This window comes from Microbacterium mcarthurae (assembly GCF_046064585.1).
Lineage (GTDB): Bacteria > Actinomycetota > Actinomycetes > Actinomycetales > Microbacteriaceae > Microbacterium > Microbacterium mcarthurae.
In genome coordinates this window covers 1-56324 of record NZ_JAROCE010000003.1, presented here as the reverse complement: position 1 = coordinate 56324, position 56324 = coordinate 1, and the positions used below count along the sequence as shown (strand labels likewise).

The following is a 56324-nucleotide window of genomic DNA, read 5'->3' as shown; positions in this document are numbered from 1 at the left end:
CCCGCACCCGCGCGGGCGGTGCCGCCCTGTCCGCGGCCCGCACCGGAGCGCTGGCCCTGGCGCGCGGGCTGCGCGCCGTCGGCGGTCGCGGCACCCTGACCGGCTCCACGCCCCCGACGTCGGCGACCCTCGCCGGGCGCGGACGTGCGGGGGGCGGCATCCGAGGACCCCTGCCCGCGGGCGGCCCGCTTGCGCTGAGCGTTGGCACCCTGCGAACGCCCGCCGCCCTGCGGCTGCGCGACGATCGGCTCGGGCTTGACGTACGGGGCGACCTCGCCGACGAGCGCGACGACTTCGGGCGATGCCGGGGTCACCGGCTGCGGGGTGACGGCGATCTTGGCCTTGCGGAGGATGTCGAGGGTGTCGCGACGCTGCTCGGGAAGCATGATCGTGACGACATCGCCCGCGGTGCCCGCGCGCGCCGTACGGCCCGAGCGGTGCAGGTAGGCCTTGTGCTCGACGGGCGGGTCGACGTGCACGACGAGCTCGACGCCGTCGACGTGCACACCGCGCGCGGCGACGTCGGTGGCGACGAGCACCTTGGCGCGGCCGTCGCCGAAAGCGGCGAGGTTGCGGTCGCGCTGCGGCTGCGAGAGGTTGCCGTGCAGGTCGACCGAGGGGATGCCGGCGGCCGTCAAGGCCTTCGCCAGCTTCTTGGCCTGGTGCTTGGTGCGCATGAAGAGGATGCGGCGCGCGGTGCCCGAAGCGAGCGTCTGCACGAGCTCCTTCTTGGCATCCGCATCGGCCGGGACGAACACGTGGTGCGTCATGGCGGCGACGTGCGAGTGGGCCTCGTCGACGGAGTGCAGCACCTCGTTGCGGAGGAAGCGCTTGACGAGCTTGTCCACGCCGTTGTCGAGCGTCGCCGAGAACAGCAGACGCTGGCCGTCGGCGGGGGTCCGGGCCAGCAGGCGGGTCACGCCGGGAAGGAACCCGAGGTCGGCCATGTGGTCGGCCTCGTCGAGGACCGTGATCTCGATCGCGTCGAGGCTCGCGAAGCCCTGACCGATGAGGTCTTCCAGGCGTCCGGGGCAGGCCACGAGGATGTCGACGCCCGCGGCGAGGGCGTCGACCTGACGCTTCTGGTTCACACCGCCGTAGACGGTGGTCGTCACCAGGTCGTAGGCAGCGGCGAGGGGCTTGATGACCTCGTCGATCTGGTTGGCGAGCTCGCGGGTCGGGGCGAGCACGAGAGCGCGCGGACGGCGGCCGCGGCGACGGTCGCTCTTCGCGGCGAGCCGGGCCACGAGGGGCAACGAGAACGCGAGGGTCTTGCCCGAGCCGGTCTTACCGCGACCGAGCACATCGCGCCCGGCCAGCGTGTCGGGCAGCGTGTCCGCCTGGATCGGGAACGGTTCGTTCTTGCCCTGCTCGGCGAGCACGGCGATCAGGGGCGCGGGCACGCCGAGGTCGGTGAAGGTCTGGGACGTCATGAAGTCTCCTGCCGGCGCGCACGCGCGCACGGCGGTTCGGGATGCCGCGATGCTGCGGCTGCAATGGGCGAAGGCGCCGGGTGGCGCATCCGTTCGCCGTGAAGGTCAAAGGCCCGCGGGAAGGGGGCCGGTGCGTTCGACGACGCGCGGAGCGAGAGCTCCTGCCTCCAGTCTAGCGGTGCGGTCAGGCGGCCGCGCGCCAGCACCCGGCGACGTGGTCGTCGACCATGCCCGATGACTGCATGAGCGCGTACATGGTGGTGGGGCCGACGAAGCGGAACCCGCGGCGGCGGAGTTCTCTGCTCATCGCCTCGGACTCGGGCGTCACGGCGGGCACCTCGGCGAACGACGACGGAGGCGTGTGGGTGGCGGGCGCGAACGACCACAGCAGGGCGTCGAGCTCGCCGTCGGCCATGTCGGCGGCGAGCGCGGCGTTGCCGATCACGGCCTCGATCTTTCCGCGATGGCGGATGATCCCGGCATCCTGAAGCAACCGGTCCACGTCGTCGGGCCCGAACGCGGCGGCGACCGACGGTTCGAACCCGTGGAACACCTCGCGGAAGCGCGGACGCTTGCGCAGGATCGTGATCCACGACAGCCCGGCCTGGAAGCCCTCGAGGCTCATCTTCTCGAACAGAGGACGATCGCCCCGCAGCTCGGTGCCCCACTCTTCGTCGTGGTACCGGCGGTACTCGGCATCGTCGCCCGCCCACGCGCACCGGGCTCTGCCGTCGGCGTCGATGATGAGGTCGCTCATGCTCTCAGGGTAGGCCGGGGTCCCGACACGATCGCCCGCGAGACAGCTGGTCAGCCGACCGGCGGGCCGCTAGCCTCCGGGCTATGCACACCGTTCCCCTCGGTCCTCGTCGGACACGCGTCTCGCTCTTCCTCGGCCTGGTCCTCGCGATCATCATGATCGTCGTCGGTCTGGTGGCCATCGGCGTGGACGGGCCGCTGTGGTTCGCCCTCATCATGCTGTTCGCGGGTGCCATCATCGCCGGAATCGCCATCGTCCGTCTGGTGCTCCTGCGCCGCGCCTGACACGGCGGAGGGCGGCGGCCTCACGACCACCGCCCTCCCCACCGATCTGCGCCTACTTGCCCGGCTTCTTCTCGGGCACCGGGGCGTTGCCCGAGGCCCGCAGCGCCGCATAGTACGACGCGGCTTCGTTCTGGCGGTCGTCCTCCACCCCGGTGGCGATGGACGCGCGAATGTGCTCGGGGCCGTACCCGAACGCGTCGACGAGGTCCTGCGCGTGGGGGCGCAGGCGAACGCACAGGCGGTCGATGTAGCTCGACACCGCGGCCGCGCGCTGCGTCGACAGCCGCCCGTTGATGAGGTACCAGGCGAGGTGCTTCTCGATGAGCTGCAGACCGAACAGATCACGCAGCCACGTCAGCACCTGGCGGGTGTTGTCGTCGCTCACGCGGTTGATCGCGTCGGTGAACGCCTCCCACTGCAGCAGCTCGCCATGGGCCCGGGCCGCCTCGATGAGCTCCGCCTGGTTCTCGTTGAACAGTGCCGCCGCGTCCTCACGGGAGAGCTTGGATGCCGGGCGCAGGCGCCCCGCGATGTCGGCGATCATCTGCTGCACCCGGTCGGCGAGCAGCTCGTGCTGCTGCTGTGCGCGCAGGCCCCGTTCGACCGAGCGCGCCGTGGAGCCCAGGTCGGTCACGGCCTGGCCGAGCTGACGCATGCCCGCACCGTGGAAGAGCTTCCCGGCGGTCTGCCCGACCGCGAACGCGGCGAGGGCCTTGGCATCCTTGCCCTTGAACTGACGGGCGTAATCGGCGAGCAGGCGCTTACCGACGAGCTGCAGCAGGACGTTGTTGTCGCCCTCGAAGGTCACGTAGATGTCGAGGTCGGCGCGCAGCCCCACGAGACGGTTCTCGAAGAGGAATCCCTGACCGCCGCACGCCTCGCGCGACTCCTGCAGGCTGTCCAGAGCGTGCCAGGTCGACAGCGGCTTGAGCGCGGCGGCGAGGGTCTCGAGGTCTTCGCGGTCGGCATCCGTGTCGAGGCGACCGCTGAAGACGCCGTCGAACTTCTGCAGGAACTCGTCGTGAGCGAAGATCTCGGCGTACGTGGTCGCCAGGCGCGGGAGCAGGCGGCGCTGGTGCTTGCCGTAGTCCAGCAGCGTGACCTCGGGGGTTCCGCTGCCGGAGTCGAACTGACGACGCTGGTTGCCGTACGTGATCGCGATGGTGAGGCCGATGGCCGACGCCCACGCGGCGGCTCCGTCGAGCGAGACGCGACCCTGGACGAGCGTGCCGAGCATCGTGAAGAACCGACGACCCGGGCTGGCGATGTCGCTGGAGTACGTGCCGTCGGCGGCGACGTCGCCGTAGCGGTTCAACAGGTTCGCGCGCGGCACCCGGACCTGGTCGAAGTGCAGGCGGCCGTTGTCGATGCCGTTGAGGCCGCCCTTGAGGCCGTCGTCCTCGCCGCCGATCCCGGGCAGGAAGTTGCCCTCATCGTCACGCAGCGGCACGTAGAAGCAGTGCACGCCGTGGTTCACACCGTTCGTGATGAGCTGCGCGAACACCGTCGCCGCCTTGCCGTGCAGCGCGGCGTTGCCGAGGTAGTCCTTCCACGCACCACGGAAGGGCGTGTGGATGACGAACTCCTCGGTGTCGGCGTCATAGGTCGCCGTCGTACCGATCGCGGCGACGTCCGAGCCGTGCCCGGTCTCGGTCATCGCGAACGCCCCGGGGATCTCGAGGCTCATGATGCCCGGCAGCCACTTCTCGTGGTGCTTCTGCGTGCCCAGTTGCAGGACGGCCGACCCGAACAGCCCCCACTGGACGCCCGACTTGATCTGCAGGCTGGGGTCGGCGGCCACGAGCTCTTCGAACCCGGCGATGTTCGCGCCGTTGTTCTCCTCGCCGCCGAAGCGCTTCGGGAACGCACGATGCACCGCCTTTCGGGCGACGAGTTCGTGCAGCTGGCCCAGAGTGCGCTCGCGGTGCGCGTCCATGCCGAGGCTGTCGTCGCGCCAGAAGATCGGGTCCTTCAGCATCTCGCGCGCCTCGCGGCGGGTCTCGGCCCACGTGCCGAGCAGGAGGTCGGTGACCCGCTCGATGTCGATGCGGTTCTCGGCCGCCTCCGCGGCCGAGTGGGCCGCGGTGGGCGCTCCCCCGACGGGCGTACGCGTGCTCGTGGCGGGCGTGGTGGGACGGACGGCGGCGTCGGTCATTTTCGGCACCTTTCGACGTTGCAAAGGGATGCCTCCACGGTAGGAGTCCCACAACGGTCGATCAAACACTGTATTGGGTGTGCACAAGCCCGGCGGCCGACGCTGCCGCCTGTCGTTGTGGGGCGTCAACATCTTGGTGACGTCCGGCCGGGAGCCGGGCCGAGCGGACTGGCGCCGCGAGAATAGGCTCCGCGCCGGAAACAGGGCGATATCGCGCGCATCAGCCTGTTCTCGACGCATCGCCTGTTCTCGATGCATCGCCTGTTCTCGATGCATCGCCTGCTGCGGAGACACGGCCGACACGGGCGCCGCGGTATCGCCGCGGCACAGCGCGCAGGAGCACCGCAGCGGCACCACTGCAGCGTGGCGGCCGAGGTCAGTGCTGGGCCACGACGGTCAGGATGCCGTCGCCGTAGGCCTCGCGCTTCTTGGCGCCGATGCCGGTGATGCCGTCGAGGTCGCTCATCGACGCGGGTCGCTCGGCGGCGATTGCGCGCAGTGTCGCGTCACCGAAGACGATGTAGGCGGGGACGCCCTGCTCGCGGGCCTGCTCCGCACGCCAGGCGCGCAGCGCCTCGAACAGGTCGCGGTCCCCCGCGGCGACATCGTCGGCGCTGGACTTGCGCGGACGGCTCGACCCGCCGCCACTCGAGCGGCCGAGCGCATCGCGGCGCAGGGGCACCGGCGTCTCCCCCCGCAACACCCCGGCCGACGCCTCGCTGAGGGCGAGAGTGCCGTAGTCGCCCTGGGCGACGATGATCCCGCGGGCGAGCAGCTGACGGATGACACTGCGCCAGTCCTGATCGGAGAGGTCGGCGCCGAGTCCGTACGTGGTCAGGCGGTCGTGACCCTGCTGCGCGATGCGGTCGGTCTTGGCACCGCGGAGGATGTCGATCAGGTGTCCGGCACCGAAAGCCTGCCCGCGCTCGCGCTGCAGACGCACGATGGTCGACAGCAGCTTCTGCGCGGCGATGAGCCCGTCCCACGTGTCGGGAGGCGTCAGGCACGTGTCGCAGTTGCCGCACGGCTCGGACTGCTCGCCGAAGTACGACAGGAGGTTCTGGCGGCGGCATCCGACCGTCTCGCACAGGGCCAACATGGCATCCAGGTGCTGTCCGAGGCGCATCTTGTACGACCGGTCGCCCGGCGACTGGTCGATCATCCGGCGCTGCTGGACGACATCGCCGAGACCGTAGGCCATCCACACGACCGAAGGGTCGCCGTCACGGCCGGCGCGGCCCGTCTCCTGGTAGTAGCCCTCGACCGACTTCGGCAGGTCGATGTGGGCGACGAAGCGCACGTCGGGCTTGTCGATGCCCATCCCGAACGCGATCGTCGCGACCATGATGACGCCGTCGTCGCGGAGGAAGCGCGACTGATGAGCGGCTCGTACCGACGCGTCGAGACCCGCGTGGTAGGGCAGCGCGTCGAGACCCTGCGCCGCGAGATAGGCCGCCGTCTGTTCGACGCTCTTGCGACTGAGGGCATAGACGATGCCCGCCGACCCCTCGGGCTGCGAGCGGATGAACGACACCAGCTGACGCCGAGGGTCGACCTTCGCCTCGATGCGGTACTGGATGTTGGGCCGGTCGAAGCTCGCGATGAACGTGCGGGCATCGCGCAGGCGAAGACGCTCGACGATCTCGCGCGCGGTCTCGGGCGTCGCGGTCGCGGTGAGCGCCATACGCGGCACGCCGGGGAAACGATCGGCGAGGTCGCCGAGGGCCAGGTAATCGGGGCGGAAATCGTGGCCCCACTGCGACACGCAGTGCGCTTCGTCGATGGCGATGACGCTGAGCTGCCCGCGCGACAGCAGCCCGAGGGTCTGCGCACCGTTGAGGCGCTCGGGCGCGACGTACAGCAGGTCGAGGTCACCGGCGAGATAGGCCTGCTCGACGGCCTGGCGCTCGGCGGGCGCCTGCGTCGAGTTGAGGTACGCCGCGCGGACGCCGTTGGCCACGAGCGCGTCGACCTGGTCGTGCATGAGCGCGATGAGAGGGCTGACGACCAGACCCGTGCCCGGGCGAACCAGCGCCGGCACCTGGTAGGTGACGCTCTTTCCTCCGCCCGTGGGCATCAGCACGACGGCGTCCCCGCCGTCGACGACCCGTTGCACGATCGCGGCCTGATCGCCGCGGAAGGTGTCGTAACCGTAGACCTCGTGCATCACGTCGCGCGGGTCGCGGCCGGTGAAATCCCGCACCTCGGGCAGCTCGCGCGCGGTTCCGGTCGCGACGGCGGCACGCGCGAACGGCGAGGCCGTGGCATCCACCGGCGGAGGCGGCGCGTCGGGATCGTCGGGCGGCGCGAACAGATCGGGGTCCCAGTCGGCGCCCGCATAGGGATCGTCGTACGTGTCGAACGCGTCGGGCGGCGCGTCGGCGTACGGCTCGGGGGCGGCGCCGGGGAATGTCACCCGACCACGGTAACCCGGGCCGCCGACACCGGCCGCCCGCTCTCACCGCGGCCGTGGAGGACATCGGGATGACGCGGCATGGGGAGACGGGGTGGGATGGCGGAACACCGTGCACCCTGCCAACGTTGAGGATGACACCGACGACCGGAGGCGACATGACCGACGATGTGACCGTGACCCGCAACGACGAGGCCCACCGCTACGAAGTGCACCTGGACGGCGAATTGGGCGGCATCCTGAAGTTCCGCCCCGCGGGAGAGGGCCGTGTCGTCCTCCCCCACACCGAGATCGACGGCGCGTTCAAGGGCAAGGGCCTGGGATCGGCGCTCGCGAGCGAGGCCCTGTCCGACCTCGCCCGCCGCGGCGAGACCGTCATTCCGACGTGCCCCTTCGTCTCGCACTACCTGCGCGAGCACGATGTGCCCGGTCTTGTGATCGACTGGCCGGACGAGGCCGACGCGGCCGACTCCGCCGATCCGAGCGAGCCGGCATGACCCGCCTGGACGTCGCCCCGCCGGCATCCGAGGGTCCCGTCGAATGCGACGGCCCACGTGCCCTCGTCGTCGAGGCCCGAGAGGTTCCGCTGGGCGGCGTCCGCGGTATGGAAGTGCACCGGACGCTCCCCCACCGCGCCCTGCCGATGGTGGGCGCCTGGTGCTTCCTCGACCGTTTCGGGCCGCAAGAGACCCTCATGAGGGTGGAACCGCACCCCCACATCGGGTTGCAGACGGTGACCTGGCCGATCGTCGGCGAAGTGCGCCATCGGGATGCCGTCGGCAGCGACGTCGTGGTCCGCCCGGGGGCGTTGAACCTCATGACCAGCGGCGAGGGCATCGCGCACTCGGAGTACTCCGTCGGCGATGCGCCCATTCCGCTCGACGCGCTGCAGTTGTGGGTCGCGCTCCCCGAGTCGCGGCGCCACGGCGAGCCGGCGTTCGAGCGGCACGAGAATCTGCCCGTCGTCGATCTCGGCGACGGCGCCGACGCGGTCGTCGTGATGGGTCGGCTCGGGGGCGTGGCATCCCCCGCGACCGTGCACACCCCCCTCGTCGGTGCCGAGATCCGGCTGCCCGCGGGCATTCCCGTACGCGTGCCTCTCGAGGCGGGCTGGGAATATGCCCTGTACGGCATGATCGGCTCGGCCGACGTGGAGACGGGCACGGATGCCGTCGACGCCGACGCCGCGCGACGTGCGGCTCCTTCGATGGCGGCGGGTGCCACGGCATCCGTCGACGCGTCGCGGCTGCTCTACCTGGGTACGGGACGCGATCACGTGGAGATGGTCGCTGCGGAGGGCGCCCGGGTGTTCCTGCTCGGCGGGGAGCCGTTCGAGGCCGACATCGTCATGTGGTGGAACTTCGTGGGCCGCTCGCACGATGAGATCGTCGCGGCGCGCGAGGCGTGGGAGGCGCAGGACCCGCGGTTCGGTGCCGTCGTGGATCACGGCCCCGAGCGCATCCCCGCGCCCCCGCTTCCCGCGGTGCGGCTGACTCCCCGCCGCCGGAGGGTGTAGCAGCGAGCGCCGCGCCGTCCGGCGCGCCCGGGGCGCCGCCCGTGCCGGGAGTTCAGTGTCCACAACACGCGGACGCGGGCCCCTGGCATCCGCGTGTCCTGGACACTCAACGGCGCACCCGGCGCACCCGGCGCACCCGGCACACGCCGCCCCACCGCCGGAAGTTCAGTGTCCACAACACGCGGACGCGGGCCCCCGGCATCCGCGTGTCCTGGACACTCAACCGTGCACCCGGCACACGCCGCCGGGCGCCGCCCGTGCCGGAAGTTCAGTGTCCACAACACGCGGACAGTCGCCCACCACATCCGCGTGTCCTGGACACTCAACGGCGCACCGACACACGGCACACCGGCGCACACGGCACCCGGCACAACCGCACACCCGGCGCACACGGCACCCGGCACAACCGCACACCCGGCGCACACGGCGCACGCGCACGCGCACGCGCGCGCGGCGCCCGAGCCGAAGCCCGGACGCCGCGCGTGAGGTCAGCGCAGCACGATGAACGCGCTGTACGCCTTCGACGCCTCGACCGTCTCGCTGCCGGCGTACGTCGCCTCGACGATGCGCAGGCCGCGCGTCTGCGGGTCGAGCGCGATGGTGGCGCGGCCGTCCTCGAGCGTCGCCGTGTACGGCGTGCCCGCGACGGTCACGGTCACCTCGCCGGTGGCGGCCGGGCCGGCCGAGGGCCGCACCTTGACCGTGAGCGTGTACGCGCTCGACGTGCGCCCCACCCACGGGTCGACCGTGACACTCGTGCGAGAGGATGCCACCACGGGCACGCCCGCGCTGTCGGCGGTGCCGCTGAGCCCCGTCGCCTCCGCCGTGGCGGTCACGCGCACCGAGAGCACGGCACCCACGTCGGCGCGCTTCACGCGGTAGGTCGACGAGGTCGCCCCCTCGATCGGCTCACCGCCACGCAGCCACTGGAACGTCGTGGTCACCTCGGCGGGGTCCCACGTGCCGGTGGTTGCCGTGAGGGTCCGTCCGACCTTCGCGGTACCGGTGACCGTCGGCGCGTCCACGATGACCGGCGCGGCCTGACCGGAGTCGACCGTCAGAACCGTCCGGACGTTCGAGTCGCCGTACTGCACGACGCCGAGGTAGCGCGTCTCGGGCTGGAGTCCCTGCCATGCGAGCTCGTACGACGTGGCCACGCCCTGCTCGGCCGGGACCGGGTTCGGCGTCGCCGTGAGCTGGCCCTCGCCGCCGGGCTGCACGTTCGCGTAGGTCATGTCCCACGTGAACGGCGCCGTGAACGAGTAGACGTTCGCCTCGACGAGGTAGGTGCCGGGCGTCGGGTTCGTCAGCGACACCTGCTCGTCCGCCGAGGCCGTCGCCGCCGTGAACCGCTCGTAGTAGCGCAGGTCGTCGGCGCTCACCACGCGCGACACGAACAGGTCGAGGTCGCTGCCGGCGTCATCCGACGAGTCGAGGTCGAAGCGCGAGAGAGTGGTCCCCTCGGGCACGTCCACGATCCACCGCACGTAACCGTCCGCGTCGCCGGAGTCCTGGTCGCCCGAGTGACCCTCGACCGGGTTGTCCGCGTCGACGAGGAGCTGCGCGGCGGCCAGACCCGACACCGTCAGCGGCAGGTCGCCGCTCACGCCGGGGAGGATCTCGACGCCCGTCGATCCCGTCAGGCCCGTGCCCGACACCTCGGCCGGAGCCTCCGCGGTGGCGGGTCGCACCGCGACCGGAGAGCGCACCTCGGTGTCGCCGCTCGTCCACGTGAGGAAGCCGGTGGTCCACTCCTCGGCCGCGGCTGTCGTGCGCGAGAACGTCACCGTGAAGGTCTGCGTCTCGCCGGCGGCACCGAAGGTGAGCGTGGACGGTTCGACCGTGGCATCCAGGCCCGGCACATCGATGGATGCCGAGAACGTCCCGGCCTGCGTGGAGGTCACGGTGCGCGTCACGGTCTGCGGCTTAGCAAGCGATCCGATCGAGATCGACGCGAGGTTGAGGTCGCTGCCGTCGATCGGCTCGACACCGAAGTCCTCGAGGCCCTTGCCCTGCAGGAATGCCGCCCACTCGGCGGGTCCGTTGAGGTAGAGCAGACCCGGGTCGAAGTACTTCGTCGGGTCGACGTGGCCGGCACCCTGCGCGAACGGGTCCTGCGCGGGCGCGCCCTCGGCGTCGACCGTGTCGTACGCCGTCGTCATCATGGCCGACTTCACCTCGGCGGGGGTGGCCAGCGGCCGCTCCCCCAGGTACAGCGCGGCGAGACCGGCGACGTGCGGCGACGACATCGAGGTTCCCGAGAGGAACTCGAACGTCGGCTCCGCGCCCTCGGCGTTCGCCGCGGCGGCGAGGATCGCCACACCCGGGGCGGAGACGTCGGGCTTGAGCACGTCACTGCCGTCGGCGAGCATCGGTCCGCGGCTCGAGAAGCCCGCGACCTGCGGCGTCGGGGTCTCTTCGCCCGTGACGTTCTCACCGATCAGCGTGGCCGTGGCATCCGGGGTTCCCTGGACGTAGGCGAGCAGGTCGTCGCGGTAGCGCGCGTCGATGTGCACGGTCGGCACGGTGTGGAAGTCGTTGTCGACCGAGGCCGGGGTGACGTTGACCAGGATCATGCCGACGCCGCCGGCGTCCTTCACGGCCTGCGACTTCTCCACGCGCGCGTTCTGCCCGCGGTCGCACACGACGATCTTGCCTGCGGCCTGCGTGGCGTCGAGCGACCCCAGAAGGCACAGCGCCGCGTCCGCGGAATCCGTCCCGGATGCCGCGATGTCGCCCGCGTACACGACGGGACCGGTGACCTCTTCCCCCGCGGGGACCGAGACCGACGCGCCCGCAGCCTGGAAGCCGTTCGGCAGCGTCACGGTGCCCTCGTAGGTGGGGATCGTGGAGGCCGCGACGGTGGTGTACCACGGCGACGCGTGGTCGGCGGTCGAGGCGTCGGGACCGGAGTTCCCCGCCGAGACGGCGACGAAGACGCCCGCAGCGGCGGCGTTGAAGAACGCCGCGTCCTCGAGCGCGAGGGTGGTGGTGGCCGCCCCGCCGCCGATGGAGTAGTTGAGCACGTCGACACCGTCGGACACCGCGGCGTTGATAGCCCCGAGCAGGTCGCTCAGCGCGCAGATGTCGTCGGTGGTGACGAGCGGATCCGGCCCCGAGTAGCAGGCCTTGTACGCGGCGACCTTGGCGGCCGGGGCGACGCCGGAGATGGCTCCGAAGTCGATGCCTTCGACGCTGGCCTCGACGCCGTTGTTTCCCGCGGCGGTGCTGGCGGTGTGGGAGCCGTGTGCGTCGCCGTCTCGCGGCGAGCGGTAGTCGGCCTCGAACGTGAAGCCGGTCGCGGCCGCACCCTGGTCGAAGTAGCGGGCTCCGACGAGCTTGGTGGAGTAGTCGTCGACCGACCAGCCGTTCCCCGTCGCGACGCGCGGCGACCGGAAATCGGTGCCGTCGGCCTTGCGGTAGACGACGTCGTTGCCGTCGAGGTAGGGCTCGTCGCCGGCCGTCGTTCCCAGCGGGTCCCCCGCGAAGGAGGGGTTCTCGGGCGCGATCCCGGTGTCGACGACACCGACGACGACGCCCTCACCGGCCGCGTCGATGCCACCGACCCGCTCCCAGACGCCGCCGTCGCCCTCGAGCCCGAGGTACTCGGTCGACGGCACGGCGGACGGGTGGCGGATCTCGTCGGGGACGACCCGCTGGACGCCCTTCGTGGCGGCGAGCTTCGCGGCCTGGTCGGGCGCCATCGCGGCGCTGAAGCCGTTGACGGCGAGCGTGTACGAGTAGTCGGCGTCGACGCCCGCTTCGGCGGCGACATCCTGCTGGCGCTGCTCGAGGAACGCCGAGTACTCGCGGACGGCGTCGGAGTCGGTGTCGAGCCGCGCGTCGTCGGACTTCGTCGCGCGAAGGCCGGCTTCGCCACCGTCGTAGGTGGCGACGGGGGCTTCGTCCAGGACGACGATGTAGCGGCCGGTGGCGGATTCGATGGGTCGGGGAGGGGTCACCCCCTCGCCCACGACGGCGGCCTGCGCGGAAGTGACTCCGGCAGTGGTGAACAGCCCGGCCATGACGATGACCGCGGCCGAACGCAGGGTACGACCCATAGTGCGCTCCAAACGGGGGGATGAATTGAGCGATGTGCGCGACATCGGCGGCGCGCGTCGCACAAACATAACTCACGGCAAATTCATCACCAACGATTTCTTTTGGGACGCGGTCCGAGAACCGGATGCCGCGGTGGCGATACGCTGACCCCGTGTCGTCGGCATCCCGTCTGTCCACCCGAGTGCTGCTGGTCTGCGCCGCCATCGGCGTGGGGACGGGGATCCTCGGCGGCGCGGCCGGTTGGCTCACCCTCGTCGTGCTGGCGACCGCCCCGTGGGCCTATGGCCTGGTGCTGGGCTCGCACGTGCTTCCGGGCATCATCGCGCAGCAGGTGGTGCGTCGACCGTGGGTGGCCCTGCTCACCCATGTCCTGGCGGCACTGGTGGCCAGCGCGATGGCCCCGCAGTGGACCTTCCGCTTCCTCGGCACCGCGGTGCTGTTCGGCGGCATCCAGGAGGGTGTCGCCGCGCTCACCCGGTATCGCGTCTGGGCGACCGCCCGCTTCTTCGTCTCGGCCGTCATCATCGGCGCCGTCGTTGCGGTCGCGGTGTGGTTCGCCGCCGACATCGGCGCGCTGGCGCCGTGGGCGCAGGTCACCTATCTCGTCGTCGGCGTCGTAGGGCCGGTGGCGTGGACCGCCCTCGGCCTGGCGATCGGGTCGGGCCTGCGCGGCGCCGGGGTGGCGCGGGGCCTGTCGCGGCGCTGACTCACGTGCCCGCTCGGCACGTCCTCACCGACGCGACCCCCTCGGACGCCGGGCGAGGCGCGCCCACCCCCGCGCGAGGGCCGCGCCGAGCGCGCCGGCGACGACCCACGTCGCGAAAGACCCGAGCCACCCGGTCATGAAGAAGCCGAACAGGAGTGCCGCGACCAGCAGCAGGACGAGCCCGAGCAGGGTGACCACGGCGAGCAGGACGGCTCGAACCGGATGCCAGAGGAAGGCGCGCGGCCCGCTCCAGGGCACGGCATCCGCGTTCCCCGCCGGTGCGGCGATGACGAACGCGACGAGCAGCGCGGGAATGAGCGTCGCGGTCGACAGCACCGCGAGCGCCCCCACGATCATGAGCGCGAGCGTCGCGGCGGCGAGCGCCCTGAGCGCGCGGGGTCGCGGCTGTCCCGGTTCCCCGACGAGCACGAGCGTCGCGGTGCTGGCGGCGACGAGGGCGAGGAGTGATGCCGCGAGCAGCGCGCCGAAGGCCGGGGATGCCGCCGGCGTGACGCCGGGGATCACGCACAGCGCCTGAACCACGGCATTGACCAGCATGACCGCCGCGAGCAGCAGCACCCGCCTCACGAGGTGACTCCCGCGGCCCGGTCGATGACGGCGCTGACGCTGCCGGAGAACACCGTTTCGGAGCCGACCGTGACCGAAAAGCTGTCGGGGTCGGATGCCGACGAGGTCGCCGTGATCGCCGTGCCATCGGCCGTGGTGCCGGCGCACGTGACGTCGCCGTCCTCCGCCCGCGCGCACGTCGGGACGGCTTCCAGGGCGATGCCCTTCTCCTCGAGGACGTCGATCGTGGCGAAGCGCACCTCGGTGAGGTGGGTGCCTCCGACCGGGGCGATCGCGGCGACCTGCGAGCAGCCGGTCAGCGCGAGGGCGGTCACGAGCACGGCCCCGCCGATGATGCGTCTCACAGGCCCCGCTCCTTCTCGTACGCGAGGATCCGCGCACGCTCGGCGACGTGCTGCGCCTCGAGCTGCGCGTCGGTGATCACCGACAGGTCGAACGGCGCCGGCAGGAGCAGCTCGGTGTTCCGGTCGAGCGCAGACCCGCGACGCATGAGCGGCGTCTCGGCCCAGTCGTTCGCGGCGAGCTCGCGGCTGCGCGCGGCGAGGTCGGCGACCGAGCCGGAGGACCCCGGTACCGCGGGCGACGCGTGGTCGAGCACGGTCGTGAACAACGACAGCGTGCCGTCGCGGTTGTCGACCAGCTCGACGACCTGCTGCTGTTGCGGGAAGTCGATGCACGACGCCGTCGTGATCTCCCAGAACCCTCCGGTGTCGGTGGTGTGGGCGAGGATCTGGTTGAGGTGCGTGTGACCGTTGAGCCAGCCGACGACGACGGGGAATTCCCGCAGCATCGCGACGAACTCCTCGGCGCCGTAGAGCTTCTCGTCGACGCCCGGGCGGGTGGCGCGGTTCTCGAGCGTGAGGCTGTTGTGGTGGCTGAAGATCAGCGCCAGCACCTGGTCGCGCTGCGCGATCTCGAGCTGCGCGCGCAGCCAGCGCATCTGCGATTCGGGCACCGCGCCGTCGGGGCCGGCGACGGCGTTGCACGTGTCGAGTCCGAACGCGCGCACCCGCGGGCTGAGGTCGGCCTGCCACCATGTCTCACCCGAGGTGAGGTTGTGCGCGGTGAATCCGTGTCCGATCGGCCCGGGGGTCGGCTCGGTGCGGAAGTGCTCGGCCATGAAGTCGCGCTGCGCGAACAGGAAGCGCTGGGGGTTGGCGGTGACGTCTTTGAATCCCGGGCCTCCGGATGCCAGCCCAAGTGCCGCCAGCGTCTGGGCAAGGACGCTCGTTCCCGCGGCCCACCCCTCGAGCGCCGTGGATGCCGTGGCATCCAGGGTGTACGACTTGCGCGCGCCCACGGCGAGCGAGCGCAGTTGCGGGCTGATGTCGAACGTGCCGAGGAGCAGCGTGTCGTGGTTGCCATACACGGCGTACCAGGGCGCCGGGAGGCCGACCGACGCCACCTTCGCGCCGATCGCCTGGGAAAGAAGATCCGGCAGCTGCGGGAAGCCGTAGTCGCCGAACGCGCCGCCGCGGGGGTCACCGGGGCGATACGCCCACGTGGCCTCGCTCCAGGCCTGCACGCCCTGCCACGTCGGGCCGCTCGTGGCGGGGTCGACGGACAGGCCGTCCATGAGGTCGATGTACCAGCGCAGCTCGAGGTGCGAGTGCATGTCGGCGCTGTCGCCGGTGACGATCGCGGCGCTCATCGGCGCCCCCGTGAGCGGGCTGTAGCGGGCGTCCGAGAACGCCTGCACCATCGCCGCCGTCGCGTGCGGACTCAGCGGGTCCTGCGGGTGAAAGGCCGAGCCCCACGCCGAATGGTCTTGCACGATCATGGGTTCGATCCGCCCGGGCGACTGCGCCTCGATGACGTGCAGGTCGGACAGGTGCCCGAGATACAGCAGCGACCGGCGCGCGGTGGCACGGGCCGGCGACGGGGTGCGCCGCAGCACGTCGATCCGCGGGACGTACGGCTCGCCCGGGCCGGTGGTGAGCGTGCGGTATCGGCCGGAGAGGATCGCCCCCTGCCGGATCGTCTGCAGCAGCGTCGTCGGGACGTCGGCCGGCGGCACGGCCGCGCGGGCGAGCTGCGGCGCGAGGACATCGAAGCTCAGCCCCGTGGCGGCGGCAGCGGCGACGGTGGCGTGCAGGAATTGGCGGCGGGACAGACCGGGCACAGGATCATCCGTTCGGGCGGAAGGTACTCGAATGTACCGTTTGCGCAATCCGAGCGTCCAGATGCCGACGGCCGTTCGTTACGGCACTCGAAGCCACGACCGCGGGAAGAGGGACGCCCGCACATCGCGGGCGTTCCCCCGATCGCTCAGGATGACGCCGCCGCTGCGGCCTCGCGTGACGCGATGCGCCACCGGACATAGTTCGTTGCGGCGATGAGGAACCCGACGAGGCCCAGAACGCCCCCTCCGCTCGCGAGCAGAACAGAGGGCAGTTCCGGTGTCCCATCGAGACCGAGCGCGTCGGCTCGGACCGCAGCCGCGACGATGCGGGTTCCGACGGCGATCGCCACGGCAACGCCGGCGGCGAGCAGCGCCAGCCCCAGGACCAGGCGGAAGATGACAGATGTGTGAGCCCTCATCGTCGTCCTCTCCCCCTCAGCTCGGATTGCAGCCGGCCGCAACGGTTGCCGCGTAGCCCAGGTGAGGATGCCACGTCTCGTCGCGAGACGCGGAAGGGGCGAGAAGCAACCGCGCGGACCATCGATGCCCCGCACCCCACGCTTCGACGTCGAGAGGTCGAGCCCGAAGGGTAAGGGCTGCCTAACTAGACTGGCATCCTCGCCGACAGGACAGCCGTGACCGCCCACCCGCACCCGACCGCCGCGGCGCCCCGCGCGGGCGTCGACGCCCTGCTGCGTCTGCGGAACGTGGCCGTCACGCACCTCGAGGCCGACCGTGCGACGCCCGCCGACGTGAGCTTCGAGGTGCGACCCGGCGAAGTCGTACTGGTGCTCGGACCGAGCGGATCGGGCAAGTCCACCCTGGCCCTCACAATGAACGGACTGATCCCTCACTCCGTCCCCGCGGAGGTCACCGGAACCGTGATCGTGGGCGGACAGGATGCCGGCGCCACCCCTGTCGCGGACCTCGCGCCCGCGGTGGCCATGGTCTTCCAGGATCCCGACACCCAGCTCATCACCGGCACCGTGCTCGACGAGGTGTGCTTCGGCCCCGAGAATCTGCGGCTGCCCGTGGACGAGGTGCTCGCGCGCGCGGAGACGGCGCTGCGCCGCGTCGGGCTGTGGGAACGACGCCACGATTCCCCCGACGTCCTGTCCGGCGGGGGCCGTCAACGCCTCGCGATCGCGTGCGCCCTGGCCATGGCATCCCCGCTCCTCGTCCTGGACGAACCCACCGCGAGCCTCGACCCGGCCGGGGTCGTCGAGGTCTACGCGGCCCTCGCTGAGATCGTGGCGCGCGGCGACCGCGCGGTCGTGCTCATCGAACACGACCTGGATGCCGCGATGCCCCTGGTCGACCGGGTCGTCGCGCTCGACGGCGAGGGGCGCGTCATCGCCGACGGGGACGTCGACGAGGTGCTCCGCGAACGCGCGTCGGAACTGCACGAGCTCGGGGTGTGGCTGCCCACCGCGACCCTCGCGGCGCTGCGACTGCGCCGCGCCGGCTACCCGCTCGCGCGTCTGCCCCTGACCCCCGAGGAGTTGCGGGCCGCTCTCGATGACACGGCACCGCCCGTGACGGCATCCGCCCCTCGTCCGCCCACGACGCCCGCGGGCGGTGAGGTGATCCTGCGCGCGCGGGGGCTGACGATCTCGCGGGGGCGCGTGACGGTGCTGCGCGAAGTCGACCTCGAGGTTCCCGCGGGGGCGTTCGTCGCCGTCGTCGGCCGCAACGGCGCCGGGAAGACCACCCTCGCGCAGACGCTCGCCGGGGTCCGGCGCCCGCCACGCGGTACCGTGCAGCTCGACGGACGAGACGTGCGGCGCATACCCGAGCGGGAGCTCTCGCGGCACGTCGGGTTCGTGTTCCAGAACCCCGAGCACCAGTTCCTCGCGACGTCGGTGTTCGACGAACTCGCCCAAGGCCTGCGCCGACTCCGCGCGCCCGAGGCGCAGATCCGCGCCCGCGTCGACGAGATGCTCGATCGCTTCGGACTCACCGAGCGGGCGGACGCGCACCCGTTCCTCCTGTCGGGGGGCCAGAAGCGGCGCCTGTCGGTGGGGACGGCGCTCATCGGCGGCGCGCGTCTGCTCGTGCTCGACGAACCCACGTTCGGTCAGGATCGTGCCCGCGCCGACGAGATGCTCGCGATGCTCGACGACCTGCGCGCCACCGGGACGACCGTCATCGTGGTGACGCACGACCTGCAGCTGGTCGCCGAGCACGCGGATCGGGTGGTGGTGATGGATGCCGGGCGCCTCGTCGCCGACGCGCCGGTCGACGCCGTGTTCGCGGACGCGCCGCTGCTCGCCCGCACGGGTCTGGGCGTCCCGCCCCTGCGCCGCGCGCTCGCGGGGCTCGAGCGGCATCCCGAGCTCGCGGACGTGGCGCGTCTGCGCGACCTTCCCGGGGGTGCGCGATGACCGCCGCGACGGCGATCCCGGTCGCGCGCCGCGGCTTCTTGCCGGGACTCAATCCGCTCGCCAAACTCGCCGCACCGCTGCCGGCGATGGTGGCGCTGGTGTTCGTGCGCGACATCGGCACCCCTCTCGCCTTCCTCGCACTCGCCTACGCCACGCTCCTCGCCGGCGCGCGGCTGTCCGCGCGCGGACTCCTCCTGCTCGGCGTGGTCGTGCCGACCGCGGTCGTCGTCGTGGGGCTCGGGTTCGCGGTGTGGGTCGACCCCGCCGGAGCGGCGCCGACGACGGAGGTGATGCGTATCGGCGGATGGGCCTTGACCGACGGCGCCCTGTCGGTGGGTCTGGCGACGGGCCTGCGACTGGCCGCGATTATGACGCTCGCGTTCATCGGCGGACTCACCACGGCCGGCGCGGACCTGGTGCGCGCGCTGGTGCAGCAGCTCCGCGTGCCGTACCGCATCGGCTACGCCGCCCTGGCGGCGATCCGGTTCGTTCCGCGCTTCGGGCGTGAGCTCGAGCTGATCCGGCAGGCGCATCGGGTGCGGGGCGCGACCGGCGGCCCGTTGACCGCACCCGCGCGGTGGGCGCAGACCGTGGTGCCCCTCCTCGCCGGCGCCATCCGTCACGCCGAGCGCGTCGCCCTGGCCATGGACGCGCGCGCCTTCGGGGCCCACCCCGACCGCACCGAACGTCACCACGTGCCCTGGCGACCACGCGACACGCTCTTCGTGCTGGGCGTCTGGGCGGTGTCGGCGACCCTGTTCGTGGTCGTGTGACCGCCGTCAGTACACCGGCGCCGCGGGGAGGCCGAAGAACTCCTCGAGCGTCGTGTACCCGCCGTCGCGGTAGGCCTTCGCCAGCTCCGGACCGATGTAGCGCAGGTGCCACGCCTCGGGCTCGTACCCGGTCACGTCGGTGCGCCCGACGTCGTAGCGGGTGATGAAGCCGAACTCCCACGCGTGGTCGCGCACCCACGCGCCCTGCGACGACCCCGCGACGTCGTCGAGCGTGCCGCACGACCCTCGGCACGGCACGATGTCGACGGCCAGTCCGGACTGATGCTCGCTGAACCCGGGGCGAGCGCTTTCCCGATCCGCTTCCTCCACACCGCGTACAGCGACGCGGCCCGCGTAGGTCTGCTCCTGCGTCGCGTACGAGCGGAACGCGCTCAGGTATCCGATCTCCCCCGCGCCGGCGTCCGCGGCCGCCCGCACCATCGCCGTCAGCGCGTCGGCCGCGGGGCGGCGCAGCGCCGACTCCTCCAGCGCGCGGACATCGTCGGGCATCACCAGGTCGCCCGGGCGGTAGTCGGCCGGGTCGTAGGGCCGTTGCTTGTTGACCACCACCCACTGCCGGTTCGCATCCGAGAGCGAGATGCACGGGGCGATTCCGGATGCCACGGCCGCCCGGAACGCCTCGCCCCCGCCGATCGCGGCGATCGTGGCGCCGTCATCGCCCGAGGCCAGGGCGGAGGTGAACGTCGGGTCGTCGCACGGGCTCGCGGGCGCGGGCGCCTCGGAGATCACCGGAACGGGCAGCCCTTCGGCCGGAACCGCGGGCGGGCCCGCCAGGGATGCCGCGACCGCTGTGTCGGGCGCGTCGGCGTCGTGACGCGCGGCGACGGCCGATCCGATCGCGATCACGCCGGCGAGGACCACCACCGCCACGAGCGCGAGAACCGCGAGACGCCGCCGGAAGGCCACCGTGCGGCCCCGCAGCACGGCGGGCACCAGCGCACGGGAGCGCGGCGAAGCAGCCCGCCGTTCCCGACGGGACGGCACCGGGCTCTCGGTGTTCGCTGACCTCGATGCGGGGGAAGGGGGGAGGGTGAGCGCGGCCGTCGCCTGACGCTCGGCCTCGGCGCGCGCGGCGCGACGGGGCGAGAGCTCGGGGTCGAAGGACGTCACTCGACCCATTCTCACCCCCGGAACCTTCGCGGTCGAACTCGACGCTCCCGCCATGGAAGGCGCGCGGAGTCGCACCCGCGGGCCCGGGGCGGCGCGCCCGCGGCTACTCCGCCCGGCGTCGCTCGATGAGGACGGTGTCGCGCCACTGGCCCGCCCACGGGCCGTACGTCATCAGCGCGATGCGCTCGCGATGCCCGACCCGGCGGAAGCCGAAGCGCTCGTGCAGCGCGAGACTCGCGGTGTTCTCCGGGAAGACGCTCGACTGGACGGTCCAGATGCCGGCCGTGTCGACCTCGCTCAGGAACGCGCGCAGAAGTGCCCCGCCCACGCCGCGACCGTGCGCGTGTTCGGCCACATAGACGGAGTGCTCGACGACTCCGCGGTACACCTCGCGCGACGACACCGCCGACGCCGCGATCCACCCGAGGACGCGCCGGTCGGGTCCGACGGCGACGAGACGTCCGACATGGAGCTTCCCGGTGTCGAACGCCTCCCACGAGGGAGGACGGCGTTCGAACGTCGCGTTCCCCGCCTCGATGCCCTCGCGGTAGATCGTCTCGGTCTCGGCCCAATCGTCCGCCGTCATGGCGCGGACGAGGACGTCACTCACGGCCGGAGGGCGCGCGAAGCGCTCTCGAGTGCGTCGGTCACCACGCGGTAGTACGCCCACCGCCCCCGCTGCTCGCGCGTCGCCAAACCCGCGTCCACGAGGACGCGCATGTGGTGAGAGACGGTCGGCTGCGACAGCCCGACCGGCTCGGTGAGGTCGCAGATGCAGGCTTCGCCGTCGCCGGACGCGGCGATCAGTGACAGCAGGCGCACGCGGGTGGGGTCGCCCAGAGCCTTGAACGTCCGCGCGGTGCGCTCGGCTTCCTCCGCCGTGAGCACACCGCGGGTGACCGAGGAGCAACAGGCGGCGGAATCGACCACGGGCAGGAGCGGCAGCGACGTCATGTCCTGATTCTGCCACGTCGCATTGACATCTGTCGATGCATCCACCATTCTCTATCCATCGAGATTCGTCGATGAGAGATGAGGACTCCGATGGAGAACATGCTGCCTGTCGCCGTGATCGGCGCGGGACCCCAGGGGTTGGCCGCGGCCGCCCACCTGGTCGAGCGCAACGTGCCGGTCGTCGTACTGGAGGCCGGAGCCTCCGCCGCTGCGGCCGTGCAGGAGTGGGGCCACGTGCGCCTGTTCTCCGAATGGACCGAACTGGTGGATGCCGCCGCCCACCGCCTCCTCGAGCCCACCGGCTGGACCGCCCCCACGTCCGGCTTCCCGACGGGCGCGCAGTGGATCGAGAAGTACCTCGCCCCGCTCGCCGCGGTCCTCGGCGAGCGCATTCGCTACCGCAGCCGCGTGACGGGTGTGTCGCGCCGCGGGCGCGACCGCCTCGTCGACGCGGGACGCGGGGAGCAGCCCTTCGTCGTCCACGTCACCCCCGAAGAGGGAGAGGAGTACCGCCTTCTCGCGCGCGCGGTCATCGACGCCTCGGGCACGTGGGCGACGCCCAATCCGGCCGGCGCCGACGGCCTCCCCGCGATCGGCGAGACGGGGGCCGCGGAGGCCCTTTCCTACCGCATCCCCGACTTCCGAGACCGGGAAGGCTTCGAGGGCAAGCACACCGTGGTCGTCGGCTCCGGCCACTCGGCGGTGACGGCCGTGCTGGCGCTCGCCCGCATGGCGCGCAGAGACCCGTCGACCACCGTCACCTGGGCCCTGCGTCGCGCCACCACCGGCAACGCCTTCGGCGGGGGCGAGGCCGACGAGCTGCCCGCGCGGGGGGCACTCGGCATCCGAGCTCGAGAGCACGTCGAAGCAGGACTCGTCTCGCTCGTCACCGGCTTCCGTACCGAACGCGTTGCACGCGACGGGGATCGGACGACCCTCATCGCCGAGGACGGTCGGACGCTCACGGCGGACCGGGTCGTGGTCCTCACCGGGTTCCGGCCCGACCTGTCGTTCCTCTCGGAGCTGCGGCTGGAACTCGACCCCACGTTGCAGGCGCCCGTCCGCATCGCCGCGGAGGTCGACCCGAACGTGCACTCGTGCGGATCGGTGGCCGCCACCGGGGCCGCCGATCTGGCTCAGCCGGAACCGGACTTCTACCTCGTCGGCGCGAAGTCCTACGGCCGGGCTCCCACGTTCCTCGCGCTCACCGGGTACGAGCAGGTGCGGAGCGTCGTCGCCGAGCTCGCGGGCGACCACGAAGCCGCGCGACGCGTCGAGCTCGCCCTCCCCGACACCGGGGTATGCGGCGGTGCGGGCCTCTTCGACGCGTCGGGGACGCCCGCAGGCGGAGCGTGCTGTGCGCCGCCGCTGCTCAGCATCGGACGCACACCGGCTGCCGTGTGAACGCCGCGGGAGGGCGGGTCGACGGGCCCGCCCTCCCGCCGTCTCGGGGCGTCAGCGCGACAGCAGTGACGTTTGGATCTTCTCGGACACCGCCTCCCGCAGGGGCCGGACCGCCTCGGCATCCCAGGCTTCGGGGTTGGGGAAGGACCACTCGAGGACTTCTCCTCGGGGAGTCGACGGGAGCGTGAGTCCCGGCTTCATCAGCACGACGACGTCGGCCCGCTCGAGATCGTCGGGAGTGACCGCGCGCGGCACTCGATCGGCGATGTCCATGCCGATCTCGGCCACGGTCGCGGCCACCGCGGGATTCACCTCGTCGGCCGGCGAGAGACCCGCGGACTCCGCGACGAAGCGGTCACCGGCGAGGTGTTCCAGCAGCGCGGCGCCCAGCTGGGAGCGGCCGGCGTTGTGCTGGCAGATGAAGAGGACCGTGGGGGTGTCGGTGGTGCTCATGGATGCTTTCTGATCGGGGTCAACGGGAGGCGAGGCGGGGTGCGAGCTCGCTGATGCGCCGCTCGAGCTCGTCGTAGGCGGAGTCGAAAGCGACGTCGGTGCCGATCCGCACGGGGTCGGGGATTGACCAGTGCAGATCGCCCGCGACGCCCAGTTCCTCGTGGGCGTTGTCGCACACGGTGATGACGAAGTCGGACTCACCGCGCACGGCATCCAACGGTCGGGGGGTGACGTCGCTCAGGGCGAGGGCGTGACGCTCGGCGACGGCGACGGCGCCGGGAGAGACGCGCGCGGCGGGGTGCGTGCCCCCGGATGCCACGGGAATGTCGCTCCGCGTCGCCCAGAGGGCGGCGGCGAGCTGCGAGCGCGCGGAGTTCGCGGTGCAGACGAAGAGCACCCGGCTCGCGCGCTCGGTGCGGCCGGGGAGGAGCCCGGCGAGCGCCACCTCGGTGAGGTGCACGTAACTGCGCCGTTTGTCGGCTTCCGACCGCGACCGCTCCACCATGCCGACGGACTCCAGCACGTTGAGATGGTGCGCGACGAGGTTCGACGACAGGCCCAACACGGCGCGGATTTCCGACGGGGAGAGGTCGCCGAGGGTCAGGAGATCAATGATGTGGAGGCGCGACGGGTCGCCGAGCGCGGCGTGCCTCGCAGCTCGCGCGGTCACGTCCGGCATTTGCTCAACGTTCATTAACTCAATATTGACTGACTCAATTAGGCCGCGTCAAGATGAGGTCATCGCGCCGGGCATCGCCAGCACCCCCGCCCGCTGCGCGAGCGACGACCCACCCCTCCCGAGAGGCACCCCATGCACCTTGTCGCCATCGGCGGAAGCGACGCCGGCATCTCCACCGCCCTGCGCGCCCGCGAGCTCGACCCCTCGGTCGACGTCACCGTCGTCGTGGCCGACCGCTACCCGAACTTCTCGATCTGCGGCATCCCGTACTACTTCTCCCGCGAAGTGCAGCCCTGGCAGTCCCTCGCCCACCGCACCCACGCCGACCTGGAAGCCACGGGCATGACCCTGCGCCTGGACACCCTCGCCACCGGCATCGACGTCGAGGGGCGCACCCTGTCGGTGCGCGACGCCGACGGCGTGGAGTCGACGATCCCCTACGACGCCCTCATGGTCGGCACGGGCGCCTCGCCGTCGACCGCGGGAATCTCCGGACTCGATCGACTGGGACCCGATGACGGAGTGCACCTCCTGCACTCCATGGGCGACACGTTCGCCCTCGAGCGGTACCTCGACGACCACCGACCGGAGTCGGCGATCATCGTCGGCGCGGGCTACGTCGGCCTGGAGATGGCCGAAGCGCTCACGGTTCGCGGACTCACGGTCACGCAACTGCAGCGCGGCCCCGAGGTGCTCTCGACCCTCGACCCCGAACTCGGCTCGCTCGTCCGCGCCGAACTCGTGCACCACGGGGTCGACGTCGTGACGGGCACACGGATCACCTCCGTCGCGCGCGACGACGGACGCCTCACCGTGACCGGCACGCGCGACGGCGGCGCCTTCTCGCGGAGCGCCGACCTCGTCCTCGTCGTCGTGGGGGTCCGCCCCAACACCGCGCTCCTCACGGCCGCGGGCGCCGCCACGGGCGCCGGCGGAGCGGTGGTCGTCGACGATCGGATGCGCACCGGCCTGCCGCACGTGTGGGCCGCCGGCGACGGCGTCGTCACACACCACCGCCAGCTCGGCGTCACCTACCTCCCCCTGGGCACGACCGCCCACAAGCAGGGGCGCGTCGCGGGCGAGAACGCCATCGGCGGGGACGCCCGCTTCGCCGGCAGCCTGGGGACGCAGGTGGTGAAGGTGTTCGACGTCGTCGCCGCGCGGACCGGGTTGCGCGATCACGAGGCGGCCGCCGCACACCTCTCGCCGCACAGCCACACCGCCGTCGCCGACGATCACAAGCGCTACTACCCCGGCGCGACCCCCATCAGCATCCGCATCACCGGCGACGAGCGCGACGGGCGCCTCCTCGGCGCGCAGATGGTCGGCACCCGCGGCGCCGAGATCGCCAAGCGCATCGACACGTACGCCACGGCACTGCACCACGGCATGACCGTTGCCGCACTGAGCGATCTTGATCTCTCCTACACGCCGCCGCTCGGCTCCCCCTGGGATGCCGTGCAGATGGCATCCCAGGCGTGGGAGCGTGACGTTCGCGATTTCGCGGCCGCACACTGACCGGGCCGGATCGGCCGTCGGCGTACGAACGTCTTCGCCTTTTCCCCCACTCCGCTTGTCATTCTTTCGAAGATCTGTTCCCATAGGGGAATGAGATGGCAGGGACAACAGCTCGGCGTCGACGACTCCGCGGCACTGCCGGGCATGGAGCGCATGGACGGCCTCGTGCGTTCCGTGACCACGCCGGAGTTCGCCGGAATGACCTTCCACGAGGTGCTCTGCAAGACCGCCCTGAACCGTGTCCCCGGAGCATCCGCCATGCCCTTCGGACTGGACAGTGAACCCGTACCGCGGGTGCAGCCACTCGTGCGCCTACTGCTTCGCCCGCAAGACGCACGAGTACCTCGACCTCGACTCCGGTTCCGACTTCGACTCCCAGATCGTGGTGAAGGTGAACGTCGCCGACGTGCTGCGCACGGAGCTGCGGCGCGGATCATGGGCGCGCGAGCCCGTGATGCTCGGCACCAACACCGACCCGTACCAGCGCGCCGAGGGCCGCTACCGACTGATGCCCGACATCATCGGCGCGCTCACCGAGAACCGCACACCGTTCTCGATCCTGACCAAGGGAACACTCCTGCGCCGCGACCTGCCCCTGCTCGCCGATGCGGCGACAGAGGTGCGGGTCACGCTCGCGATGTCGATCGCCGTGTTCGACGACGCTCTGCAGCGCTCGATCGAACCGGGCACGCCGACCGCCGAAGCGCGGCTCGACACCGTTCGCGCCGCGACCGACGCGGGGTTCCGCGTCACGGTCTTCCTCATGCCGATCCTGCCCCACCTCACCGACTCCATCGCGGCTCTCGACCACGCCCTCGGCCGCGTCCGTGAGGCCGGGGCCGCGCGCGTCGTCTACGGCGCCCTGCACCTGCGTCCGGGCGCCAAGGAATGGTTCCTCCAGTGGCTCGCGCGCGAGCACCCCGAGCTGGAGTCGTCGTACCGCGGCCTGTACCCGGGCGCGTCGGTCCAGGCACCGCAGGCCTACCGCCGGTGGCTGGGCAGACGCATGCAGCCACTGCTGCGAATGCACCGCCTCGACGGGTGGGACGAAGACGACCACCCACGAGGCCGACCGCAGCCCGGACTCGCGGCGCGCACACCTACCGCGCCGCGGCTGGGCCCCGTGCGCACCACCGGGTCGGTGGCATCCGGCCGTCCCTCCGTCGTTCCGGCCAGCGAACCGACCCTCTTCTGAAGACACCGACAGCCCCGCCCGCTCACGGCGGACGGGGCTGTCGTGATGGCGCTTACGACGTGACGTCGGAGAGCTGACGGCCCGCCAGCTCCTCGAGGAGGTCGTCGCCGAGCTGGGTCTCCTCGAAGGGGGCCTCGATCTCGGCGCGATCCAGCAGCTCGGTCATCCGACGACGCCGCTGACGCGTAATGAGCGTCACGACCGTTCCGCGACGACCGGCGCGCCCGGTGCGCCCGGAGCGGTGCAGGTAGGTCTTGTACTCGTCGGGGGCGTCGGCCTGGATCACCAGATCGATGTCGTCGACATGGATGCCGCGAGCGGCGACGTCCGTGGCCACGAGCACGTTGACGCGGCCCGAGGTGAGCTTCTCCAGGTTGCGCGTGCGCTTCTGCTGGTTGAGGTCGCCGTGCAGGGCGACCGCAGCGATGCCGGCCTCGTCGAACTGTTCCGCGAGCATCTCGGCGTAGGCGCGGGTGCGGGCGAAGACGAGCGTCTTGCCGTCGCGATCGACGAGCGAGCCGAGGATCTCGGCCTTGTCACGGTGATCGATGACGAGGACGCGGTGATCGATGGTGCCCGAGTCCTGGTCCTCGCCGGCGACCTCGTAGACCGCCGGCTCGACGAGGAACTCGTCGACGAGCGCCGCGACCTCGCGGTCGAGCGTCGCGGAGAAGAGCAGCTTCTGGCTCCCGTCCGCCGTCGCGCGGAGGATCCGCTGCACCGGCTCGAGGAACCCGAGCTCGCACATGTGGTCGGCCTCGTCCAGCACCGCGACCTGCACGTCGGAGAGGTCGAGCTTGCCCTGGTTCAGCAGGTCTTCGATGCGGCCGGGGGTGCCGATGACGATGTCGACGCCCTTCTTGAGCGCGCCGACCTGGCGCGCCTGCGGCACACCGCCGTACACCTGCGTCGTGAACAGCCCCACGCTGCGCGCGATCACCTGGACGGTGCGGTCGATCTGCAGCGCGAGCTCGCGCGTGGGGGCGAGAATGAGCGCCTTCGGCGCCCGGCCGAACTCGCGCTTCTTTCCCGCCTGCGCGCGGAGGATGCTCTCGACCATCGGGGCGCCGAAGGCGATGGTCTTGCCCGACCCGGTGCGACCGCGCGCGAGGACGTCGCGACCCTCGAGGATCGGAGTCACCGTGGCCGCCTGGATCGGGAATGGGCTCGCGGCACCCAGACCCGCGAGAGCGCGCACGATGTTGTCACCGAGCCCCAGGTCGGCGAAGCTCGCCTCGGCCACGGTCGCCGCATCGACGGCTTCCGCCTGCAGGCGCTCGTGCACGACGTCGACACGCTGCTCGTGCTCGGCCGAGCGCGCCGGGGACGCATTCCAATCCGAGCGGTTTGGTCCGTCGGTGCGGCGGGGACGGTCGTCGCGGCGCTCGAACGAGCGCGCGGGGCGATCGTCACGCGCGGGGCGATCATCGCGGCGGTCGAAGGAGCGCGCGGGGCGGTCGTCGCGCGCGGGACGGTCATCGCGGCGGTCGAACGAACGCGCCGGACGGTCATCGCGGGGCGGGCGATCGCTGCGGTCGAACGAACGCGCCGGACGGTCGTCACGGCGATCGAACGAACGCGCCGGACGGTCATCGCGGCGGTCGAACGAACGCGCCGGGCGGTCGTCACGGCGATCGAACGAACGCGCCGGGCGGTCGTCACGGGCCGGGCGATCGCTGCGATCGAACGAACGCGCCGGACGGTCATCACGACGATCGAACGAACGGGCGTCACGGTCATCACGGCCGCGGGCGCCGGCATCCCGATCGGGTCGCGCAAAACGCTCGCCGCCGCGGGCCTGGCTGCGGATGCCGCGCGCCTCGTCGCGACCCGCGCGCTCCTGCGCAGTCCATCGGGCTTTGGCGGGGGCGGCCTCGGCCTCGGGCGCGCGGTAGCCGCGGTGGTTCGGGCTCTTGCTCCCGGGCTTGGCGGGGGCGTCGGTTCCGGGCCGTCGCTTGCGGTCCTGGAACGACGTCTTCGCGCCGTAGCGGGGCTCGAAGTTCTTCGCGGCGCGGCCGCCGGCGGGCTTCTTGTTCTTGGGCATGGGTGTGTCCTTCTGGGTTCTGTTCGCGCGAAACAGCTGCACCGCACGGCGATGCAAACCCGGACATCCGTCGGCCGGGGGCCATTCACTAGTGATGGTCGAGACGCGATCGCGTTCTCTCCATCGGCCCCTTGGACTCACAAACCCATCCGCGCATCACGCACGGTGTCCAGAGCCGACCCACCAACGGTACAGGTCCGGCCTGGGAATGGCATCCATGTCCCACTCCATGCCGCCCCTGCCCCCGCCCGCGTGAGTCGCCAGGATTTGTCGCCCTCACAGCGCGCGAAGCGACAAATCGTGGCGACTCGCGCGAGGAGAAGACCGAAGATGGAGACATGGCAGACACCGACGCCCACCCCATCACGGTGGCGATCGAGCGGCGCATCGACCCCTTGCGCACCGCCGAAGCGACCTCCTGGATGCAGGCCGGAACCGACCTCGCGACCGCCTTCCCCGGCTTTCTCGGCTCGGGCTGGGTGCGCGCGGGCGAAGACAGCGACCTCTGGTACATGCTCTACCGCTTCCGTGACATCGCGACGCTGGAGGGGTGGGAGACCTCCGCGCAACGGCAGTGGTGGCTCGATTCCGGTCGCCCCTTCGCACGCGAGGAGCGGGTCGAACGCCGCACCGGCATCGAGGGCTGGTTCGACGCGCCCCTCGCGTTGCACGTCGAGACGCGGAGCGGGACGGATGCCACGACCCAGACCGTGCAGCAGCCCGTCCCGGTCGCGCCACCCCGGTGGAAGCAGGCCGTGACGATCTGGGTGGGTTTCTTCCCGACCAACCTCCTTGCCAGCTGGCTGCTGGGATTCGTTCCCGGTTTCGCCGAGATCCCGCTCCCGCTTCGCGTTCTGGCGACGACGCTGCTGCTGACCCCTGTGATGACCTACGCCGTGCTTCCGTGGGTGACGCGCCTGCTGCGACCCTGGTTGCAGCGCCCACCCCGTTCCCGAAAGGCCTCGCCATGACCGCCGATCCCACCGGCCACCGTTTTCATCTCCGCGGTCCCCGCGCGTCCGCCGAGATCGCGCAGGTGGGCGCCGCCCTTCGCGCTCTCACCGTCGACGGGGTCGACCTCGTCCCGCGGTACGCCGACGACGTCCCCACGCCCGCCGCTTCGGGGGTCGTCCTGGTGCCGTGGCCCAATCGCATCCGCGGGGGCAAGTACATCTTCCAGGGCGTCGACCGGCAGCTGGCCGTCAGCGAGCCCGCCCTCGGCAACGCCAGCCACGGACTCCTGCGCTTCGCCAGCTACACCCTGCTCGAGACGTCGGATCAGCGGCTCGTGCTCGGTGCGGACGTCGTTCCGCAGACGGGATACCCCTTCCATCTGCGCACCCGCGTGACCTTCACTCTGCTCGACGACGGCCTGCACGTGGCCCACGTCATCGAGAACGTCGGTGCCGACGCCGCGCCGGTGGCGCTCGGCATCCACCCGTACCTGCAGATCGGCGGTGTGCCCACGGAAGACCTCGTGATCCACTCCACCGGGACGACGACCCTCGTGCTCGACGAGCGCAAACTGCCGGTCGACGAGGTCCCGGTCGACGAGGCCACCGACCTGCGTCCCGGGCGCCGGCTCGGCGATGTCACCCTCGACAACGCCTACCGCGGACTGGACCGGGATGCCGAGGGGCGGGCGCACCACACGCTCACGGCACCCGATGGCCGGCGCGTGGAGCTCTGGCAGGACGCGGGGTTCGGATGGGCCCAGGTCTTCACCACCGACCGCTACCCCGGGCACCCGCTCGCGGTCGCGATCGAGCCGATGACCGCGCCCGCGAACGCGTTCGCCACGGGCATCGACCTGATCACCCTCGAGACCGGAGACGATCTGCGTCGGGAATGGGGTGTCTCTTACCGCGGATGAGGTGATTTGTCCCCCAAATGGGGGACAAAGGATTTCCTTTACGATCTGGGAAATTTCCAGGCAAGACCTTTCCTATGAGGTGGCGGGGAAAGTTACCATTCCCTTGACGGATTCCGTCGCTGCCGGGAGGACCGAGGACCATCGTTCCCCGGCTCTACCCGAATGAGCCGACGGGGGCTGGGGTCTCGCGGTGCAGGGGGACGCCCGATCCGTCCATGACGAAAGTGCCCGACATGAGCATCGTGGTCCGCCCCGCCGTCCCTTCTCCCGTCCTCCCTGCCCTCGGACGGCGCCTCACCCGGCGCATCGACGACGTGCCGACCATGCACCTGGCGGGTCTCGTCCTGGTCGTCCTGGTCGGTGGCATCCTGGCCTCCATCCTCACGACGACCGATCCGCTGTGGTGGCAGCTGCACTTCAGCCAGCTCGGCATCTTCGGAGATCTCTCCGCCGCCTTCTTCAACACGACGCTGAAGGTGGGCGGCTCGCTCGTCGTCGTCTTCGCCGTGCGCGTCCGTCGCGATCTCCGCCGGCTCGGGCGCCGCGCGGGCCGACGAGGAGCGGCGACATCTGCGGCCGTCTTCCTCACCGTGATCGGCGTCAACCTGGCGCTCGTGGGCTGCATCCCCCTGAACACGAACAAGGATTTGCACGACAAGGTCGCCGGGATGATGGTGCTCGGGTTCGCGGCGCTCCTGCTCACGTCGCCGTTCCTGCTGCACCGCCTGCCCCGGCGCCTCGTCGTGACGACGTCGTCGGTGTTCGTGTTCCTGTTCGCCGGGGCCTGGCTCTTCGTCACCGCCACCATCAACCTCGCCCTGTTCGAGGTGATCGCCTTCAGCGCGATGTTCGTGTGGTCGGGCGTCTTCACCCACTGCCTCGCCGGAGCCGCGGTGCGAGCCGAGGTCGTCCCCGCACCCGCGCCGACCCGCGCCACCGCGACCCGCGCCGCATCGGCCCGCGTCACCGCGCCCGCGGCAGCCACCGCGCTCGCGTCGCGCCCCTCGCGTCGGGTGCGGGCTCACGCCGTGGGGCGTCGCCCGGTCCTGGTCAGTGCCGCTCGCGCAGCTCGCGTCGGCTCAGCGGGTGCTCGTCCGTCGACGGCTCCTTCTCGTCGGCGTCGCCCGTCGTCGTGGCCGCGCGTCGCGCCGCACGGCGCTCCTTCGCACCCTCGACCAGGTTGTACAGCGTCGGCAGTACGAGCAGCGTCAACACCGTCGACGACACGAGCCCGCCGATCACCACGACGGCCAACGGCTGCGAGATGAATCCCCCGTGCCCGGTGATGCCCAGCGCCATCGGCACGAGCGCGAAGATCGCCGACAGCGCCGTCATCAGGATGGGGCGCAGTCGCCGGGATCCGCCGACGACCGTGGCGTCGAACACGCTCAATCCGCGCGCACGGTACTGATTCACGAGGTCGATGAGGACGATCGCGTTCGTCACCACGATGCCCACCAGCATGAGCGCGCCGATCATGCCCGCGACGCCCAGCGGGACCCCCGTCACGAGGAGCATCAGGATCGCGCCGGTCGCCGCGAACGGCACCGAGACGAGGAGCTCGAGCGGCTGCCGTAGCGACTTGAACGTCGCCACCATCACGACGTACACGATGAGGATCGCCGCCAGCAGGGCGAGCCCGAGCTGGCCGAACGCGTCCTGCTGATCGGTCACGACACCGCCGAGTTCCGCCGTGGCCCCTTCGGGCAGCGAGACGTCATCGAGCGCCTCGCGCACACTGGCCGAGGAGCTGCCGAGGTCGTCGGTCGTGGGGGTGACGGTCACGGTCGCCGTCCGCAGGCCGCGCGAGGTCGTGATGCTCGGGGGTGTCTGGCTGGTCTCCACCGTCGCGATCTCGTCGAGGCGCACGGGACCACGGGCGGTCGGGATCTCGAGAGCCCGCAGGGTGTCGATCGTCGTGGGCGGGTCGTCCGAGGCGATGTACACGCTGACCCCGCGCCCGTCGATCTCGACCGTGCCGGCTTGGCGCGGCTGCATCGCGCCCGACACCAGCGCACCCACGGCTCCCTCGGACAGTCCCCGCTCGGCGGCGGCATCCCGGTCCACCCGCACCGAGACGAACGGCAGCGAAGCGGAGAGACTGCTCGCCACCTGCCCGATGCCCTCGCGCCCGTCCAGGCCCGACATCACCGCGTCGGTCGCCTCCTGCAGCGTCTGGCCGTCGGGGGCGGTGACGTCCACCGAGATGTCGCTCGACCCGAAGCCCGCGCCCTGCGCGCTGACCTCGATCTCGCCGGCGTCGGTGAGGTCGGACACCGCGGTGCGCACGCGTTCGCGCAGGTCGACCTGGTCGACGCCCGATTCCGACGTGATCGAGTACGTGATGCCGGACCCGCCGCCGGAGAACGCGTCCCGCAGAGCCGACCCGCTGGAACCGATGGACGTCTGCACCGTCTCGACGCCCGGGATGTCGCGCAGCAGCGCCTCGACGCGCTGGGCGGCGGCGTCCTCGGCATCCAGGCTCGGTGCGGCGCCAATCTTCTGCGTGACGGTGAAGGTGTTCTGACCCGAGTCGCCGAGGAAGTCGGTCTTCAACAGGGGGACGGATGCCACGGTCCCGGCGAGCACGAGCACGGCCAGGCCGAGCGTCGCCCACGAGTGGCGGAGGGTCCAGCGCAGGACCGGCACGTAGGCCTTCTGCAGGCGGGAGGGCGGAGCGGTGGGCGACTCGGGATCGACGGGGTTGCCCTCGGCATCCCGGACGACCTTGCCGGGCCGGAGGAACCACGACGCCAGCACCGGCACGATCGTGAGCGAGACCAGCAGCGACGCGGTCATGGCGATCGTGACGGTGAGGGAGAACGGCCGGAAGAGCTCGCCCGTGACGTCGCCGACGAAGGCGATCGGCAGGAACACCGCGACCGAGGTGATCGTCGAGGCCGTGATGGCCGCGGCCACCTCGCGCACTGCCCGGATGATGGTGGGGATCTTCTCGGCGTCCCCGACGTAGTGACGCTTGATGTTCTCGATGACCACGATCGAGTCGTCGACGACGCGTCCGATCGCGATCGTGAGCGCGCCGAGGGTGAGGACGTTGAGGGAGTATCCGAACGCCTGAAGGCCGACGAAGGTCGCCAGCACGCTCGTGGGGATCGAGATCGCCGTCACGAGCGTCGAGCGCACCGACATGAGGAAGATGAGGATGACCACGACGGCGAAGATCAAGCCGAGGAGCCCCTCTTGCGCGAGGGCCTCGATCGACTGCTCGACGAACGGGGCCTGATCGAACACGACCGTGAACGTCGCGCCCCCGATCGAGGCCTCGAGGTCGGGGATCGCGGCCAGCACGCCGCGCGAGACGTCGACGGTATTGGCGGCCGGGAGCTTGGTGACCGCGAGGGTCAGCGCGGGCTCACCGTTCACGCGCGACAGCGTCGTGACCGGGTCGGACTGCTGAGCGACCGCGGCGACGTCACCGATGGTCGTCAGCCCCGCGGCCGCCTGTGCGGCGTCGGTCGGCACGAGCGGCAGCGCGGCGATCTCGTCGACGCTGGTGAGCTTGGCGCCCGTCTGCACCGTGAGGGTCTCGTCGCCCTCGGTGATCGATCCGCCCGGGAACAGGATGCCGTTGGCGTCGAGGGCATCGGAGATCGCCTGCTGGCTGAAGCCGCGCTCCTGCAGGCGGGCGGGATCGGGGGTGATCGTGACGCGCTGCCCGGTGCCGCCGACCACCTGGGCGGCATTGACGCCGTCGACGTCCTCGAGAGCGGGCACCACCGTCGACTCCAGGGTCGACTGGATGGTCTGCGCATCGGAGTACCCCGTGACGGCGAGCTGGATGACCGGGAAGTCATCGATGCTCGCCGATGCCACCGTCGTGTCGGTCGACTCGGGCAGCTGGTCGTCGATGCGCGCGATGGCCGCGAGGATCTTCTGCTGCGCCGCGGCCAGATCGGTGCCGTACGTGAACGAGGCCGACACGATCGACGAGTTCGTCGTGCTCGTGGCGGTCGTCGATTCGAGCCCTTCCACACCGCGGATCGCGCTCTCGATCGGCGTGGACACGTCCGCCTCGACCACCTCGGGCGACGCTCCGGGATACGTGGTAACCACGGCGAGCTGCGGGAACTCGATCGAAGGGATCAGTTCCTGCTTGAGGCTGGTCAGCGCCAGGCCGCCGAAGACCGCGGCGACGATCGTGACGAGGGCGATGAGCGCACGGTTGCGCAGGCTGAGCACGGCCAGGTACGACACGCGAGGCCCTTCGGGTCGGCCGACGGGCACCGGAGCGCCCGTTCGATACAGGACTGTATCCACCGCCAGTATCCCACGCGGATCCGGCGCTGGAGGCCGCTCAGACGGCACTGCCGAGGGTGAGCCCGAGCGCCGCCGCGAGGACGGAGCCCGCGAATGAGAGCACCGCGTACGAGGTCGCGGCGCGCGTGCGCCCCTCCTCGGCCAACAGCGCGGTGGTCACGGCCACAGCGCTGAAGGTCGTGTACCCGCCGAGCAGCCCCGTGCCCACGACCCAGCGCCAGGTTTCGTCGACGACGAGGGGCGTCAGCAGCCCCAGCACGAACGCGCCCGTCACGTTCACCAGGAGAATCCCCCAGGGAAAGCGTTCACCGGTTCGGGCGCGCACGAAACCGTCCACCACGAAGCGCGCCGCCGCCCCGACACCGCCCGCGACGGTCACCGCGAGGAAGACCAGGGGCGTCACGGCGCCCGCCTCCCCCGGCCGATCACGACGCCGGCCCACGCCGCGAGCGTGCCGATCACGACGGTCGCGACGCCCCACCACGCCGACGACACGTCGGCGGACTCCACCGCGAGCGCACTGTACGTCGTGAACCCCCCGAGGACGCCGGTGCCGAAGAACAGCTGCGCGCGCTGCGCGCGGGGAGAACGCGGCATCCGCGCCCGGATTCCGAACAGGATGCCGATCGCGAACGCCCCGATGACGTTGATGATCGGCACGAGCACGGGGCCGAGAGCGTCGGCGAAGGCCAGGGTCAGCCCCGCGCGGGCGGCGGTGCCCAGTGCGCCCCCGACGGCGACCGAGACGAGATCGCGCCACGACACCACGATCGACACCCTACGCGCACACGGCCCGCCTCGGCCGCGCGCGCAACCCCGTCGGCCCGACACCGCGCGGCGCCGACAATCGGGACGGCACACGAGAGGAGGGCCATCCATGGGCAGGAGATTCGCCGCGCTGCTCGTCGCCGCCGCGATCGTGCTGTGCGTCTCGGGGTGCGGCATCCGGATTCCCTCCGACCCGGAGGGGACGCTGGAGGCCGTCGAGGAAGGGGTGCTGCACGCCGGAGTGTCCCCCAACGGCGACTGGGTGCGGGTCGAGGGCGACGGCGTCTCGGGCACGGACGTGGAGCGCCTGCGTGCGTTCGCCGCCGCGCTCGACGCCGAGGTGGAGTTCACCGTCGGCTCGGAGGAAGCGCTCGTCCGCGGCCTCAAGGACGGCGACCTCGACGTCGTCGCGGCCGGGATCACCGACGCCACACCGTGGACGACGGACGCCGGGGTGAGTCGCCCGTATGCCGAGGCGACCCTCGCGGACGGATCCACGGCGTCGATCGTCATGCTCGTGCCGCTCGGCGAGAACGCGTTCCTGTCGCGGCTCGAGACCTTCCTCACCGAGGAGGGCGAGCGGTGAGCGGCGAGACGGTGGCCTTCGGTCGGACGGAGCTGCCCCCGGCGCAGGCGGAAGCCCTTCGGAAGGCGAAGCGGCTGGAGCGGGTCTCGATCGGCATCCTCACGGTGACCGCGACCCTGGTGCTGCTCGTCCTCGGCAACTCGCAGGCGATGCGGGCGGCGTGGTTCGAGGATCTGCTGTCGTTCATCCCGCCGATCGCCTTCCTTGTGGCGGTCCGCATCAGCCGCCGCCGCCCGACCCCTCGGCATCCGTACGGGCATCACCGCTCGGTCGCGGTGGGGCACGTCGTCGCCGCCGTCGCCCTCGCCGGGATGGGGAGCTTCCTCGTCGTCGAATCGGGACTCAGCCTGATTCGGGCCGAACACCCGACGATCGGGACGGTGGCGCTGTTCGGCCACAGCGTCTGGCTGGGGTGGCTCATGATCGCGGTCATGGTCGTGACCGGTGTGCCGCCGGTGATCCTCGGCCGGATGAAGATGCGGCTCGCGCGCGAACTGCACGACAAAGTGCTCTACGCCGACGCCGACATGAACAAGGCCGACTGGATGACCTCGCTCGGCACCATCGTCGGGGTGACCGGGATCGGCCTCGGCCTGTGGTGGCTGGATGCCGCGGCGGCCCTCTTCATCGCCGGAAGCATCGTGCACGACGGCGTGCGCAATCTCCTCGCCGCCGTCACCGACTTGATGGATGCCAGAGCCACCACGTTCGACGACCGGATCCCTCACCCGCTGGTCGATCGCGTCGACGGCGTCCTCGCCGGCCTGGACTGGGTGCGCGAGGCGGGCAGTCGGGCCCGCGACGAGGGACACGTGTTCCACATCGAGGCGTTCGTCGTCCCGCGCGAGGGCACGGTCTCCCTCGCTCAGCTCGACGCGGCGCGCGAGGCCTGCGCGGCGCTGGACTGGAAGGTCGAGGACATCGTCATCGTGCCCGTCGCGGAGCTCCCCGATGTCGTGACTTCGCGATCCGCTCGCTGAGGGCACAATACCCCCGGGGGTATTGCTACACTGGCGGCACGACCGAGAAGGAGACCGACATGTGTCGAGCCGTCACCTGCCGCACCTGCGGCAAGACCACCTGGTCCGGATGCGGCCAGCACGTCGACAGCGTCCTGGCGGGAGTCCCGCGGGCCGACCGCTGCCCCGGGCACGAGCGCACCGACGGGGGCGGACTCTGGTCGCGCCTGTTCGGACGATGACCGCTCCGCGCACGATCATCGTCGGCGGCGTGGCCGGTGGCATGTCCGCCGCGACCCGGCTGCGCCGACTGGACGACGACCGCGAGATCATCGTCATCGAGCGGGGCCCGCACGTCAGCTTCGCCTCGTGCGGACTGCCGTACTACGTCGGCGGCGAGATCCAGGACCGCGCGTCCCTCCTCGTGCAGACGCCCGAAAGTCTGCGGGCGCGCTTCGCGCTCGATGTCCGCGTCCGCCACGAGGTGGTGTCCGTCGACCGCCAGACCCGCACGATCCGGGTCCGCGACCTGGCGACGGGCGCCGAAGAGGCACTGGACTACGACACGCTCATCCTCTCGCCCGGCACCGTTCCGCCCGCCCCGCTCACCGGCTCGGAGGACGGCATCCCCGTCGCGACCCTCCGCACGATCGGCGACGTCGACCGCATCGTCGAGACCCTGTCATCCGGTGCGACCCACGCGATCGTGGCCGGCGGCGGCTTCATCGGCCTCGAAGCCGTGGAGAACCTGGCGCGGCGCGGCATCCGCGTCACCCTCGTCCATAGGGGAGCACTCCCCTTCCGGCCCCTGGATGCCGAGATGGCGGGCCCCGTCGTCGAGGAGCTCCGCGCCCACGACGTGGACCTGCGCCTCTCCGACGCGATCGCCCGTGTCACGGAGACCGGCGTCGTCCTGGACTCCGGCGACGCCCTCGATGCCGACCTCGTCATCGACGCGCGGGGCCCGCGGCCCGACACCGCGCTCGCGGTCGCAGCCGGGCTGCCGCTCGGACACTCGGGAGGTATCGCGGTCGATGCGTGGCACCGCACGTCCGACCCGCGCATCTTCGCCGTCGGCGACGCGACCGAGAAGACCGACGCCGCGTCCGGCGCGGCCGCCCTGGTCACCATGGCCGGTCTGGCCAACCGGCACGGGCGATCGGCCGCCGACGCGATCGTCCTCGGCGTCGACGCCGTCGAGCCGGCGGAGCCGGCGACCGGGGTCGCGATCCTGCGGGTCTTCGATCTCGTCATCGCCACCGTCGGCGCGAGCGAGGCCCGCCTGCGCGCCGAGGGCACCCCGCACCGCATCGTGCACACGCATCCGACCGACCACGCGGGCTACTTTCCCGGCGCCGAGCGCATGGCCATCAAGCTGATGATCGCCCCCGCGGACGATCGCATCCTCGGCGCGCAGATCGTGGGCGGCCGCGGCGTCGACCGCCGCATCGACGTGCTCTCGCTCGCCATGCAGACGGGAGTCCCCGCCTCGAGGCTGTCCCGTCTCGAGCTGGCCTACGCACCTCCGTTCGGCGCGGCCAAGGACGCGGTGAATCAGCTCGGCTACGTCGCGGACAACCTTCGCGGAGGACTGACGCGCACGCTCCAATGGCACGAGCTCGATGCCGCGCGGGAGGCGGGAGCGACCCTGATCGATGTCCGCTCCCCCGCCGAGGTAGCTGCCGGCGCCATCCCCGGCAGCGTCCGCATCCCGCTCGACGAGCTGCGGAGCGGAGGGACACCTCTGCCGAAGGGTCCGCTCGTCGTACACTGCCAGGTCGGACAACGCGGACACACCGCGGCGCGGTTGCTGAGCGCCGCCGGCCACGACGTCCGCAACCTCGACGGCGGCTACCTCACATGGGCCGCCGGACGCACCGCCACCGAAGGGATCCGCCCGTGAGCGAGACCGACGCCGAGACCATCCGCAAGACCGCCAACCGGCTCAAGCGTGCACGCGGCCAGCTCACGGCCGTGATCGAGGCCGTGGAAGCCGGCGGCGACTGCCGCGCCGTCGTCACGCAGCTCGCGGCGGTCAGCAAGGCGCTCGACCGGGCCGGCTTCGCCATCGTCAGCACCGCGATGCGCACGTGCCTGATCGAGGACGACGGCACCGCGACGGAGGACGACCGGCTCTCGCTCGAGGATCTCGAGAAGCTGTTCCTCACCCTGGCCTGACGTCACTCCCCGAGGATGAGCCGGCGGATCGCGGCATCCTTCGATCCGCCCAGCTCCATCGTGCGACCACGCCGGTAGAGCGAGAACACGCGGGGATCGATGTAGCTGGACCGCGCGACCGCCGGAGTATTGCCGAGAGCCGTGGCGGCCGCACGGACCGCGGCGAGCTCGACGCGCTTGCGCTCGTTCTTCGTCGCCGCGACGCCCGCTTCGGCGAGCGCCTCCGCGGCGAGGATGGTGCCGCGCAGGGTGCGGAAGTCCTTCGCCGTGAACGGACCGCCGGTCAGCGTCCGCACGTAGGCGTTGACGTCGCCCGGGGTGAGCGACACGCGACGGCGACCCCGGCGGTAGCTCAACAGGGCCGCGCGAGACCGGCCCGCAGCGAGTTCGGTCATCAGCGCCGCGACCTCGGCGTCCCGGAGCGAGAGCTCGGCGCGCTTGCCGCTCTTGGCCGGGAACGACAGGCGGATGAGATCGCCCTCGACCGTGGCATCCCTCCTCTGCAGGGTCGTGAGCCCCCGGCTGCCGTTCGTGGCGAAGTAGCGCGCGTTGCCCACGCGCGGCGCGACCTGATCCAGCAGCCGGAACGACACCGCGAGCACGCGCTCACGGTCGACGTCGCCACGGCGCAACGACTGCGTCACTCGAGCGCGCGCGCGGGGAAGCGCCTCGGCGAGCTCGAGCGCGCGGGCGAACTTGCCCTTGTCGCGGCGCTTGGCCCAGTCCGCATGGTATGTGTACTGGCGCCGTCCGGCCTCGTCCGTGCCGACGGCCTGAATGTGGGCGTTGGGCTGCTGCGCGATCCAGACCTCGCGCCATGCGGGTGGGATGACCAGCCCTCGCGCGCGCTCCGCCTCGCGTTCGGGAACCGCCGCTCCCGTGTGATCCACGAACCGGAATCCCGAACCGGAGCGCACCCTGCGGAACCCCGGGTCCTCGTAGGGACGGACCCGGATCAGTCGCGCCACCGTCAGTGATCGCGGAGCATGTCGATCAGCTCCGACTTCTTCTTGCCGGAGTACCCGGTGATGCCGAGCTCCTTCGCGCGCTTCTTCAGCTCGTCGACCGTGCGGTCCTCGTAGTTCTCCGCGTGACCGCCCCGCGCACCGACCTTGCCGCGCCCCTGCGCAGCGGCGGCGTTCGAGATGCGCGCGGCCTTCTCTTTCGAGTCGCCCTGCTTGCGCAGCTCCTCGTACATCTCCGGGTCCTTCAGACTGTTGGATCCTCGCCCCTGGGGCATCGCCGTCTCCCTCCGTCGAATGCCACGAAGCTACGACCTGAACGCCTCGACCGTTCGTGGGGTTGACAGAAGGCCCGGCCCTGGCACGGATCACGCGGGCTACCAGCCAATTTCCAGGAACGTCAAGCCCCTGCCGAGATGACGGAGGGGTGAGAACGTAGAAGTCAACCACTCGCCGGTTGCCGCGCCAGCGGATAAAGCATTGGAGAGCCCCCCATGAACATCTTCCTGATCATCATCATCGTCGCCGCGATCGTCATCGCCATCTTCAGTGGTCTGAGCCAGGCCGCGAGCTTCCTGCTCTGGATCGCGATCATCGTCGGACTCATCGCGCTGATCGTCCTGCTCTTCCGCTTGATCAGCGGTCGCAAGCCGGTTTAACCCCCGAGAGGGCGGTCGCGTTTCGGGTGCGCGACGCCTGATCCCCCGCGGGCAACCCCGCCCGGATGCCACGTGCTGTTCGCAGCGCGTGGCATTCGTCGTTTCCGCCCCGGGGTTGGCGCGGCGCTCCCCTTCATATCCCTCTTGACGCACTCGCGATATATCGCGATACTGACTCACAACGCGATATATCGCGAGAGAGGAATCCGTCATGGAGAAATGGATCGTCCACCCGGGCGAGACGCGCGTGATCGACGTCGACGGCGTGCGAGAACTGAAGATCGGCCTCGTCGGCGGTCAGGTCGACATCGTCGCGCACGACGACCCCGGAGCCCGCATCGAAGTGCACGGCGTCACGGTCAAGGATCTGCGGATCGAGATGAGCGACGGCAAACTCGAGATCGACCACCCGCAACTGCGGTGGGACAACTTCCTCGAAGTGTTCCGGAACTTCGGCTCCGGCGGACCCCGTGCCGAGGTCAGCGTCGCCGTTCCGCGCACCGTCGCCCTGAACCTCGGCGTCGTCAGCGCGAGCGCACTCGTCACGGGCCTGCGTCGGGATGCCAAGCTGAACACCGTCTCGGGAGACATCATCGTCGACGGACTCGTCGGCGACGTCAGCCTGAATGCGGTGTCGGGCGATGTCCAGGTCCGCGAGCTCGAGGGCGCGCTGACGGCCAACAGCGTCTCGGGCGACGTCGCCGTGACCGGCGCGGTCACGAAGGCCTCGATCGACACGGTCTCCGGAGCGATGCTCGTCGACTCGACCGGCGCGATGCAGTCGATCGGCCTCAACTCCGTCAACGGCTCGGCCACCATCCGCCTCGATCGCGAGCTGCCGGCGAACTACGTCGCCCGCTCGGTCAGCGGCCGCGTGCAGATCGACGGCCACGTGCGGTCGGGATCCGGTCCGACCAACTACTCCGGATCGACCGGCACCCTCGCCGGCTCGTTCGTCGACGTGCGCGCGAACACCGTCTCCGGAGAGATCACCGTTCTTCGCCGCGGGGTCTCGGGCCTGCGCCCGGACGAACTCGCCGGAGAGGAGGAATGGTGATGAGCCCGGTCTTCTCGCACGGCGACCTTCGCCTCTACATCCTGAGCCTGCTCGCGGAGGGCCCGCGCCACGGGTACGACCTCATGCAGGCCCTCACCGAACGCACCGGAGGCACGTACTCTCCCTCCGCCGGCACGATCTACCCCCGACTGGCGAAGCTGGAGGAAGAGGGCCTGGTGACCAAGACCGTCGACGGACGCAAGACCGTCTACGAGATCACCGACGCCGGACGCGCCGAGGTAGAGGCGCGCGGAGGAGACCTGGAAGACATCCAGGCCGGACTCGCCGACAGCGTCCGACTCATCGCCGACGAAGTGCGCGGGAGCGTGCGGGATGCCATGCGCAGCCTGCGCGCCGATCTCGCCGCCGCGTCGCGTGACGAGCGCGAGCAGGCACGCAGCGCCCCGGCCGACGACCCGCGCGTGCGCAGCCGGGAGCAGCTGCACCGCGCCGACGCCGCCCTCACGGACTTCCGCGGCCGCGCTCGGGCGGAGCTGCGTTCGCACGTCGCCCGCGGCGGCGAGCTCGCGGCATCCGCAGTCGACGAGATCGAGACGGCGCTGCGTCACGCCTCGGAGGCCGTCAGTCGCGCGATGCGCGGCTGACCGTCACTCCCAGACGAGCTCTTCATCGGGCGCGAGCGGCTCACCCAGCGGAACGACCAGCACCGGACGGTGCTGCCGGTGGCTGAGCCGCGCCGCGACCGAGCCCGTGAGGAACTCGCGCAACGACTCTCCGAGTCCGCGCTTGCGCGTGCCGACCACGAGAAGCGACGCATCCAGCTCGTCCGCGAGCTGGATGAGCGCGAGTGCGGGATCCCCGAGGAGCTGCCGAACCGACCACGGTACGGACTCGCCGGCCAGGGTCGACTCCGCCGCCGACTGAACCTCGGACAGCGCCGCGCGCGCGGCCGCGCCGATGACGTCGACCGTCGTGGGGTTCACGTAGCCGTCGGGGTCCTCGAACGCCACGAAGCGCGTCGTGTCGACGTGCGCGAGCACGAGCGGGACACCGGCCATCGCCGCCTGCCGTGCGGCGGCGCGCATGACCCGGGGCGACTGCCCCGGCACGACGCCCGCGATGACTGCTCCCGATGACGTGGGGGCGGGGGTGTTCTCAGCCATGGCAGGGCTCCTCTGCTCGCGCGGTGCCCCGGCGTCGACCGGCGACAGCCGGGGTCAGAAAGCACCGTGATATCCTGGCTGTTACTCTTACCGGCTCGGTCCGGAACCGCAATACGCAGGGCCCAGAGCGTGGCCCTCGACGTCGATCGTGAGGGGGTCTCGCATGGGGCGTGGCCGTCAGAAGGCGAAGAACACCAAGATCGCCCGTGAGCTGAAGTACGACACCTACTCGGTGAACTACTCCGCTCTCGAGCGCGAACTTGGCGCACCCGAATCGGGTGAAGACGCGTACGTCGACAAGTGGGCCGACCAGTACGCCGACGAGTACGAGGACGAGAAGGCCTAGCCTCTCCCCGTTCGGCCGCGTCGGCGTTCTTCCGACGACCCGGCAGCCCGCGTGCGATCACCTCCGCCGAGGCGGTCTTCGGAGAACCCGGATTCCTTCGCGAAGCATCGCGCACGCGTTCGACATCCGTGTCGCCTCGCGCCTTGGCATCCGAGATGCCGGTCTCCCCGGTCGCGCGGTGTCAGGACTCCTGGCTTCCCTCGACCCAGGCGAGGTACTCCTCGGACACGGTGCCGGTGACGTAGCGACCGTCGAAGCAGCTCATGTCGAGGTCGACCAGATCGGTGCCCTCCATGATCGCGGCCTTGAGGTCGTCGACCTCCTGGTACACGAGGTAGTCGCAACCGAGTTCCTCGGCGATCTGCGGGATCGTGCGGCCGTGGGCCACGAGTTCCTGCCGCGACGGCATGTTGATGCCGTACACGTGCGGGTACCGGACGGGCGGCGCCGCCGAGGCGAACGTGACGCTCTTCGCGCCGGCATCCCGGGCCATCTGGATGATCTCGCGACTCGTCGTGCCGCGGACGATCGAGTCGTCGACGAGGAGGACGTTCTTGCCCTGGAACTCCGTCGACATCGCGTTGAGCTTCTGACGCACGCTCTTCTTGCGCACGGCCTGTCCGGGCATGATGAACGTGCGGCCGACGTAGCGGTTCTTGTAGAAGCCCTCGCGGTACTCGATGCCGAGCTTGCGGGCCACCTGCATGGCGGCCGGACGCGCCGAATCGGGAATCGGCATCACCACGTCGATGGCCCCGGCCGGGGTGTACTTCGCAATCGTGTCAGCGAGGCGTTCCCCCATGCGCAGACGCGTCTCGTACACCGAGACGCCGTTCATCACCGAGTCGGGGCGCGCGAGGTAGACGTACTCGAACGAGCACGGAGCGAGAGTGGAGGTCTGCGCGCACTGCTGGGCGTGCAGGGTGCCGTCGAGCGTGACGAACACCGCCTCGCCCGGCTCCACGTCGCGCACGACCTCGAAGCCGGCGTTCTCGAGCACGAGCGACTCGGATGCCACGACCCACTCGTCGCGCGGCTCACCGCCGGGCACCTCGGGCGCGGGCCGCCGGCCGAGGATGAGGGGACGGATGCCGAACGGGTCGCGGAACGCCAGCAGACCGTAGCCCGCGATGAGCGCGATGGTGGCGTACGAGCCCTCGACGCGCTCGTGCACGCGCGCGACGGCGCGGAACACCTGCGCGGGATCGAGGTCGGGACCGGTGATCTCGGTCTGCAGCTCCGAACCGAGGATGTTCACGAGCAGCTCGGTGTCGGAGCTCGTGTTGAGGTGGCGCCGGTCCTTGTGGAACAGCTCGCTCGTCAGCTCGCGCGTGTTCGTGAGGTTGCCGTTGTGCACCAGGACGATGCCGTACGGCGCGTTGACGTAGAACGGCTGCGCCTCTTCTTCGCTGGAGGCGGTGCCCTTAGTGGCGTAGCGCACGTGGCCGAGACCGATGTCGCCGAGCAGCGCGCGCATGTCGCGGGTGCGGAACGCCTCGCGCACCTGGCCGCGCGCCTTGTGGATGTGGAAGACACCGCTCGACTCCGCCGTCGCGATGCCGGTGGAATCCTGGCCGCGATGCTGGAGGAGCAGGAGCGCGTCGTAGATCTCCTGGTTGACCGGGCCCTGCCCGGCCATGCCGACGATGCCGCACATGAAGTGTTACTTCGCTCCGTTCGCCGGGACCCCGGCATCCGCGTACGCGCCGACCAGGCGCACGGCGCCCCCGTCGACGCCCTTCGCGCCCTGTTCGAACTCTCCGTCGGGGCGCGCGTCGTCGCGCACCACACCGACCTGCCACGTCGCGATGCCATCGGCTCGCAGCGCCGCGACCGCGGCATCCGCGATCTCGGGAGCGACGACGGCGAGGAAACCGATGCCCAGGTTCCAGGTGCCCTCGGTCGCGGTGAGGTCGAGCCCGCCCAGATCGGCGAGCACACGGAACACCGGCGAGGGGCTCCACGTCGAACGGTCGACATCGACCCACGTGTTCTGCGGCAGCACCCGCGCGAGGTTCGCGGCGATGCCGCCGCCGGTCACGTGACTGAGCGAGTGGATGCCAGGGCCGAGGGTCGCGTTGTCGAGCAGACGCAGGAGCGGCGAGGTGTACAACCGTGTCGGCTCGAGAAGAGCCTCGCCCCAGGTGCCGCCCAGCTCGGCGGAGGCCGAGCCGTACGTGATGCCACGACCGGCGACGATGTGGCGAACGAGCGAGTACCCGTTGGAGTGCAGCCCGCTCGAGGCCAGGGCCAGCACCACGTCACCGCCGCGGACACGCTCGGCGCCCAACACGCGAGCGGCCTCGACGACGCCCGTTGCGGCGCCCGCGACGTCGTAGTCGTCCACGCCGAGCAGGCCGGGGTGTTCGGCCGTCTCGCCACCGACGAGGGCAGTGCCGGTGGCTGCGCACCCCCGGGCGATGCCGGCGACGATGTCGGCGATGCGCTCCGGAACGACTTTGCCGCACGCGATGTAGTCGGTCATGAAGAGCGGGCGGGCGCCGACCACGACGATGTCGTCGACCACCATTCCGACGAGGTCTTCGCCGATGGTGTCGTGCTTGTCGATCGCCTGTGCGATGGCGACCTTCGTGCCCACACCGTCGGTGCTGGTCGCCAGCAGCGGGCGGGCATAGTCGCGCAGCGCCGAGGCGTCGAACAGGCCGGCGAAACCACCCACTCCCCCGAGCACCTCGGGGCCGTGGGTGCGGCGCACGGCCGACTTCATCAGCTCGACAGCGAGATCTCCCGCAGCGGTGTCGACGCCGGCAGCGGAGTAGGGGTTTTCGTGGGGAGCAGAGGCCACCGGAACAGACTACCCGCCCGGCCCGACAGCCTCTTCCCGCGCAGGCCGAGGGGGCCGTCCTGCGCAAGGACCGCCCCTCGGCGCCACGCGCGTCTTTACAATGGCGCCATGGTGGCCGGTCAGCCGGAGTGGGTGATCCGCGAGGACGCGGCGGTGCCCGTGCTGGTCGCGCTGTACCTGCGCCAGGTCTGCGGCATCCGGGCTCCCGACGAGGTGCCGCCCCTGCGCCGCGTGCCCGCCTACGAAGGTCCGCCCCGCCCCGAAGCCGAACAATCACTGCTCGAACGCGAGTGGCGTGAATTCTGGTCGATGACGGTCGAGCCGCTGGCTCATCCTTCGCCCGTGCCGCTCGAACTCGTCGAGGGCTTCGACGACCTGGTCGCATTGCCGACCGGGCGCGCGGACGCTCTGCGCGACGCGATCCTCCCCCACGCGACGCCGGCGGTCGAGTTCGCCCGCCACGCCCACGCCCGGTACGCGGGCGAGCAGACCGCGCGACCTGGCGTCTCCTACCGTGCGTATGCGAGCGCGATCGCCGAGCACGAACGCCGAGTCGGACGCCGGGCGCACTCATTCGAACTCAACGTGCAGGTCCTCCCGCTCGCGCAGCGCGGGGTGTGGTGGATCGGGTCGCTGACCGTGGCGGTCACCGACGGCCTGCGCAGCGACGTCGTCGCCTTCGACACCGCCATCCATCCGATCATCGCCGAGCTGGCCTGACCGGCGACCCGCGACCGTCAGTAGCGGTAGCGCTCGTGATCGACGGCGACGTCGCGCACGCGACGCCCCACGACACGCTCGGAGACGAGGGCGGCGACCGCACCGAGCGTCGCGCCGATGACGACGCAGATGAGCGCGGTGAATCCGAAGACCTGCAGCTGCGTGTACACGACCTGGGTGTACGGGCTGATGTCGGCACCGTCGATCGCGAAGGTCAGGATGAGCGCAGCGAGGATGCCCAGGAGGGCCCCGGCCGCCAAGAAGACGCCGTACTTCGGGGCGCGCCGCACGCGCAGCGTGACGATCTCCTCGTGCACGAGGGGCTTGCGTTCAGGGGCGGGCTGCTCAGCCATGCTCACATTGTCCCACCACGGGGCCCGACGCGGGCCGCGAATGCGACGACGTCGAGGAGCTCGGGATGCCACCGCGGCGTCGGCGCGGTCGGCGGGAGGGCGGTTGCCACGCGACGACCGACGGCTTCGCGGAGGTCAGGAGACGTCCGACCGCGGTGGGGCGGTGGAGCCGCGCACGATGAGCTGCGAGGGCAGTTCGGGCGGGTCATCGACGGCAGCACCGGTCAACAGGTTCAGGAGCAGCTCCACGGCGAGCGCGCCCGACCGCGCGATCGGCATCCGGACGGTCGTGAGGCTCGGCGTGACCGCACCGGCCAGATCGATGTCGTCGATGCCGACGATGCTGACGTCGGCCGGACACGTGCGGCCGAGATCCGCCAGCCCCGCTTCGAGCCCGAGCGCGACCAGGTCGTTGTAGGCGATGATCGCGGTGGCACCGCTCGCGGCGGCGGCGGCCGCCGCCGCGCGTCCTCCCTGGATCGAGGCAGCGTGGTGGCTGAGGCGGGTCAGCCCGATGCCGTATCGCTCGCAGGCGCGCTCCACCGTGTCTGCGCGGCGGTCGTCGGCCCAGGAACCGAGAGGACCTGAGGCATAGGCGATGCGGCGGTGACCGAGGGCCGCCAGATGCTCGACAGCCTGCGAGGGGCCGTGCTCGGCGTCCATGACGACGCTCACCGTTCCGCGGATCGAGCGGTTCACGACGACGGTCGGGGTATCGCCCAGCAGGGTGACGACCTCGGTTTCGGGGAGTCTCGGCGAGCACAGCAGCAAGCCGTCGAGGCGCCGCGCCAGTTCGATCGACTCACGCTCGCGGCGCAGGTCTTCGTCGGTGTCGAAGAGGACGATCCGGTGACGACCGTGCCAGGCCTGCCCTTGAACGGCCTTGAGAAGCGTCGCGTACACGGGGTTGGCGGCATCCGGCACCACGACTCCGATGGTGCGGGTGCCGACGTTGGCCTGCGGCGTGGCGTACCCGAGTTCCGTGGCGGCACGGCGAACCCGATCGAGCGTCGACGAGGCCAGACGGTCGGGTTCGCTGAAGGCGCGAGACGCCGTTGCGATCGAGACGCCCGCGTGTTTGGCCACTTCCGTGAGACTCGTTGCCACCGCCGCCCCTTCCTGTCCAGGTCTCCATCATCGGTCATCGCCAAATGCAAATGTTTGACAAGTTTGCACAAAACCGTCAGAGTGCTTTCATGCCGATCATCGACGATCTCCCCGGGTCGACCGCCTGCACCGCCGGGGTCCCCGCATGAACGCCGCCTTGCACCGTGGTGCACACACCTCCGTCGCGGTTCCACCCGCCCTCTCCGGGCACGGGATCCTGCACCTCGGTCTGGGCAGCTTCCATCGCGCCCATCAGGCCGTCTACACCGCGGCCGCCCTGCGCGCCTCCGGCGGCGACTGGGGGATCATCGGCGTCGCCTCGCGCTCCCGCCGAATCGTCGACGCCCTGCACGCGCAGGACCACCTCTACTCCGTCGCCACGATCTCCCCCGAGGGCACCGCGCTCGATGTACCGGGCGTGCACACCGACTCGTACGTCGCCGCCGACGACCCGGGCCGGGTCGTCGCCGATCTCGCCGACCGCCGGGTCCGCATCGCGACCTTGACGGTGACGGAGAACGGCTACAGCTACTCCCCGTCGACGCAACGCCTCGATCTCACCGACCCGATCGTTGCCGCGGATCTGCGCGGAGGCGACCCCCGATCCACCATCGGTCAGCTCGCGCGGGGCCTGCAGCGACGTGCCCAGGCGGGCGCCGAGCCGATCGCCATCTTGAGTTGCGACAACCTCCTGTCCAACGGCACGCACACCGAGAAGCTCGTACGGGCCTTCCTGCAGGAGCTCCCGGATACCGAAGGCGCCGACGCCCTGCGCTTCCTCGACGGAGCAGTGACGTTCCCCTCCAGCATGGTGGACCGCATCGTGCCGGCCACGACCCCCGACCTCGTGGAGCGCGTGAACACCCTGCTCGGCGTCCGCGACGACATCCCCGTACCGGCGGAGCCCTTCACGATGTGGGCGATCGAAGACCGGTTCGCGGGCGGCCGCCCCGCGTGGGAAGCCGGCGGCGCGGTCTTCACCGACGAGGTGGGGTCCTACGAGCTCCTCAAGGTGCGCCTTCTCAACGGCACGCACTCCCTCATCGCCTACCTCGGGGCCCTGCGCGGCGCGGCCACCATCCCGGATGCCATCGCCCAGCGCGAGATCGAAGCAGCTGCGGCCGCCGTCCTGCGCCGCGAGTACGAACCCTCCGTCGTCGCGCCGGCGGGAATCGACATCGCGCAGTACGAGCGCGACCTGTTCTCCCGGTGGGGCAACAGCGCGCTCGGGCACCGCACGAGCCAGGTCGGCTCGGACGGCTCGGTCAAGCTGGGCCAGCGCATCCCCGGGCCCGTCGCGCATGCGTTCGACGGCGGCGAGTTCCCGCACCTCATCGCGCTCACCGTCGCCGCGTATCTCGCGTGCATCGCCCCGCCCGCCGGGTTCGATCCCGGCCCGCACGCGGCCGCCATGACCGACCCCGCACGCGAGCGGCTGACGGCCGTTCCCGCACGAACCGGACGCGATCTCGCGGCACGCGCCATCGTCGACCTGCACCTGTTCGGCGAAGATCTCGCCGACCGCACGGTGTTCGTCGATCGCGTCGGCGACCTGGTCGACACCATCGTCCAGCGCGGTGTCGACAGCGCCATCGCCGAGAGCCTCGCGGCATCCGGAACGCTCGCGCCCACCACCCCCTGATCACCCCGGCGCTCCCGAGAGCGCGACGACACGAAGGAGACGCGATGAAGCTTCTCGCGATCCACGGCGCAGAAGACATCCGCTGGGAAGACCGTCCCGAGCCGCAGCCCGGCGACGGCGAGGTCCGCCTGCGCGTGCGGTACGTCGGCGTCTGCGGCTCCGACCTGCACTACTACTTCCACGGGAAGAACGGCGAGTACGCGGTGCGCGAGCCCCTCACCCCGGGCCACGAGCTGTCGGCCGAGGTCGACCTCGACCCGTCGGGGCGCCTCGCACCGGGCACCCCCGTGACGGTCCACCCCGCCCGCTTCGGCCCGTCCGTGCCCGGCCTGGAGGAGCGCCCCCACCTCCGCCCCGGCGGCGACTACCTGGGGAGCGCGGCGGCGTTCCCCCACCGTCAGGGCGGCGCGGCCGAACTGCTCATCGTCGAGGAGCACATGGTGCGCGTCCTCCCCGAGGGGCTCCCCCTCGAGCGCGCAGCCCTGGCCGAGCCCCTCGCCGTCGCCCTGCACGCCGTGAACCTGGCCGGCGACCTGACAGGGAAGCGGGCGCTCGTCGTCGGCGCCGGCCCCATCGGCCTCCTCGTCGCTGCCGCCGCCGTGCACGCCGGCGCGGCGGTGGTCGGTGCGAGCGACGTCCGCCCCGAGCCCCTCGAGCGCGCCCGCGCGCTGGGCGCGACGGAAACGTTCCTGGTGGGAACCGACGAGATCTCCGCCGAGTCCTTCGACATCATCTTCGAGTGCTCCGGCGTGGGGGTCGCGCTGACGCAGGCCGTGCGCGCCGCGCGCCGGGCCGGCACGGTCGTCCAGGTCGGCATGCTCCCCGACGCCCAGATCGGCGTCAACCTCGCGCCCCTGCTGGCCAAGGAACTCACGATTCGCGGCGCGTTCCGCTTCTCGACCGAGATCGACGACGCGATCGCGCTCCTGGCCTCCACCGACACCCTCGACTCGGTCATCTCGCACGTGGTCCCCGCCACCGACGCGGAGTCCGCGTTCGCCACGGCGCGCGACTCCTCGGCATCCGCCAAGGTCCTCCTCTCCCTCTGACCCACCGTCATCGCAGCACCCGTCATCACTACGAAGGAGTAATCCGATGAGCAGCTCTTCCCTGCCCGGCGTCGACGCGTCGGCTTCCCCGCCCACGGCCAAACGGTCCGTGGGCGACCTCGCCCGCGCCGCCGTCTCCGGTTGGCTCGGGACGGCGCTGGAGTTCATGGACTTCCAGCTCTACTCGCTGGCCGCCGCCCTGGTGTTCAGCCAGATCTTCTTCGCCGGCGGCGACGCCGCCATGGCGGTCGTGCTCGCGATGGCGACGTACGGTGTCGGCTACGTCGCCCGCCCGGTCGGCGCGTTCTTCTTCGCCCGCATCGGCGACAAGATCGGCCGCAAGCAGGTGCTGTTCTACACGATCCTGCTCATGGGTGCCGCGACCACGCTCATCGGCGTCCTGCCGACCTACGAGCAGGTCGGCATCCTCGCCCCGATCCTGCTGGTGATCCTGCGGCTGGCGCAGGGCTTCGGCGCGGGCGCCGAGATCTCGGGCGCCGGCGTCATGCTCGCCGAGTACGCCCCCGACAACCGCCGCGGCATCGTCGCCTCCCTCGTCGCCCTCGGAACGAACTGCGGCACGCTGTTCGCCTCCGGCATCTGGGCGATCTTGCTCGCCGTGATGATGGAGAGCGACGTCATCGCGTGGGGCTGGCGCATCCCCTTCATCGGCAGCGCCGTCATCATGCTGTTCGCCCTGTGGGTGCGCTTCAACCTCAAGGAGAGCCCCGTCTTCGAAGAGCGCACCGACGTCGTCGACGGCAAGGCGCTCTCTCGTGCAGAGCTGAAGAAGGTCGCCACCGAGACCAACGACATCCGCACCCTCGAGTCGCTGGAGCGCAAGCCCCTCAAGGCCGTGCTCGTGTCGTTCTTCCTGCGCTTCGGGCAGGCGGGCAACTCGGGCATCGTGCAGACGTACCTGATCTCGTTCATCACGATCACCCTGGCCGTGTCGAAGGAGGTCGGCCCCGAGGTCGTCATCGTCTCCTCGCTCCTCGGCTTCGTCACCATCCCGGTGGTCGGCTGGCTGGGCGACCGGTTCGGTCGCCGTCGCATGTACATCGTCATGTCCGCGCTCTCGCTGGTGCTCATCGTCCCGACGCTGCTGTTGATCAACTCGCGGGAAGTGGGCTGGATCTTCGTCGGCTACGCGCTGATCCACAACATCTCGGTGCTGGGCCTGGCATCCATGGAGAACATCTCGATCCCCGAGATCTTCGGCGCCCGCAACCGGTACACCCTCACCGCCGTGGTGCGCGAGATCGCGGCCATCATCGCCACCGGCATCGGCCCGGTGATCGCGGCCGCCTGGGTGGCCGCGGCCACCGGCAGCATCGTGCCGATCATGGTGCTGATGGGCGTGTTCACCGCATCGGCCCTGGTCGCCGCTCTCGTGGCGCCGGAGTGGACCGGCCGCGACCTCACCGACCCGCGCGCGGCGATGTGATCCCCGGGGGCGGGGGCCGTCGCGTCCCCGCCCCTCCCCTTCTCGAACAGAAAGACCCCGCATGAGCATCGAGTCCGTCGACGTCGTCATCACCAGCCCCGGTCGGAACTTCGTCACCCTCAAGGTCGTCACCTCCGACGGCATCGTCGGATGGGGGGATGCCACGCTGAACGGCCGCGAGCTGTCGGTGGCGTCGTACCTCTCCGACCACGTCGCCTCGATGCTCGTCGGCCGCGACGAGGACCGCATCGAAGACACCTGGCAGTACCTGTACCGGGGTGCGTACTGGCGGCGCGGACCCGTCACGATGGCCGCGATCGCCGCGGTGGACATGGCGCTGTGGGACATCAAGGCCAAGAAGGCGGGGATGCCGCTCTATCAGCTGCTCGGAGGGGCGAGCCGTGACGGCGTGCGCGTGTACGCCCACGCCTCCGGCACCGACTTCGAGGCCCTCGCCAACGCGATCACGGGCTACCGGGAGCTGGGGTTCACCGCCGTGCGCGTGCAGACCGGCGTGCCGGGTCTGGGACAGATCTACGGCGTCTCGGCCGCGGGCCCGGGCGTGCGCTACGACTACGAGCCCGCGAAGCGCTCGGGCGACCGTCCCGCCGAGGAGACCTGGGACACCCGCCAGTACCTCAATCACATGCCCGGTGTGTTCGCGAAGATCCGCGAGGAGTTCGGCACCGACCTGCGCCTGCTCCACGACGGCCACCACCGGATGTCACCGATCGAGGCCGCTCGTTTCGCCAAGGACGTCGAACCGTACGACCTGTTCTGGCTCGAGGACTGCACGCCGGGCGAGGACCAGGCCGCCCTCCGCCTGGTGAGGCAGCACTCGACCACGCCGTTGGCCATCGGCGAGGTGTTCAACACCGTCTTCGACTACCAGACGCTCATCACCGAGCGCCTCATCGACTACGTCCGCTCCGCCGTGACGCACACGGGCGGCATCACCGCGATGAAGAAGCTCCTCGATTTCGCCGCGATCTACGGCATCCGATCCGGCATCCACGGACCCACCGACATCTCGCCGATCGGCATGGCAGCGGCCCTGCACCTCGACCTGGCGATCCACAACTTCGGCATCCAGGAGTACATGCCGCACAACGAGCAGACGCTCGAGGTGTTCCGCACCTCTTTCACCTTCGACCGCGGGTTCCTGCACCCCGGCGATCAGCCGGGACTCGGTGTCGAGCTCGACGAGGAGGCGGCGAGCGCCCACGAGTACACGAAGGCGTATCTGCCCGTGAACCGCCTGCTCGATGGGACCGTGCATGACTGGTGAGGCCCTCCCCGCACGCACCCTGGCGTCGCGGCTCGTCGTCGTCGCGCGGGCCGCGCGCGCCGAGGATTACGCGCCCGTGCTCGACACGCTGGCCGAGGCCGGCATCCGCAGCGTCGAGCTGACGCTGACCACCCCGGGCACCTTCGACCGGTTCGCCGACCTGCGTTCGCGCTTCGGCGACGCCCTCGATCTGGGCATCGGCACCGTGACGACTCCCGCGCAGCTCGAACGGGCCATCGAGGTCGGCGCAGAGTACGTCGTCACCCCCATCACCTCCGCGGCGCTCGTCGAGCGCGCGGTCGCGGCCGGTATGCCCATAGTGCCGGGCGGTCTCACCCCGACCGAGCTGTTCGCGTCGTGGTCGGCGGGAGCCTCGGCCGTCAAGATCTTCCCGGCCGGCCAGGTCGGCCCCGGCTACCTGTCCGATCTGCGAGGCCCGTTCCCCGACATCGCCGTCGTCCCCTCCGGAGGAGTGGATGCCGAGGGAGCGGCCGCCTGGCTCGCGGCGGGCGCCGTGGCGGTCAGCGTCGGCGGTCCCCTTCTCGGCGACGCGTTCCGGGGCGGCGACCGCGCTGGACTGCGCGCACGGGCCGCGCGATTCGTCGACGTGTGCGCGGGGGCTTCCTGATGCCCACGGTCATCACGCTCGGCGAGACCATGGCGCTCGCCCGAACGACGGAGATCGGATCGCTGCGCCACGCCGCGTCGCTCGCCCTCGGCATCGGCGGGGCCGAGAGCAACGTCGCCGTGGGCCTGCAGCGCCTCGGCATCACGACGTCGTGGCTCGGCCGCGTCGGCGATGACCCGCTCGGCGAACGCCTCGTCCGCGAGCTGCGCGGCGAGGGGCTGGACGTACGCGCCATCGTCGACGACGACGCACCCACGGGGCTGATGCTCAAGGAACGCCCGTCCGCGGCATCCACTGCCGTGCACTACTACCGGCGCGGATCGGCCGGCTCCCGCCTGACCACCGCGGACGTTCCGGACGGATGGATCGAGGGCGCCGACCTCCTGCACGTGACCGGGATCACCCCGTTGCTGTCCGACGGCGCGCACGCCGCGATCGTCGCGTCGGTCGAGCGCGCCCACGCTGCCGGTGTGCCGGTGAGCTTCGACGTCAACTACCGTTCGGCCCTCGCCTCCCCCGAGGTCGCGGGACCGATCCTGCGCGGGGTCGCGGAGCGCGCGACCCTGGTGTTCGGCGGCGCGGACGAGCTCGCGCTCCTCGGAGCGGATGCCGAGGGCGGGCTGCTCACGGCCGGCGTGGAGCAGGTGATCGTCAAGCGCGGACCCGAAGGAGCTGCCGTCGTCACGAGGACGGGCGTCACGCAGTCCCCCGGATTCGTCATCGACCCTCTCGACACGGTCGGTGCCGGCGACGCGTTCGTCGCCGGCTACCTCAGCGCGTTCCTGGAGGGGCGCGACACCGCCGACGCGCTCGTGCGCGCCAACGCGTGCGGGGCGATGGCGTGTCTCGTGCCCGGCGATTGGGAAGCGGCCCCGACCCGGCGCGAGCTCGAGCAATTCCTCCGGGGCGACGGCGGAGACCCCGTCCGGCGCTGACGCGATGCGCGCTTGCCGGCCGCCGCGTGGCCGCGGCACGAGTGCGCGGCGCCTCGGGCGGCGCGGGGGTACGCCCAGCCGGCGCGCTACGGACGCAGCGGCAGCAGCGCGCTGAGGTCGGCGCGCACACCGGAGGCGACGATGCGCCCGGAGGCGGCGGCATCCGCCCAGCTCTCGGCTCCCGTGGCGACGGCGATCCAGGTCGCGGCGTCGGTCTCGACCACGTTGGGCGGCGTGCCCCGGGTGTGACGAGGACCCTCGATCACCTGCACGGCGCCGAAGGGGGGCACACGCATCTCGACCGAGTTGCCGGGAGCCTTCTCGACCAGCAACTGCAGCAGGTAGCGCACGGCGGTCGCCGTCGCGGCGCGAGGCGCCCCTCCCGCAGCGACGACGGCGAGCGCGGCGCGGCCGTCTCCGGTGTCGATGCGGCGGGGAGGCATGGCATCCACGCTACCCGCGAGCTGCGGCCCGGCGGGCGCATCCCCCGGGGCGGTGTCCGAGACGCGGGGGTGCGGGCGCGGGGGGGGCGAACCCCCGATTCGGTGTCCAAGACACGCGGACGCGGGCCCGTCCCTCCGATTCGGTGTCCAAGACACGCGGACGCGGGCGCGTCCCCCCGATTCGGTGTCCAAGACACGCGGACGCGGGCACGAAGAGTCCGCGTGTCCTGGACACTCAACGCGCCGGAAGGCGGTGGGCCGTGGGCGTGACCCGCGGGTGCGGGCGCATCTCCGACTTGAGTGTCCAAGACACGCGGACGCGCACGCGAAGAGTCCGCGTGTTTTGGACACTCAACGCGGCGGAAGGCGCTGGGCCGTGGGTATGGCACGCGGCGGAAGGCGCATCCCCGGTCCGCTATCCAAGACACGCGGACGCAGGCGCGTCCTCCCGATTCGGTGTCCAAGACACGCGGACGCGGGCGCGTCCCCCGCTTCGGTGTCCAAAACACGCGGGCGCCGGCGCGAAGTGTCCGCGTGTCCTGGAC

52 protein-coding genes and 2 pseudogenes (1 of these 54 running past the window's edge) are annotated in these 56324 nt (G+C 71.2%); 28 read left to right on the top strand and 26 right to left on the bottom strand.

Features of this window, described 5'->3' with window-relative positions:
* Positions 1 to 1433 carry the 5' portion of a DEAD/DEAH box helicase gene (locus P5G46_RS10290; protein ID WP_375094839.1) on the bottom strand. The gene continues 103 nt to the left of window position 1, outside the view, so only the first 1433 of its 1536 coding nucleotides appear in the window; its start codon is at positions 1431 to 1433; its stop codon lies beyond the left edge, outside the window.
* A gap of 184 nt (positions 1434 to 1617) precedes the next feature.
* Positions 1618 to 2190, bottom strand: a complete 573-nt coding sequence (locus P5G46_RS10285; RefSeq protein WP_408905653.1) for a DNA-3-methyladenine glycosylase I — start codon at positions 2188 to 2190, stop codon at positions 1618 to 1620.
* Between the two features lie 83 nt (positions 2191 to 2273).
* Here P5G46_RS10285 and P5G46_RS10280 point away from each other — a divergent pair, with 83 nt between their 5' ends.
* On the top strand, positions 2274 to 2474 hold the full coding sequence (locus P5G46_RS10280) for a hypothetical protein (protein ID WP_239276069.1): 201 nt from the start codon (positions 2274 to 2276) through the stop codon (positions 2472 to 2474).
* Positions 2475 to 2526: 52 nt separating this feature from the next.
* Here P5G46_RS10280 and P5G46_RS10275 read toward each other — a convergent pair whose 3' ends face one another.
* Both P5G46_RS10275 and recQ read right to left on the bottom strand, forming a co-directional pair.
* The gene (locus P5G46_RS10275; RefSeq protein WP_239276068.1) at positions 2527 to 4629 is read right to left on the bottom strand and encodes an acyl-CoA dehydrogenase family protein; all 2103 of its coding nucleotides are present in this window, start codon (positions 4627 to 4629) and stop codon (positions 2527 to 2529) included.
* Positions 4630 to 5005: 376 nt separating this feature from the next.
* Positions 5006 to 7045, bottom strand: a complete 2040-nt coding sequence (gene recQ, locus P5G46_RS10270) for a DNA helicase RecQ (protein ID WP_408905652.1) — start codon at positions 7043 to 7045, stop codon at positions 5006 to 5008.
* Between the two features lie 155 nt (positions 7046 to 7200).
* On the opposite strand from recQ, the gene P5G46_RS10265 reads away from it, so the two are divergent.
* Both P5G46_RS10265 and P5G46_RS10260 read left to right on the top strand, forming a co-directional pair.
* Positions 7201 to 7539 carry a GNAT family N-acetyltransferase gene (locus P5G46_RS10265; RefSeq protein ID WP_375094844.1) on the top strand — a complete coding sequence of 113 codons (339 nt, stop codon included), beginning with the start codon at positions 7201 to 7203 and terminating at the stop codon, positions 7537 to 7539.
* Complete coding sequence (locus P5G46_RS10260) at positions 7536 to 8558, top strand: pirin family protein (RefSeq protein WP_408905651.1); 1023 nt, start codon at positions 7536 to 7538, stop codon at positions 8556 to 8558. Before P5G46_RS10265 ends, P5G46_RS10260 begins: the two co-directional genes overlap by 4 nt.
* A 488-nt stretch (positions 8559 to 9046) precedes the next feature.
* Here P5G46_RS10260 and P5G46_RS10255 read toward each other — a convergent pair whose 3' ends face one another.
* Positions 9047 to 12619, bottom strand: a complete 3573-nt coding sequence (locus P5G46_RS10255) for a S8 family serine peptidase (RefSeq protein ID WP_408905650.1) — start codon at positions 12617 to 12619, stop codon at positions 9047 to 9049.
* A gap of 152 nt (positions 12620 to 12771) precedes the next feature.
* Between P5G46_RS10255 and P5G46_RS10250 the strand changes: the two genes are divergently transcribed.
* Positions 12772 to 13326, top strand: a complete 555-nt coding sequence (locus P5G46_RS10250) for an ECF transporter S component (RefSeq protein WP_239276063.1) — start codon at positions 12772 to 12774, stop codon at positions 13324 to 13326.
* A 24-nt stretch (positions 13327 to 13350) separates the two neighbouring features.
* On the opposite strand, the gene P5G46_RS10245 is transcribed toward P5G46_RS10250, so the two are convergent.
* From P5G46_RS10245 to P5G46_RS10230, 4 genes are all read right to left on the bottom strand, one after another.
* Positions 13351 to 13914: a hypothetical protein gene (locus P5G46_RS10245; protein WP_408905649.1), complete on the bottom strand. Its 564-nt coding sequence runs from the start codon at positions 13912 to 13914 to the stop codon at positions 13351 to 13353.
* On the bottom strand, positions 13911 to 14258 hold the full coding sequence (locus P5G46_RS10240; RefSeq protein ID WP_239276061.1) for a hypothetical protein: 348 nt from the start codon (positions 14256 to 14258) through the stop codon (positions 13911 to 13913). Before P5G46_RS10240 ends, P5G46_RS10245 begins: the two co-directional genes overlap by 4 nt.
* Positions 14255 to 16036, bottom strand: coding sequence for a TIGR03767 family metallophosphoesterase (locus P5G46_RS10235; protein WP_239276060.1), 1782 nt, complete (start codon positions 16034 to 16036; stop codon positions 14255 to 14257). Before P5G46_RS10235 ends, P5G46_RS10240 begins: the two co-directional genes overlap by 4 nt.
* A 146-nt stretch (positions 16037 to 16182) precedes the next feature.
* The gene (locus tag P5G46_RS10230) at positions 16183 to 16455 is read right to left on the bottom strand and encodes a hypothetical protein (protein ID WP_408905648.1); all 273 of its coding nucleotides are present in this window, start codon (positions 16453 to 16455) and stop codon (positions 16183 to 16185) included.
* A gap of 216 nt (positions 16456 to 16671) precedes the next feature.
* Here P5G46_RS10230 and P5G46_RS10225 point away from each other — a divergent pair, with 216 nt between their 5' ends.
* Both P5G46_RS10225 and P5G46_RS10220 read left to right on the top strand, forming a co-directional pair.
* Complete coding sequence (locus tag P5G46_RS10225; RefSeq protein ID WP_408905647.1) at positions 16672 to 18420, top strand: ABC transporter ATP-binding protein; 1749 nt, start codon at positions 16672 to 16674, stop codon at positions 18418 to 18420.
* Positions 18417 to 19193, top strand: a complete 777-nt coding sequence (locus P5G46_RS10220; protein ID WP_408905646.1) for an energy-coupling factor transporter transmembrane component T family protein — start codon at positions 18417 to 18419, stop codon at positions 19191 to 19193. The genes P5G46_RS10225 and P5G46_RS10220 overlap by 4 nt, the downstream gene beginning before the upstream one ends.
* A 6-nt stretch (positions 19194 to 19199) precedes the next feature.
* On the opposite strand, the gene P5G46_RS10215 is transcribed toward P5G46_RS10220, so the two are convergent.
* From P5G46_RS10215 to P5G46_RS10205, 3 genes are all read right to left on the bottom strand, one after another.
* Positions 19200 to 20324, bottom strand: coding sequence for a M15 family metallopeptidase (locus tag P5G46_RS10215; RefSeq protein ID WP_375094851.1), 1125 nt, complete (start codon positions 20322 to 20324; stop codon positions 19200 to 19202).
* Between the two features lie 103 nt (positions 20325 to 20427).
* Positions 20428 to 20910 carry a GNAT family N-acetyltransferase gene (locus tag P5G46_RS10210; protein WP_275438147.1) on the bottom strand — a complete coding sequence of 161 codons (483 nt, stop codon included), beginning with the start codon at positions 20908 to 20910 and terminating at the stop codon, positions 20428 to 20430.
* Positions 20911 to 20930: 20 nt separating this feature from the next.
* Complete coding sequence (locus P5G46_RS10205; protein ID WP_375094852.1) at positions 20931 to 21278, bottom strand: ArsR/SmtB family transcription factor; 348 nt, start codon at positions 21276 to 21278, stop codon at positions 20931 to 20933.
* Positions 21279 to 21368: 90 nt separating this feature from the next.
* On the opposite strand from P5G46_RS10205, the gene P5G46_RS10200 reads away from it, so the two are divergent.
* Positions 21369 to 22682 (top strand): FAD-dependent oxidoreductase, encoded by a 1314-nt coding sequence (locus P5G46_RS10200; protein ID WP_375094853.1) that lies wholly within the window; start codon positions 21369 to 21371, stop codon positions 22680 to 22682.
* Between the two features lie 51 nt (positions 22683 to 22733).
* Here P5G46_RS10200 and P5G46_RS10195 read toward each other — a convergent pair whose 3' ends face one another.
* Both P5G46_RS10195 and P5G46_RS10190 read right to left on the bottom strand, forming a co-directional pair.
* On the bottom strand, positions 22734 to 23135 hold the full coding sequence (locus P5G46_RS10195; protein WP_408905645.1) for an arsenate-mycothiol transferase ArsC: 402 nt from the start codon (positions 23133 to 23135) through the stop codon (positions 22734 to 22736).
* A gap of 19 nt (positions 23136 to 23154) precedes the next feature.
* Positions 23155 to 23829: an arsenate reductase/protein-tyrosine-phosphatase family protein gene (locus P5G46_RS10190; protein ID WP_408905644.1), complete on the bottom strand. Its 675-nt coding sequence runs from the start codon at positions 23827 to 23829 to the stop codon at positions 23155 to 23157.
* A gap of 117 nt (positions 23830 to 23946) precedes the next feature.
* Between P5G46_RS10190 and P5G46_RS10185 the strand changes: the two genes are divergently transcribed.
* Both P5G46_RS10185 and P5G46_RS10180 read left to right on the top strand, forming a co-directional pair.
* Positions 23947 to 25332, top strand: coding sequence for an FAD-dependent oxidoreductase (locus tag P5G46_RS10185; RefSeq protein ID WP_239276050.1), 1386 nt, complete (start codon positions 23947 to 23949; stop codon positions 25330 to 25332).
* Between the two features lie 90 nt (positions 25333 to 25422).
* Positions 25423 to 26527, top strand: a pseudogene (locus tag P5G46_RS10180) (Rv2578c family radical SAM protein).
* A 52-nt stretch (positions 26528 to 26579) separates the two neighbouring features.
* Here P5G46_RS10180 and P5G46_RS10175 read toward each other — a convergent pair.
* Entirely contained in the window at positions 26580 to 28571 is a 1992-nt protein-coding gene (locus P5G46_RS10175) for a DEAD/DEAH box helicase (protein WP_408905643.1), read from the bottom strand.
* Between the two features lie 338 nt (positions 28572 to 28909).
* Between P5G46_RS10175 and P5G46_RS10170 the strand changes: the two genes are divergently transcribed.
* The 3 genes and pseudogenes from P5G46_RS10170 to P5G46_RS10160 all read left to right on the top strand — a co-directional run.
* Positions 28910 to 29542: an antibiotic biosynthesis monooxygenase gene (locus P5G46_RS10170; RefSeq protein ID WP_375094857.1), complete on the top strand. Its 633-nt coding sequence runs from the start codon at positions 28910 to 28912 to the stop codon at positions 29540 to 29542.
* On the top strand, positions 29539 to 30444 hold the full coding sequence (locus P5G46_RS10165) for an aldose 1-epimerase family protein (RefSeq protein WP_408905642.1): 906 nt from the start codon (positions 29539 to 29541) through the stop codon (positions 30442 to 30444). Before P5G46_RS10170 ends, P5G46_RS10165 begins: the two co-directional genes overlap by 4 nt.
* Before the next feature lie 215 nt (positions 30445 to 30659).
* Positions 30660 to 31301 (top strand): annotated as a pseudogene (locus P5G46_RS10160) (DUF998 domain-containing protein); the annotation flags it as partial.
* A gap of 193 nt (positions 31302 to 31494) precedes the next feature.
* Here the strand turns inward: P5G46_RS10160 and P5G46_RS10155 are convergent.
* From P5G46_RS10155 to P5G46_RS10145, 3 genes are all read right to left on the bottom strand, one after another.
* On the bottom strand, positions 31495 to 34659 hold the full coding sequence (locus P5G46_RS10155) for an efflux RND transporter permease subunit (RefSeq protein WP_408905641.1): 3165 nt from the start codon (positions 34657 to 34659) through the stop codon (positions 31495 to 31497).
* A 100-nt stretch (positions 34660 to 34759) separates the two neighbouring features.
* Positions 34760 to 35125, bottom strand: coding sequence for a fluoride efflux transporter FluC (locus P5G46_RS10150; RefSeq protein WP_408905640.1), 366 nt, complete (start codon positions 35123 to 35125; stop codon positions 34760 to 34762).
* Positions 35122 to 35490 carry a fluoride efflux transporter FluC gene (locus P5G46_RS10145; protein ID WP_375094861.1) on the bottom strand — a complete coding sequence of 123 codons (369 nt, stop codon included), beginning with the start codon at positions 35488 to 35490 and terminating at the stop codon, positions 35122 to 35124. Before P5G46_RS10145 ends, P5G46_RS10150 begins: the two co-directional genes overlap by 4 nt.
* 109 nt (positions 35491 to 35599) lie before the next feature.
* Between P5G46_RS10145 and P5G46_RS10140 the strand changes: the two genes are divergently transcribed.
* From P5G46_RS10140 to P5G46_RS10120, 5 genes are read left to right on the top strand one after another with little or no spacing between them, the layout of a single operon-like run.
* On the top strand, positions 35600 to 36076 hold the full coding sequence (locus P5G46_RS10140; RefSeq protein ID WP_408905639.1) for a transporter substrate-binding domain-containing protein: 477 nt from the start codon (positions 35600 to 35602) through the stop codon (positions 36074 to 36076).
* Positions 36073 to 37056 (top strand): cation diffusion facilitator family transporter, encoded by a 984-nt coding sequence (locus P5G46_RS10135; RefSeq protein WP_408905638.1) that lies wholly within the window; start codon positions 36073 to 36075, stop codon positions 37054 to 37056. Before P5G46_RS10140 ends, P5G46_RS10135 begins: the two co-directional genes overlap by 4 nt.
* Before the next feature lie 59 nt (positions 37057 to 37115).
* The gene (locus tag P5G46_RS10130; protein WP_408905637.1) at positions 37116 to 37277 is read left to right on the top strand and encodes a hypothetical protein; all 162 of its coding nucleotides are present in this window, start codon (positions 37116 to 37118) and stop codon (positions 37275 to 37277) included.
* The gene (locus P5G46_RS10125) at positions 37274 to 38938 is read left to right on the top strand and encodes an FAD-dependent oxidoreductase (protein WP_408905636.1); all 1665 of its coding nucleotides are present in this window, start codon (positions 37274 to 37276) and stop codon (positions 38936 to 38938) included. Before P5G46_RS10130 ends, P5G46_RS10125 begins: the two co-directional genes overlap by 4 nt.
* Complete coding sequence (locus P5G46_RS10120) at positions 38896 to 39213, top strand: metal-sensitive transcriptional regulator (protein WP_408905635.1); 318 nt, start codon at positions 38896 to 38898, stop codon at positions 39211 to 39213. The genes P5G46_RS10125 and P5G46_RS10120 overlap by 43 nt, the downstream gene beginning before the upstream one ends.
* Positions 39214 to 39215: 2 nt before the next feature.
* On the opposite strand, the gene P5G46_RS10115 is transcribed toward P5G46_RS10120, so the two are convergent.
* Positions 39216 to 40181: a DNA topoisomerase IB gene (locus tag P5G46_RS10115; protein ID WP_239276040.1), complete on the bottom strand. Its 966-nt coding sequence runs from the start codon at positions 40179 to 40181 to the stop codon at positions 39216 to 39218.
* A gap of 2 nt (positions 40182 to 40183) precedes the next feature.
* Positions 40184 to 40453, bottom strand: a complete 270-nt coding sequence (locus tag P5G46_RS10110; protein WP_239276039.1) for a DUF7218 family protein — start codon at positions 40451 to 40453, stop codon at positions 40184 to 40186.
* Positions 40454 to 40669: 216 nt separating this feature from the next.
* On the opposite strand from P5G46_RS10110, the gene P5G46_RS10105 reads away from it, so the two are divergent.
* The 3 genes from P5G46_RS10105 (at position 40670) to P5G46_RS10095 (ending at position 42496) form a co-directional block, all read left to right on the top strand.
* Positions 40670 to 40834 carry a hypothetical protein gene (locus tag P5G46_RS10105; RefSeq protein WP_239276038.1) on the top strand — a complete coding sequence of 55 codons (165 nt, stop codon included), beginning with the start codon at positions 40670 to 40672 and terminating at the stop codon, positions 40832 to 40834.
* A gap of 211 nt (positions 40835 to 41045) precedes the next feature.
* Positions 41046 to 41891 carry a DUF4097 family beta strand repeat-containing protein gene (locus P5G46_RS10100; RefSeq protein WP_408905634.1) on the top strand — a complete coding sequence of 282 codons (846 nt, stop codon included), beginning with the start codon at positions 41046 to 41048 and terminating at the stop codon, positions 41889 to 41891.
* Entirely contained in the window at positions 41891 to 42496 is a 606-nt protein-coding gene (locus P5G46_RS10095; RefSeq protein WP_408905633.1) for a PadR family transcriptional regulator, read from the top strand. The genes P5G46_RS10100 and P5G46_RS10095 overlap by 1 nt, the downstream gene beginning before the upstream one ends.
* A gap of 3 nt (positions 42497 to 42499) precedes the next feature.
* Here P5G46_RS10095 and P5G46_RS10090 read toward each other — a convergent pair whose 3' ends face one another.
* A complete protein-coding gene (locus P5G46_RS10090) occupies positions 42500 to 43015 on the bottom strand; it encodes a universal stress protein (protein ID WP_239276035.1) in 516 nt (171 codons plus the stop codon).
* Between the two features lie 163 nt (positions 43016 to 43178).
* On the opposite strand from P5G46_RS10090, the gene P5G46_RS10085 reads away from it, so the two are divergent.
* Positions 43179 to 43361 carry a DUF3073 domain-containing protein gene (locus P5G46_RS10085; RefSeq protein WP_239276034.1) on the top strand — a complete coding sequence of 61 codons (183 nt, stop codon included), beginning with the start codon at positions 43179 to 43181 and terminating at the stop codon, positions 43359 to 43361.
* Between the two features lie 181 nt (positions 43362 to 43542).
* Here the strand turns inward: P5G46_RS10085 and purF are convergent, their stop codons facing one another.
* A complete protein-coding gene (gene purF, locus P5G46_RS10080) occupies positions 43543 to 45018 on the bottom strand; it encodes an amidophosphoribosyltransferase (protein WP_239276033.1) in 1476 nt (491 codons plus the stop codon).
* A gap of 6 nt (positions 45019 to 45024) precedes the next feature.
* A complete protein-coding gene (gene purM, locus P5G46_RS10075; RefSeq protein WP_239276032.1) occupies positions 45025 to 46167 on the bottom strand; it encodes a phosphoribosylformylglycinamidine cyclo-ligase in 1143 nt (380 codons plus the stop codon).
* Positions 46168 to 46275: 108 nt separating this feature from the next.
* Here purM and P5G46_RS10070 point away from each other — a divergent pair, with 108 nt between their 5' ends.
* Positions 46276 to 46887, top strand: coding sequence for a zinc-binding alcohol dehydrogenase (locus P5G46_RS10070; RefSeq protein WP_375094871.1), 612 nt, complete (start codon positions 46276 to 46278; stop codon positions 46885 to 46887).
* Positions 46888 to 46904: 17 nt separating this feature from the next.
* Here P5G46_RS10070 and P5G46_RS10065 read toward each other — a convergent pair whose 3' ends face one another.
* Together P5G46_RS10065 and P5G46_RS10060 are read right to left on the bottom strand one after the other, a co-directional pair.
* A complete protein-coding gene (locus tag P5G46_RS10065; protein ID WP_239276030.1) occupies positions 46905 to 47240 on the bottom strand; it encodes a potassium transporter Trk in 336 nt (111 codons plus the stop codon).
* Positions 47241 to 47375: 135 nt separating this feature from the next.
* Positions 47376 to 48347: a LacI family DNA-binding transcriptional regulator gene (locus P5G46_RS10060; protein WP_375094872.1), complete on the bottom strand. Its 972-nt coding sequence runs from the start codon at positions 48345 to 48347 to the stop codon at positions 47376 to 47378.
* 145 nt (positions 48348 to 48492) lie between these two features.
* Between P5G46_RS10060 and P5G46_RS10055 the strand changes: the two genes are divergently transcribed.
* From P5G46_RS10055 to P5G46_RS10030, 6 genes are all read left to right on the top strand, one after another.
* Positions 48493 to 49989, top strand: a complete 1497-nt coding sequence (locus P5G46_RS10055; RefSeq protein WP_239276028.1) for a mannitol dehydrogenase family protein — start codon at positions 48493 to 48495, stop codon at positions 49987 to 49989.
* Between the two features lie 44 nt (positions 49990 to 50033).
* The gene (locus tag P5G46_RS10050) at positions 50034 to 51038 is read left to right on the top strand and encodes an L-idonate 5-dehydrogenase (protein WP_408905632.1); all 1005 of its coding nucleotides are present in this window, start codon (positions 50034 to 50036) and stop codon (positions 51036 to 51038) included.
* A gap of 46 nt (positions 51039 to 51084) precedes the next feature.
* The gene (locus P5G46_RS10045) at positions 51085 to 52485 is read left to right on the top strand and encodes an MFS transporter (protein WP_408905631.1); all 1401 of its coding nucleotides are present in this window, start codon (positions 51085 to 51087) and stop codon (positions 52483 to 52485) included.
* Positions 52486 to 52546: 61 nt separating this feature from the next.
* The gene (gene manD, locus P5G46_RS10040) at positions 52547 to 53773 is read left to right on the top strand and encodes a D-mannonate dehydratase ManD (protein ID WP_408905630.1); all 1227 of its coding nucleotides are present in this window, start codon (positions 52547 to 52549) and stop codon (positions 53771 to 53773) included.
* A complete protein-coding gene (locus P5G46_RS10035) occupies positions 53763 to 54401 on the top strand; it encodes a bifunctional 4-hydroxy-2-oxoglutarate aldolase/2-dehydro-3-deoxy-phosphogluconate aldolase (protein ID WP_239276024.1) in 639 nt (212 codons plus the stop codon). Before manD ends, P5G46_RS10035 begins: the two co-directional genes overlap by 11 nt.
* The gene (locus tag P5G46_RS10030) at positions 54401 to 55336 is read left to right on the top strand and encodes a sugar kinase (RefSeq protein WP_239276023.1); all 936 of its coding nucleotides are present in this window, start codon (positions 54401 to 54403) and stop codon (positions 55334 to 55336) included. Before P5G46_RS10035 ends, P5G46_RS10030 begins: the two co-directional genes overlap by 1 nt.
* 86 nt (positions 55337 to 55422) lie before the next feature.
* Here P5G46_RS10030 and P5G46_RS10025 read toward each other — a convergent pair whose 3' ends face one another.
* Positions 55423 to 55779, bottom strand: a complete 357-nt coding sequence (locus P5G46_RS10025) for a sterol carrier family protein (RefSeq protein WP_239276022.1) — start codon at positions 55777 to 55779, stop codon at positions 55423 to 55425.
* Positions 55780 to 56324 lie beyond the last annotated feature (545 nt).

Excerpts from the sequence above, each read along its gene's own strand:
- P5G46_RS10285 (WP_408905653.1), bottom strand. The coding sequence starts at position 2,190 with ATGAGCGACCTCATCATCGACGCCGACGGCAGAGCCCGGTGCGCGTGG.
- P5G46_RS10280 (WP_239276069.1), top strand. The coding sequence starts at position 2,274 with ATGCACACCGTTCCCCTCGGTCCTCGTCGGACACGCGTCTCGCTCTTC.
- P5G46_RS10275 (WP_239276068.1), bottom strand. The coding sequence starts at position 4,629 with ATGACCGACGCCGCCGTCCGTCCCACCACGCCCGCCACGAGCACGCGT.
- P5G46_RS10265 (WP_375094844.1), top strand. The coding sequence starts at position 7,201 with ATGACCGACGATGTGACCGTGACCCGCAACGACGAGGCCCACCGCTAC.
- P5G46_RS10260 (WP_408905651.1), top strand. The coding sequence starts at position 7,536 with ATGACCCGCCTGGACGTCGCCCCGCCGGCATCCGAGGGTCCCGTCGAA.
- P5G46_RS10255 (WP_408905650.1), bottom strand. The coding sequence starts at position 12,619 with ATGGGTCGTACCCTGCGTTCGGCCGCGGTCATCGTCATGGCCGGGCTG.
- P5G46_RS10230 (WP_408905648.1), bottom strand. The coding sequence starts at position 16,455 with ATGAGGGCTCACACATCTGTCATCTTCCGCCTGGTCCTGGGGCTGGCG.
- P5G46_RS10220 (WP_408905646.1), top strand. The coding sequence starts at position 18,417 with ATGACCGCCGCGACGGCGATCCCGGTCGCGCGCCGCGGCTTCTTGCCG.
- P5G46_RS10210 (WP_275438147.1), bottom strand. The coding sequence starts at position 20,910 with ATGACGGCGGACGATTGGGCCGAGACCGAGACGATCTACCGCGAGGGC.
- P5G46_RS10205 (WP_375094852.1), bottom strand. The coding sequence starts at position 21,278 with ATGACGTCGCTGCCGCTCCTGCCCGTGGTCGATTCCGCCGCCTGTTGC.
- P5G46_RS10200 (WP_375094853.1), top strand. The coding sequence starts at position 21,369 with ATGGAGAACATGCTGCCTGTCGCCGTGATCGGCGCGGGACCCCAGGGG.
- P5G46_RS10195 (WP_408905645.1), bottom strand. The coding sequence starts at position 23,135 with ATGAGCACCACCGACACCCCCACGGTCCTCTTCATCTGCCAGCACAAC.
- P5G46_RS10190 (WP_408905644.1), bottom strand. The coding sequence starts at position 23,829 with ATGAACGTTGAGCAAATGCCGGACGTGACCGCGCGAGCTGCGAGGCAC.
- P5G46_RS10185 (WP_239276050.1), top strand. The coding sequence starts at position 23,947 with ATGCACCTTGTCGCCATCGGCGGAAGCGACGCCGGCATCTCCACCGCC.
- P5G46_RS10175 (WP_408905643.1), bottom strand. The coding sequence starts at position 28,571 with ATGCCCAAGAACAAGAAGCCCGCCGGCGGCCGCGCCGCGAAGAACTTC.
- P5G46_RS10170 (WP_375094857.1), top strand. The coding sequence starts at position 28,910 with ATGGCAGACACCGACGCCCACCCCATCACGGTGGCGATCGAGCGGCGC.
- P5G46_RS10165 (WP_408905642.1), top strand. The coding sequence starts at position 29,539 with ATGACCGCCGATCCCACCGGCCACCGTTTTCATCTCCGCGGTCCCCGC.
- P5G46_RS10140 (WP_408905639.1), top strand. The coding sequence starts at position 35,600 with ATGGGCAGGAGATTCGCCGCGCTGCTCGTCGCCGCCGCGATCGTGCTG.
- P5G46_RS10130 (WP_408905637.1), top strand. The coding sequence starts at position 37,116 with ATGTGTCGAGCCGTCACCTGCCGCACCTGCGGCAAGACCACCTGGTCC.
- P5G46_RS10125 (WP_408905636.1), top strand. The coding sequence starts at position 37,274 with ATGACCGCTCCGCGCACGATCATCGTCGGCGGCGTGGCCGGTGGCATG.
- P5G46_RS10120 (WP_408905635.1), top strand. The coding sequence starts at position 38,896 with ATGGGCCGCCGGACGCACCGCCACCGAAGGGATCCGCCCGTGAGCGAG.
- P5G46_RS10110 (WP_239276039.1), bottom strand. The coding sequence starts at position 40,453 with ATGCCCCAGGGGCGAGGATCCAACAGTCTGAAGGACCCGGAGATGTAC.
- P5G46_RS10105 (WP_239276038.1), top strand. The coding sequence starts at position 40,670 with ATGAACATCTTCCTGATCATCATCATCGTCGCCGCGATCGTCATCGCC.
- P5G46_RS10100 (WP_408905634.1), top strand. The coding sequence starts at position 41,046 with ATGGAGAAATGGATCGTCCACCCGGGCGAGACGCGCGTGATCGACGTC.
- P5G46_RS10095 (WP_408905633.1), top strand. The coding sequence starts at position 41,891 with ATGAGCCCGGTCTTCTCGCACGGCGACCTTCGCCTCTACATCCTGAGC.
- P5G46_RS10090 (WP_239276035.1), bottom strand. The coding sequence starts at position 43,015 with ATGGCTGAGAACACCCCCGCCCCCACGTCATCGGGAGCAGTCATCGCG.
- P5G46_RS10085 (WP_239276034.1), top strand. The coding sequence starts at position 43,179 with ATGGGGCGTGGCCGTCAGAAGGCGAAGAACACCAAGATCGCCCGTGAG.
- purF (WP_239276033.1), bottom strand. The coding sequence starts at position 45,018 with ATGTGCGGCATCGTCGGCATGGCCGGGCAGGGCCCGGTCAACCAGGAG.
- P5G46_RS10070 (WP_375094871.1), top strand. The coding sequence starts at position 46,276 with ATGGTGGCCGGTCAGCCGGAGTGGGTGATCCGCGAGGACGCGGCGGTG.
- P5G46_RS10065 (WP_239276030.1), bottom strand. The coding sequence starts at position 47,240 with ATGGCTGAGCAGCCCGCCCCTGAACGCAAGCCCCTCGTGCACGAGGAG.
- P5G46_RS10055 (WP_239276028.1), top strand. The coding sequence starts at position 48,493 with ATGAACGCCGCCTTGCACCGTGGTGCACACACCTCCGTCGCGGTTCCA.
- P5G46_RS10050 (WP_408905632.1), top strand. The coding sequence starts at position 50,034 with ATGAAGCTTCTCGCGATCCACGGCGCAGAAGACATCCGCTGGGAAGAC.
- P5G46_RS10045 (WP_408905631.1), top strand. The coding sequence starts at position 51,085 with ATGAGCAGCTCTTCCCTGCCCGGCGTCGACGCGTCGGCTTCCCCGCCC.
- manD (WP_408905630.1), top strand. The coding sequence starts at position 52,547 with ATGAGCATCGAGTCCGTCGACGTCGTCATCACCAGCCCCGGTCGGAAC.
- P5G46_RS10035 (WP_239276024.1), top strand. The coding sequence starts at position 53,763 with ATGACTGGTGAGGCCCTCCCCGCACGCACCCTGGCGTCGCGGCTCGTC.
- P5G46_RS10030 (WP_239276023.1), top strand. The coding sequence starts at position 54,401 with ATGCCCACGGTCATCACGCTCGGCGAGACCATGGCGCTCGCCCGAACG.
- P5G46_RS10025 (WP_239276022.1), bottom strand. The coding sequence starts at position 55,779 with ATGCCTCCCCGCCGCATCGACACCGGAGACGGCCGCGCCGCGCTCGCC.